Below are 57,671 nucleotides of genomic sequence, written 5' to 3'. Positions count from 1 at the left end.
GCATCGCCGGCCTCATCGCCCTCAACGGCTATGACGGCTTCCTGTACTCCATCGGCTTCCTCGTCGCCTGGCTGGTGGCGCTGTTGCTCGTCGCCGAACCGCTGCGCAACTCCGGCCGGTTCACCATGGGCGACGTGCTCGCGTACCGGATGCGCCAGCGCCCGGTCCGCACCGCGGCCGGCACCTCCACCATCGTGGTGTCGATCTTCTACCTGCTGGCCCAGATGGCGGGCGCCGGCGTCCTGGTCTCGCTGCTGCTCGGCATCACCAGCGAGGCGGGCCAGATCCTCGTCGTCGTCCTCGTCGGCGCCGTGATGATCCTGTACGTCTCCGTCGGCGGCATGAAGGGCACCACCTGGGTGCAGATGGTCAAGGCGGTCCTGCTGATCGCGGGCACCCTCCTGATCACCTTCCTGGTGCTGCTCAAGTTCGACTTCAACGTCTCCAGACTCCTCGGCGAGGCGGCCGAGAACAGCGGCCTGGGCGGTGCGTTCCTGGAGCCAGGGGTCAAATACGGGCTCAGCGGCACCACCAAGCTGGACTTCATCTCGCTCGGTCTCGCCCTGGTGCTCGGCACCGCCGGGCTGCCGCACATCCTGGTCCGCTTCTACACCGTCCCCACGGCCCAGGCCGCCCGCACGTCGGTGAACTGGGCGATCGGCATCATCGGCGCCTTCTACCTGATGACCATCGCGCTGGGCTTCGGCGCCGCCGCGCTGCTGAACCGCGACGTGATCAAGGCCAAGAACAAGGCGGGCAACGCCGCGGCCCCGATGCTCGCCGAGGAGATCGGCGGCGGGCCGGGCTCCACGGGCGGCGCGATCCTGCTCGCCGTGATCTCGGCGGTGGCCTTCGCCACGATCCTCGCCGTCGTCGCCGGGCTCACCCTCGCCTCCTCGTCCTCCTTCGCCCACGACCTGTACGCCAACGTCATCCGCAAGGGCGAGGCGACGCAGAAGGAGGAGATCTCCGCGGCCCGCTGGGCGACCGTCGGCATCGGCGTCGTCGCCGTCGTTCTCGGGGTCTTCGCCCGGGACCTCAACGTCGCGGGCCTGGTGGCGCTGGCCTTCGCGGTCGCCGCCTCCGCCAACCTCCCCACGATCCTGTACAGCCTGTTCTGGAAGCGGTTCACCACCTCCGGCGCCCTGTGGTCCATCTACGGCGGCCTGTTCTCCTCCGTCTTCCTGGTGCTGTTCTCGCCGGTGGTCTCCGGCAAGGAGACCTCGATGTTCCCGGACGTGGACTTCTACTGGTTCCCGCTGGAGAACCCGGGCCTGGTCTCCATCCCGCTGGGCTTCCTGCTCGGCTGGCTCGGCTCGCTGCTGTCCAAGGAGGAGCCGGACGCCGAGAAGTACGCCGAGCTGGAGGTCCGGTCGCTCACCGGATACGGCGCCCACTGACGGATGGCGTGACGACCCGGTCGGCGCCGGGTCGTACGCCCCTTATGGACGGCCTCTTCGGCCCCTGACACGGACGGTGAGGACTCCGTAACTTCAACGAACTGTTGAAGATCCTGGGACTCACGTACGCTGCGAGAGAAGGCGCAGCGCAGGCATCACGTTCCGTGGAGGGGCCGCCACCATGCTGATCGACACCTACGGCCGGGTCGCCACCGACCTGCGGGTCTCCCTGACCGACCGCTGCAACCTGCGCTGCACCTACTGCATGCCGGAAGAAGGGCTCCAGTGGCTCGCCAAGCCCGACCTGCTCACCGATGACGAGATCGTCCGGCTGATCCGGATCGCCGTGACCGAGCTGGGCGTCACCGAGGTCCGCTTCACCGGTGGCGAGCCGCTGCTGCGCCCCGGCCTCGTCGGCATCGTCGAGCGCTGCGCCGCCCTCGCGCCCCGCCCCAGGATGTCGCTCACCACCAACGGCATAGGGCTCGCCCGCACCGCCACCGCGCTGCGGGACGCCGGACTGGACCGGGTCAACGTCTCCCTCGACACCCTGCGCCCCGACGTCTTCCAGGCCCTGACCCGGCGCAAGCGCCACCACGACGTCCTCGAAGGGCTCGCCGCCGCCCGCGCCGCCGGGCTCGCCCCCGTCAAGGTCAACGCCGTCCTCATGCCGGGCCTCAACGACGACGAGGCGCCCGACCTCCTCGCCTGGGCCGTCGAGAACGACTACGAACTGCGCTTCATCGAGCAGATGCCCCTCGACGCCCAGCACGGCTGGACGCGCGACGGCATGATCACCGCCGGGGACATCCTGGCCTCCCTGCGCACGCGCTTCACCCTTGACCCCGAGGACACGGACACGCGCGGCTCGGCCCCCGCCGAGCGCTGGCTGGTCGACGGCGGCCCCGCCCGGGTCGGCGTCATCGCCTCCGTCACCCGGCCCTTCTGCCGCGCCTGCGACCGCACCCGGCTCACCGCCGACGGACAGGTGCGCACCTGCCTGTTCGCGCGCGAGGAATCCGACCTGCGCGGAGCCCTGCGCTCCGGAGCGCCGGACGAGGAGATCGCCGCGCTGTGGCGGACGGCGATGTGGGGCAAGAAGGCCGGCTCCGGCCTCGACGACCCCTCGTTCCTCCAGCCCGACCGCCCGATGTCAGCGATCGGCGGCTGACCGCCGCTCCCACTCCTCCAGCGGCACGACGTCCTTCAAGAAGCCCCGCACACCCAGGAACTGGGACAGATGCTCGCGGTGCTCCTCGCACGCCAGCCAGGTCTTGCGGCGCTCCGGGGTGTGGATCTTCGGGTTGTTCCACGCCAGCACCCAGACGGCGGCCGCGCGGCAGCCCTTGGCCGAGCAGATGGTGGCGTTCTCAGGGGAGTTCACGGGCTCAACCCTACGGATATCCCTGCGAACATGGCGACGCCGGGCAGCCACGGGGGGAGCTGCCCGGCGTCGGACCTCGCTCCGACGGGGGATGCGGAGCGCGTACGCAGTATGTCATGCGGCATGGGGCCCGGTGCACCGGAACCGCGTGATTGATCTGAGGTTTTCTTGAGGATACGGCTCCGCGGCAGGTCAGCCGCTCGCCGCCGGGCCCTTTCCGCTTCCGTGGTCGACATCTTCCGGTGTCGGTTCCGGAAGATGAGCGCTCTCACCGGGGTCCAGCATCGGCCGAGTGGGCGGCTGGATGAAGGAGTTGGGCAGCGACGGGGCGTTCTCCCGACCGGCGTTGGCGATCACCACCGCGATGTACGGCAGCAGCAGTCCCAGGGCCAGCGCGACGAACGCGACGTGCCGTTCCACGTTCCACAGCACCGCGGCCAGCACCACCGAAATCGTGCGGATGGTCATCGAGATGACGTAGCGGCGCTGCCGGCTGCGCACATCCTCCTCGAGCCCCCGCCGCGCGCCGGTGATCCGGAAGACCTCCGTGCTGTTTCGCTTCCGCATCGCATTCCACCGCCTGACTGCTGTACCGGCTCTCCCCCGGTCCGGACACCCTCCACGGTACGCCTCACCTGGGGCCGGATCGACGCCGGGTCACACGGGCGGCCGCGTGCGCATCCGCCGGTCGGCGTACCGGCGGCTCCGGTGTGCGGCGTAGTCGTTCCGGACCCACACTGGGACCAGACGCGCAACTCGGCGCCGCACGAGGAGGCGACGACATGAACTGGCTCTGGGCGATCATCGTGGGACTGGTGCTCGGGGCTCTCGCCAGAGCCATCCTCCCGGGCAGGCAGAACATCCCGATCTGGCTGACCGCGGTCTTCGGCATCCTGGGCGCCATCGTGGGCAACTCCGTCGCGGCCGGGATCGGCATCGACGAGACCGACGGCGTCGACTGGGGGCGGCACCTGTTCCAGCTGGCCGGCGCCGTACTCATCGTGGCCCTCGGCACACCCCTGTGGGCCGCCATCCGCGGACGGCCCAGGGGGCGCGCCTGACCCTGGGCGTCAGCGCCCGCCGATCTCCGCGATCTTCCGGCCCGCCTTGAGGTAGACGGTGCCCGGGTCGGTGAACTCCCCGCCCTCCAGCACCTCGCCCACGACCTCGGCGAGCGGCCGGATGGCCTGGGCTTCGGTCAGCACCACGTTCTGCTGGCCGTCCGCGGAGTCGACGACCAGTCGCAGCCCGTTCTGCTTGGCGACCCGGCGCGCGGCCGAGGCGCTGGGCTGGAACGCCAGCACCTTCGCCAGCACGGCGGTGACGGACTCCGCGCCGTGCTCGGCCAGGTCCACCACCGGCAGCGACTCCACGTCCGCGAAGCTCTTCTTGGAGAACTGCGCCACGAACCCGGCGCGCGCCGTCATCGCCGCCGCCACGCCGTACAGCGCCGCGGCGACCTCGCCCGCCAGGACCTTCTTGAGGTCCATCGGGTGCAGCGACCTGTCCGCCACCCGCGCCAGGACGAGCGCGATCTCCTCGTCCGTCCACTCGGTCCACGCCTTGAGGTACGGCTCCATCAGCCGGTCCGGCACCGACATGATCTTGCCGAACACGTCGTCGGCGGGCGCCGTCAGCCCGACGTAGTTCCCCTTGGACTTGGACATCTTGGCGCCGGTGCCGTCCGTGCCCTCGATCAGCGGCATGGTGACGACCAGCTGCGGCTTCTGGCCCTCCAGCTCCATGAGCTTGCGGCCCATCTGCAGGTTGAGCAGCTGGTCCGCGCCGCCCAGCTCGACGTCGCACTCCAGCGCCACCGAGTCCAGGCCCTGCGCGATGGGGTACAGCAGCTCCGTCATGGTCAGCCCGGAGCCCTCCGCCAGACGGTTGCGGAAGTCCTCGCGCTGCAGCAGCTGCGAGACCGGTACGTGGGCGAGCAGGGCCAGCAGCCGGGGGAAGGTGTACGGCGCCAGCCACTCGCTGTTCTGCCGGAAGCTGACCTTCTCGAAGTCGAAGAACGGCCGCACCTGCTCCCGGTAGGTGGCGAGGTTCTTCGCGATGTCCTCGTCGGTCAGCGGCGGGCGCTCGGTCGTACGGCCGGACGGGTCGCCGATCTTGGCGGTGAAGTCACCGATGATCAGGGTGACGTCGTGGCCGAGCCGCTGGAACCGGCTGAGGACGATCAGCGGCACGGCGTGGCCCAGGTGCACGTCCGTCGCCGTGGGGTCGATGCCCAGCTTGACGTGCAGGCCCCTGCCCTCGGCCCGCCGCTTCTCGATCCGCTCGGCGAGCCGCTCCGGGCTGGGCAGCACCTCGACCGTACGGGAGGCGATCAGCTCGGCCTGCTCCTTCGCCGACAGGTCCGTCAGGTCCAGATAGCGCCGCGCCTTGGTCTCCGTGAGCAGCTGCTCCACGGTGGAGTCGGAGGAGAGGTCCTGCGCCAGCAGTGCGCTGGCGCGCGCGACGGAGTCGCCGAGGCGTGTCATCGTGGCGTTCCTGAGGATGGTGGTCGGACGAAGGACAGGTCGAGTCTATTTGGTCATGCGGGCCGGTCACGCCGGGGAGATCGGCCCCGGCCGGGTCACACGCCCCGGCTGACCGAGCTCATGTTGAAGTCGGGCACCCGCAGCGGCGGCATCGCGGCCCGGGTGAACCAGTCGCTCCACTCGCGCGGCAGCGTCGGTTCCGTACGGCCCGCCTCGGTCGCGCGGGAGAGCAGGTCCACCGGCGACTCGTTGAAGCGGAAGTTGTTCACCTCGCCGACGACCTCGCCGCCCTCGACGAGATAGACGCCGTCCCGGGTCAGGCCGGTGAGCAGCAGGGTGGCCGGGTCCACCTCGCGGATGTACCACAGGCAGGTCAGCAGCAGGCCGCGCTCGGTGCCCGCCACCATCTCCTCCAGGGAGCGGGTGCCGCCCGCGTCGAGGATCAGGTTGTCGATGCCCGGGGCCACCGGCAGGCCCGTCAGGCCCGCGCTGTGCCGGGTGGTCAGCAGGTGGTTCAGCACCCCGTCGGCGATCCAGTCGGTGGCGGGCAGCGGCAGCCCGTTGTCGAAGACGGACGCGTCGTCGCCGGAGGAGTGCGCGAGGACGAACGGTGCCGCCTCCAGGCCCGGCTCGCGCGGATCGCTGCGCAGGGTCAGCGGCAGCCGGGACAGCTTCTCGCCGACGCGCGTGCCGCCGCCCGGCTTGCTGAAGACCGTCCGGCCCTCCGCCGCGTCCCGCGCCACCGCCGACCACATCGTGTAGATCAGCAGGTCGGCCACGGCGGTCGGCGGCAGCAGCGTCTCGTACCGTCCGGCGGGCAGCTCGATCCTCCGCTCGGCCCACGACAGCCGCCGCGCCAGCTCGGCGTCCAGCGCGGCCGGGTCCACGTCCCGGAAGTCCCGGGTCGCGCGGCCCACCCAGGCCGAGCGCGAGCGGTCCGGCGACTTGGCGTTGAGCTCCAGCGTGCCGGTGGGCTGGTCGTGCCGGAGCCGCAGGCCGGTGGAGGTGCCCAGGTAGCTGGAGACGAGCTCGTGGTTGGCGAAGCCGTAGAGCTCCCGGCCCCCGGCGCGCGCCCGGGCGAAGGACTCGCCCAGCGCCGGGGCGAAGGCGGCGAAGACCTCCGAGGAGGTCTCGGCGGGCGGCTCGGTGAAGTCGGCGGCCGCGGGGACCCCTTCGACCAGCGGCTGGGCGTCCTCGGCGGGGCCCGCGTCCCGGGCGGCGTCCTCGGCGGCGCGGACCAGCGGCTCCAGGTCGTCGGCGGTCACCGCCGACCGCGACACCACACCGGAGGCGGTGCCCTCCTTGCCGTCGACGGTCGCGATGACGGTGAGCGTGCGGCCGCGGGTGACGCCGTTGGTGGTCAGGGCGTTGCCCGCCCAGCGCAGATTGGCGCTGGACGTCTCGTCGGCGATCACCACGCAGCCGTCCGCGCGGGACAGCTCCAGCGCCCGCTCGACGATCTCGTGCGGCTTGTGCGTACGACCCGTACGGCTCATCGACCGGCCTCCTGCGTGGTGTTGAGACTGTGCTTGCCCGGGGGCGACCCCCGGACCCCCGGCAGATCCCGTGGTGGCCGCTCATCGACCGGCCTCCTGCGTGGTGTTGAGGATGTTGACGCCGCGGAAGAGGGCGGAGGGGCAGCCGTGCGAGACGGCGGCGACCTGGCCGGGCTGGGCCTTGCCGCAGTTGAACGCGCCGCCCAGGACATACGTCTGCGGGCCGCCCACGGCCGCCATCGACCCCCAGAAGTCCGTGGTGGTGGCCTGGTAGGCCACATCGCGCAGCTGGCCCGCCAGCCGGCCGTTCTCGATCTTGAAGAAGCGCTGGCCGGTGAACTGGAAGTTGTACCTCTGCATGTCGATCGACCAGGAGCGGTCGCCGACGACGTAGATCCCGCGCTCCACCCCGGAGATCAGCTCCTCCGTGGACGGCCCGCCGGGCGCGGGCTGGAGCGAGACGTTCGCCATCCGCTGGACGGGGACGTGGGCGGGGGAGTCCGCGTAGGCGCAGCCGTTGGACCGGCCGAGCCCGGTGAGCCTCGCGATCCGCCGGTCCAGCTGGTAGCCCACCAGCACCCCGTCCTTGACCAGGTCCCAGGACTGGCCGGCCACGCCCTCGTCGTCGTACCCGATGGTGGCCAGGCCGTGCTCGGCGGTCCGGTCCCCGGTGACGTTCATGATCTCCGAGCCGTACCGGAGCTTCCCGAGCTGGTCGAACGTGGCGAACGAGGTGCCCGCGTACGCCGCCTCGTAGCCCAGCGCCCGGTCCAGCTCGGTGGCGTGGCCGATCGACTCGTGGATGGTCAGCCACAGATTGGACGGGTCCACCACCAGGTCGTACGCCCCGGCCTCGACGGACGGCGCGCTCATCTTCTCGGCGAGCAGGGCGGGGATCTCGGCCAGCTCGGCGTCCCAGTCCCAGCCCGTTCCCCGGAGGTACTCCCAGCCGCGGCCCGCCGGCGGCGCGAGCGTGCGCATGGAGTCGAACTCGCCGCTCTCCGGATCCACGGCCACGGCCGTCAACTGCGGGTGCACCCGCACGCGCTGCTGCGTGGTCGTGGTCCCCGCGGTGTCCGCGTAGAACTTGTTCTCGTGGACGGAGAGCAGCGACGCGTCCGCGTGCGCGACCCCCTTCGCGGCCAGCAGCCGCTCGCTCCAGTCCGCGAGCAGCGCGGTCTTCTCCGCGTCGGGTACCTCGAACGGGTCGGTCTCGTAGGCGGAGACCCAGGTGCGGTCGGCGTGCACCGGCTCGTCCGCCAGCTCCACCCGCTCGTCGGATCCGGCGGCGGCGATCACCTTGGCCGACAGCTTGGCCATCGCCACCGCCTGCGCGGCGACCCGGGCCGCCGCGTCCATCGTCAGATCCACCCCCGAGGCGAATCCCCACGCGCCGCCGTGCACCACGCGCACCGCGTAGCCCAGATCGGTGATGTCGGACGAAGCGGCGGGCTTGGCGTCCCGCAGCCGCAGGGACGCGCTGCGCACCCGCTCGAAGCGGAAGTCGGCGTGGTCGGCTCCCAGCGCGCGGGCGCGGGCGAGGGCGGCGTCCGCGAGTGCCCGCAGCGGCAGTGCCAGGAAGTCCTCGTCGATGGAATGGGGCACGTGATCCTCCCGTGGTCGGCACCTTGATCATGCCGTGTGCGGGGCGCGGTCGCCCAGTGCTTTCTGTAGGGAGTCCACAGTGACAAATGTCAGCCCCTGTGCGGGGCCGATTCTCTGTCCGGGGTCCCAGCCCGATAGTTTCAGGGGGTACACAGGCGACATACGCAGCGACATTCAACAGAGAGGGTGGTCCCTTGAGCCGCTCGGTTCTCGTCACCGGAGGCAACCGCGGCATCGGCCTCGCCATCGCCCGCGCGTTCGCCGAAGCAGGCGACAAGGTCGCCATCACCTACCGCAGTGGCGAGCCGCCCGCGGGCTTCCTCGCCGTGAAGTGCGACATCACGGACCCGGAGCAGGTCGAGCAGGCGTACAAGGAGATCGAGGAGAAGCACGGCGCGGTCGAGGTGCTGGTGGCCAACGCCGGCGTCACCCGCGACCAGCTGCTGATGCGGATGTCCGAGGAGGACTTCACCTCGGTCCTGGACACCAACCTGACCGGCACCTTCCGGGTGGTCAAGCGGGCCAACCGCGGCATGCTGCGGGCCCGCAAGGGGCGTGTCGTCCTCATCTCGTCCGTCGTGGGGCTGCTCGGTTCCGCGGGGCAGGCGAACTACGCCGCCTCCAAGGCCGGAATGGTGGGCTTCGCCCGCTCCCTCGCCCGCGAGCTGGGCTCGCGCAACATCACCGTCAACGTGGTCGCCCCCGGCTTCGTCGACACCGACATGACCCGCGCGCTCAGCGACGAGCAGCGGGAGGGCATCGTGAAGCAGGTGCCGCTGGCGCGCTACGCGCAGCCGGAGGAGATCGCCGCCGCGGTCCGCTTCCTGGCCTCCGACGAGGCCGCGTACATCACTGGAGCCGTCATCCCCGTCGACGGCGGATTGGGCATGGGTCACTGAACGTCATGAGTGGAATTCTCGCCGGAAAGCGCATCCTGATCACGGGCGTCATCACCGACGCCTCCATCGGCTTCCACGCCGCCAAGCTGGCCCAGGAGGAGGGCGCCGAGGTCATCCTCACCGGCTTCGGGCGGCTGTCGCTGGTCGAGCGGATCGCCAAGCGGCTGCCCAAGCCCGCCCCGGTCATCGAGCTGGACGTCACCAACCAGGAGCACCTGGACGGCCTCGCGGACAAGGTGCGCGAGCACCTGGGCGAGGGCGTGGACCTGGACGGCGTCGTGCACTCGATCGCCTTCGGCCCGCAGGGCGCGTTCAACTTCCTCGAGGCGTCCTGGGAGGACGTGGCCACCGCCGTGCACGTCTCGGCGTACTCGCTGAAGTCGCTGACCACGGCGCTGCTGCCGCTGATGCCGCGCGGCGGTTCGGTCGTGGGCCTGACTTTCGACGCGAAGTTCGCCTGGCCGGTGTACGACTGGATGGGCGTCGCCAAGGCGGCCCTGGAGTCCACCTCCCGCTACCTGGCCCGCGACCTGGGCAAGGTCAACGTCCGCTCCAACCTGGTCTCCGCCGGGCCGATCAAGTCGATGGCCGCCAAGTCCATCCCCGGCTTCGAGGTGCTGGCGGACGAGTGGGGCGACCGCGCGCCGATCGGCTGGGACATCGCGGACCCGGAGCCCGCGGCCCGCGGCGTGGTCGCGCTGCTGTCGGACTGGTTCCCCAAGACCACCGGCGAGGTCGTGCACGTCGACGGCGGTGTGCACATGATGGGCGTCTGAGCCCGTAGTACCGCCCGGTACAGCCTGTCGATGCCCCGGTTCCCGCGAGCGCGCGGGGGCCGGGGCATCGCCCGTTCGGGTCAGCGCGGCGGGCGCCGATGCCGCCGTGGCGGCATCGTGGAGTACGTACCGCGTGACTGCGTTCACAGGAACGTCGGAGTACATCCCCCGTACATCCCCTTGAGGTGCAGCCGCGGCGTGCGCGCCGCAGCACGGCCGAGGAGGTTCCGCCATGCGTAGGTCCCGCCGGTCCCGATTCGCCGCGGCCGTGGTGGTGCTCATAGCCGCCGCCTGCGCGGTCGCCGCGGCCGCCGAGCACATCGCCGCCGCCGACCCGTCGCCCGGCCGGCCGCGGCCACGGGACGAACGCGCCGCCTGCAACGCCTGGGTGCGCGGCTCCCACGCCACCGCGACCTGCTTCAACCCCTACCCCCAGACGGACCGGGTGCAGCTCCACGTGGAGTGCGAGCGCTGGTGGGACCCGGACATGGACGGCGCCCCGGTCGAGGTGGGACCGGCCCAGTACGTCCAGCTGTCGCAGCGGTGCTGGAAGGAGATACGGGAGGCGTGGGTGAGCCACCTGCGCTGACGTGCCAGGACGGCTGAGGTGTCAGGGCCGCCAACGTGCCTGGGCCGCCCACGTGTCTCGGCCGCCGACGTGCCTGGACCAGGCCCGGGGTGGAGCCCCGGTCACGAGCCCAGACGCGAGAGACGGCACGCGTACGGATGCGCGCCGGCCTCCGCCGCCGCCCGTTCCCCGTCCCCGTCCCGGATCGCCGCCACCAGCCGCGCGTGGTCCACATGCGCCTCCGGCCGCAGCACGCGGCCGACGTCCGCGCGCAGGAAGTCCCGCAGCACGCCGCCCAGGTCGGCGTAGAGCTCCGCCAGGACCTCGTTGTGCGCGGCGGCGACCACCGCCATGTGCAGCGTCGCGTCCGCCTCCACGAACGCCTCCGTGTCACCGGACTCCCACGCGCGCTCGCGCCGGTCCAGCAGCGCGTCGAGCTGCTTGACATCGTGCTCGGTGCGGCGCTCCGCCGCGAGCTGCGCCGCCTTCGTCTCCAGGGCGCTGCGCAGTTCGGCGACGTGCAGCGGGTCGGCGTCGGCGAAGCGGCGGTTCATCACCCCGGAAAGCTCGCTGGTCGCCACCACGTACGTGCCCGAACCCTGCCGGATGTCCAGCAGCCCGTTGTGCGCGAGCGCGCGGACCGCCTCCCGCACGGTGTTGCGGGCCACCCCGAGCTGCTCCACCAGCTCGGGCTCGGTCGGGATGCGCGATCCCACCGGCCACTCGCCGGAGGTGATCTGGGCGCGCAGCTGGGCGATCACCTGGTCGGCGAGCGCGGAGCGCCGGGGCGAGGTCAGCGGCATGACTCTCCTGGCTTCGAGCCGTCAGCGGGTGGGAGGGCTCTCCCATGATGCCGCTCGCGGGCGGGCGCGAGGCCGCAGGCACCGCAAACGATTGGACAGGCATTCATCCCATGATTCTATGATGACCTCATGGCAGATGACGAGCTTGCGACGATCGACTCCGCCGCCCCGGCGCCGACCGGGACCGCACACACGGCCCGGATCGCGGGTCCGGGGACCTCGGCCGCTGGGGCGGCAGCCCCCGGTGCCGCGGCGGCGTCCGGGTCGAGAGCCGCCGCCGTCGCCCCGTCCGGCGCCGACGTCTCGCCCTGGCCGCGGCGGCTGATGATCGCCGGCCTCGTCCTCGCCGCCGTCAACCTCCGGCCCGCCATCACCAGCCTCGGCGCCCTGCTCGAGGAAGTGCGGGACGGCCTGGGGATGAGCGGCACGGTCGCCGGACTGCTGACCTCCGTACCCGCTCTGTGCTTCGCGCTCTTCGGGCTCACCGCGCCCTGGCTGGCCCGCCGCTGGGGTCCGGCCACCGTGGTCTGCGCCGGACTGGCCGCCATCACCGCGGGCCTGGTCATACGGCCGTTCGCGGGCGGCACCGCCGTGTTCCTGGCGGCCAGCGCGCTCGCCCTGGCCGGTATCGCCGTGAGCAACGTCCTCATCCCGGTGATCATCAAGCGCTGGTTCCCCGACCGGGTGGGCGCCATGACCGGCCTGTACTCCATGGCCCTGGCCCTGGGCACCTCCGCGGCGGCCGCCGTCACGGTGCCCATGACCGACGCCATGGGCGGCGACTGGCGCACCGGCCTGGGCGTGTGGGCGCTGCTGGCCGCCGTCGCCGTGCTGCCCTGGCTCGCCGTCGCCGGCGGGCGTACGAACCGGCAGGCGCGCCGCGAGTCCCGCGCCGGGACGCCGGAGGACGCCCCCGCGATCCGTATCACCCGCAGCCCCATCGCCTGGTCGATCGCGGTGTTCTTCGGCCTCCAGGCCACCGCCGCGTACATCACCATGGGCTGGATGCCGCAGATCTTCCGGGACGCCGGGGTCTCCGCCTCCACCGCCGGGGTGCTGCTGGCGATCACCATGGCGATGGGCGTGCCGCTGTCCTTCGTCCTGCCGCGGATCGCGGCCCGGCTGCGCCACCAGGGCGTGCTCGCGGTGGTCCTCGGCGTCTTCGGGCTCACCGGCTACGCCGGGCTGTGGCTCGCCCCGGCCGGCGGCGCCTGGGTCTGGGCCCTGCTGCTCGGCGTCTCCAACTGCGCCTTCCCGCTCGCCCTCACCATGATCGGTATGCGCGCCCGGTCCGGCGCCGGCGTGGTCAAGCTGTCGGCGTTCGCGCAGAGCACGGGCTATCTGCTGTCCATCCCCGGGCCGCTGCTGGTGGGCGCGCTCTACCAGCACACCGGCGGCTGGGACCTGCCGATCGCGCTGATGGCCGGGCTGATGCTGCCGCAGATCGCGGCGGGCGTGCTCGCCGGGCGGAACCGCGTACTGGAGGACGAGCTGCGACGCCCCGTCCGCGACGAGCTGTGACGCCCCGCCCGTGAGCCCTCCGGGGCTGATGGGACACTTGGCCCATGTCGTCTCCCGTGCTCGACCCCAATCCGCAGAACGGCCAGAAGAAGCTGCTCACGATCCTGGGCGTGATGCTGGGCATCACCGTCGTCATCGGCGTGATCGCGACCATCGCCTCGCCGTGACAGCCGTGGCATCCGGGGGATGGTGGTGCTGGCACCACCATCCCCTAGGGGGCAGGCGTCAGGGGCAACTGGGTGGCTCACCGGATGGGATCGGGCGCCGCGGCTCCCTAGATTCGTAGGTGTCGTCGTCACAGCGTCCGCTCCCCACCCGGAGGCGATCATGCCCGCCCGCACCCACACCCGGTCCGTCCGTCCCCCGCACAGCGGCGTGGAGATCCGGCTTCCGTGGTGGGCGATAGCGCTCCCGGCCATCGCCTACGCGGCGCTTCTGCTGCTGCAGGCAGCCCCGCACTAGACGTTTTTTCCTGGTCACCCCCTGGGAGGGGAGGGGCCCAACACCCCGCGCCTCATACCGCGTTTCGTGCGAAGCTGTAACCCATGAGCGTCGATGTGCCCCGCAGGATCGTCCTACTCCGACACGCCAAGGCCGACTGGGCCCAGGAATCCGATCACGAACGACCGCTCGCCGACCGCGGCCGCCAGGACGCCCCGATGGCCGGGCGCTGGCTCGCCGGTGCCGGCATCACCCCTGACCTCACCCTCTGCTCGACCGCGCTGCGTACCCGCGAGACCTGGAAGCTGGCCGTCCACGAGCTGCCGCAGCGGCCGAGGACGGTCTACGAGGAGCGGATGTACGAGGCCTCGCTCGGTGAGCTGATCGCCGTGCTCAACGAGGTCTCCGACGAGGTCCACGACCTCATGCTGGTCGGCCACAATCCCGGTATGCACGGGCTGGCCGACGCGCTGGCGGGCGAGGCCGACGGCGATCTGCTGCCCCGGATGAACCGCAGTGGATTCCCCACGTCCGCCGTCGCGGTGCTGACCTTCACCGGCTCCTGGAAGTCCGTGGAGCACGGCGTGGGCCGCCTCGTCGCGTTCTGGGCGCCCCACGCCTGATACGCGCACCGGGCCCCCGCCGCGCAGCAGGGGCCCGGTTCCGGCATCCTTATCCGGGGCCGCCCGGTCAGTCGCTGTGGGTCTCCGCGGCCTCGACCTCTTCCCGCGTGACACCCAGCAGATACAGCACGGTGTCCAGGAACGGCACGTTCACCGCAGTGTGCGCGGCCTCGCGCACCACCGGCTTGGCGTTGAAGGCCACCCCGAGCCCTGCCGCGTTGAGCATGTCCAGATCGTTCGCGCCGTCCCCGATCGCCACCGTCTGCGCCAGCGGCACCCCGGCCTCGGCGGCGAACCGCCGCAGCAGGCGGGCCTTGCCCGCCCGGTCCACCACGTCCCCCACGACGCGGCCGGTCAGCTTGCCGTCCACCACCTCCAGGGTGTTGGCGGAGGCGAAGTCCAGGCCCAGCCGCTCCATGAGGTCGTCGGTGACCTGCGTGAACCCGCCGGAGACCACACCCACCTGGTAGCCCAGGCGCTTGAGCGTACGGATGAGGGTGCGGGCGCCCGGCGTCAACCGGACCTCCGCCCGCACCTTGTCCACCACGGACTCGTCGATGCCCTTCAGCAGTGCCACGCGCGCGTGCAGCGACTGCTCGAAGTCCAGTTCACCGCGCATCGCCTGGGCCGTGACCTCCGCGACCTCGGCCTCGCAGCCCGCGTGCGCGGCGAAGAGCTCGATCACCTCGTCCTGGATGAGCGTGGAGTCCACGTCCATCACCACCAGCCGCTGCGCCCGGCGCTGGAGCCCCGACGACACCACCGCCACATCGACGCCCCAGGCCGCCGCCTCGGTGACGAGCGCCGTGCGCAGCGGCTCGGTCGCCACGCCGGAGACCTCGAACTCCACCGCCGTCACCGGGTACTTGGCCAGCCGGAAGACACGGTCGATGTTGCCGCCGGTACCGGTGATCCGCGCCGCGATCGCGGCCGTGGACTCGGCCGTCAGAGGGTGGCCGAGCACGGTGACGTGCGAGCGGCCGGTGCCGCGCGGCCGGTTGTCGCCCCGGCCGGAGATGATCTCCGCCTGGAGCCGCAGCGACTCCGCCCAGCTGTGGACGGTCGCGCGCAGGTCGCCCTCGGCCGCACCGGCGCCGGTCGGCGTCGTCACCAGGGCGCACAGCACTATGCGCCCTCGTGTGACGACCTGCTCGATGTCGACGACGTCCACGCCGTAGGCGGCGAGAGTGTCGAACAGGCCGGCGGTGATGCCGGGCCGGTCCTTACCGAAGATCTTGACCAGCAGGGTGGGTACGTCGTCGCCCGGTACGGCGGTGGCAGGTGGGATCTGCGATGCGCTCATGGTGATTCCACCGTATCGGGCCGCCCGAGAAGCTCGCCCGGCTGTCCGTGCAGCGGACAGGCGTACGGCATGGAGCGTTCGACGCGCCGTAACCGAATGGTCACGTACCCCTGATGGCCGGGCCCTGACCGCGTCAGCCGCCCCGCCGCATGGTCCCTCGCGCCGGCGCGGGCCCCGACGCTCGCGCCGGCGCCGACGCCTGTGACCCCGCGACCCCCGTGAGCCACGCGAGCAGCGCGCCGACGAAGCCCGCCGCCGCACCCCAGGCCGCGCCCAGCAGCAGCGCCAGCGGAATGCTGCCGTGCAGGTCGATCCCGGCCCCGAAGGCGTCGAAGCCGAGCACCGACAGGCTCGCCCCCGCCGAGAGCCCGGTCAGCCACACGGCCAGGGGCAGCGTCACCGCCGTGGCGGCCCCAGCCGCAGCGCGCACGACCCCGCGAAGTCGTACCCCGGCTCCTCCCGTCCCGGCGGAAGCGGCGTACGGACAGCGGTGAGCACCCCGGCGGCCAGCATCATCAGCGCACAGGCCGCCGCCAGCAGCCAGACCCGCCCGTCGAGCTCCGCCAGCCGGCCGACCGTGATCGACCGGTCCCCGCCGGTGCTGAGCAGATCGTCCAGCGGATCGGGCAGTACGGACCGCAGCGCACCGGTCGCCGACCCGTGCCAGGGCACGAAGAGCCCCAGCGGCACCCCCAGCCACACCCCGTTCGGCGCGCCGAGCAGCGCGGCGCCGAGCACGACCGCGGGGTGGTCGTCGTCGATCGCCGCGATCACCGCGGTCGTCAGCCCGGCGCCGACGGCGAGCAGCAGCACCGCGCACAGCGCGGACGCGGCGGGCCGTACGGTCCGGTGCAGGGCCTCCCAGCCGTGCGGCAGCGGGCCGCGGCGCGACACCAGCAGCGCGATGCCCAGCACGATCAGGACCCAGACCGCGCCGCCCACCAGCGAGGGGCCGGTGTCGACGGAGTAGCCGACGTGCGCCTGAGCCCGTGCCAGCTCGGCGATACGGCTCGGCAGCAGCCCGCCGCCCAGCTCCGCGAGGTCGCCCAGTTCGTCCGGAAGGCGGTCGAGCAGCCCGCCGTCCCGGAGCCCGGCACCGTCCAGCCCGAGGCCCGAGCCGTCGATCGTGACCGTATCGTTGCCCACCCAGCACAGTCCAGCCAGAACCAGGACGAAGAGGACGGCCATCGCGGCGGCACGCACGACGAGTTCCGCGACGGGCACCACCGCTCCGGACATGCGCAGCGAGCGCAGGAAGATCCCGCCGAGCAGCAGCGCGCCGACGAGGGAGACGCCCAGTGGCGTGATATCGACGGCGCTCGCGGCGTCGGCGCCGACAAGGCCGAACACCTCCACGTCTCCTGACGGGGTGACGGTGCCGCCGGCCGCGAGGGCGACCACGGCGGCCGTCATGGGCCCCAGCGCCCCCACGTCGTCGGCTCCGAGCAACTCCAGGCCGAGCGCGGCGACCCCCACCATGGCGATGAACGCCCAGCTCACTGCCGTGAGCGCGGCGAGCGCCGCAGCGCCCCAGGGGATCCTTCGTCCGCTGCTCGCCGTCATGACGGTTCCCCCGGTAGGTACGAGTTCGGTGTGAATTGACCGTGAGTTACCCGGATGATCCATGATCTGCGTCATCCATGGCCGCTTACCACTTTCCGAGGGCCTTTCGGATGAGTCGCTACGGCCCGATACGCGCCCCTGTCAAGGCCCGACTTTCGGTACGGGGACCGAGCCTGAAATAGTTCCTCACGATGTTCGCCATCCCTAGACTCCCTGGTGTCAGGGGGGAAACTCGGGGGACAACTAGTGGGGCATGGAGTGCCGGAACTCGTACTGGAATTGAACGGACAGACCTGGACACTTGATCCATCCAGGTCATACAGCCTTGGTCGCGACCCGCAGGGTGACATGGTGCTGGACGACGCCAGGGTCTCCTGGCGGCACGCCACCGTGCGCTGGGGCGGGCGCAGTTGGATCATCGAGGACCAGGGCAGCACCAACGGCACGTACACCCAGGGGCAGCGGATCCAGCAGCTGGAGCTCGGCCCGGGCTCGGTGGTGCACCTCGGCAACGCGACCGACGGACCCCGGCTGAGCCTGTCCGCCGCCGCGGACCCCGCCGGCTCGGGTGCCTTCAACGCCCCGAACAGCGCACCGAACCACGCCCCGCACGCGGTACCAGGGCAGCAGCAGGCCCCGCACTTCCAGCAGCAGCCGCAGGCTCCGGTCCAGCAGCCGCAGCAGCAGCCCGGTCCCGGCTGGGGGGCCGCCCCGCAGCAGCCGTACCAGCAGCAGCCCCCGGCGCAGGGCTGGCAGCAGGCCGCGCAGCAGGCTCCTCCGCAGCAGCCGCCGCACGGCGCTGCCCACCAGCAGCCGCAGGGGTACATACCGCAGCAGGCCCCGCGGGAGACCCCGGCCCAGAAGGCGCCCGGCGCCGGCGCCGCGGCGGCCCCGCCGGCCCACGGCGACCGCAGCCCGACGACCTTCCACCAGCTGGCCCTCGGCCGGGTGATGCGGATCGGCCGTGCGCTGGAGAACGAGCTGGTCGTCTCCGACCTCCAGGTCTCGCGGCACCACGCCGAGTTCCGCACGCTGCCCGACGGCCGCTTCGAGATCGTCGACCTCGGCAGCCACAACGGTACGTACGTCAACGGTCAGCCGGTCCGTCAGCAGGTCATCGGCCCGGCCGACATCGTCGGCGTCGGTCACTCGACCTTCCGGCTGGTCGGCGACCGGCTGGAGGAGTTCGTCGACACCGGTGAGGTGTCCTTCTCCGCCCGCCACCTGACGGTGACCGTCGACGGGGGCAAGCAGATCCTCAAGGACGTCTCCTTCGGCGTCCCGGAGAAGTCCCTGGTCGCGGTCATCGGCCCGTCCGGCTCCGGCAAGTCCACGCTGCTCAAGGCGCTCACCGGCTACCGCCCGGCCAACCAGGGCGACGTCCTCTACGACAACCGGAACCTCTACAAGCAGTTCGCCGAGCTGCGGCAGCGCATCGGCCTGGTCCCGCAGGACGACATCCTGCACAAGGAGCTGAGCGTCAAGAAGGCCCTGCGGTACGCGGCCAAGCTCCGCTTCCCCGGCGACACCGCGGCGGCCGAGCGCGAGGCCCGTATCAACGAGGTGCTGCGCGAGCTCAAGCTCGACATCCACGCCGAGAAGAAGGTCCACTCGCTCTCCGGTGGTCAGCGCAAGCGCGTCTCCGTCGCGCTGGAGCTGCTCACCAAGCCGTCGCTGATCTTCCTGGACGAGCCGACCTCCGGCCTCGACCCGGGCATGGACCGCGACGTCATGCAGCTGCTGCGCGGGCTGGCCGACGACGGCCGCACCGTGCTGGTGGTCACCCACTCCGTGGCCGAGCTGGCGCTGTGCGACAAGCTGCTGGTGATGGCGCCGGGCGGCTCGGTCGCGTACTTCGGCCCGCCGGAGGAGGCGCTCAACTTCTTCGGCTACGAGACGTGGGCGGATGTCTTCTCGGCCTTCGAGAACTACCGCGACTACGACTGGGCGGGCCGCTGGCGCGGCTCGGAGCACTACCGGCTGTACGCCGCGGACCTCGACGCCGTCGCCCCGCAGCAGGTGCACGTCCAGCCGCCGCCCGCCCGGGTGGCCAAGCCGCAGAGCTGGGGCTCCCAGCTGTGGACACTGATCCGCCGCTATCTGTCGGTGATCGCGTCCGACCGGGGCTTCATGGCCCTGATGGTGATCCTGCCCGCCGTCCTCGGTGTCGTCAGTACGGTCATCCCGGCGAAGGACGGCCTGGTCCACGCGCCGGCGCCCAAGCACAATCCGCAGGCGGGCACGGTCATCATGATCCTCGTGGTCGGCATGTGCCTGTCCGGCGCGGCGAACTCCGTACGTGAGCTGATCAAGGAACGGGTGATCTACGAACGGGAACGGGCCGTCGGCCTGTCCCGCTCCGCGTATCTGATGTCCAAGGTCATCGTGCTCGGCGTGATCACCGCCTTCCAGGGCGTGATCATCTGCGCCATCGGCCTGCCCAAGCGCGAGCTGCCGGAGGAGGGCCTGATCCTCCCGCCGTTCGCCGAGCTGTGCGTGGCGATCATGGCGATCGGCTTCACCTCGATGATGGTCGGCCTGGTCATCTCGTCCCTGGTGAAGACCTCCGAGAAGACCATGCCGCTGCTGGTCATGTTCGCGATCGTCCAGATCGTCTTCACCGGCATCATGTTCCAGATCTACGACTCGCCGGGTGTGGAGCAGGTCGGCTGGCTGATGCCCGCCCGCTGGGCGGTGGCCGCGGCCGGCGCCACGCTGGATCTCGGTCCCGGTGGCGGCGGCGTGATGGCGCCGTGGGACAAGGAGAACATGAACAACCCGGACCCGCTCTGGGAGCACGTCGCCTCGCAGTGGTACACCGACCTCGCCGTCCTGCTCGCCATCGGCGTCATCTGCGGCTTCGCGGTCTCGCGGCTGCTGCGCCGCCACGAGCCGGAGGTCATGCGCAAGTGACGTCGGCCTGACGACGCGCCGAAGGGCGGCACCCCTGTTGCGGGGGTGCCGCCCTTCGGTATGCCGGAGGGGCTCAGTACGCCGAGTTGACGTTGTCGATCGAGCCGTACCGGTCGGCCGCGTAGTTGCAGGCCGCGGTGATGTTGGCGACCGGGTCGTAGATGTCCCAGGACGTGCCGTCGACGTGGTAGGCGCGGAAGGTCGGGTCGATGACCTGCAGCAGGCCCTTCGAGGGGATGCCGTTGGCGGCGTTGACGTCCCAGTTGTTGATCGCCCGCGGGTTGCCGGTGGACTCGCGCATGATGTTGCGGTGGATGCCGGAGTAGGTGCCCGGTATGCCCTTGGCCTTCATGACGTCCAGGGCCTCGCGGATCCAGCCGTCGAGGTTGTTGGCGTAGACCTTGGGGGCCGAGGCGGCCTTGACGACCGGCTTGCGCGCGGCGGACCGGCTGGCGGCCTCCGCGGCGGCGCGCTTCTTGGCGATCTGCTCCTTGATGACGCGGTCGCGCTCGGCCTTGGCCTTGGCGGCGGCCGCGGCCTTCTTCTTCGCCTCCGCGTCGGCCTTCGCCTGCTTGGCGGCCTGCGCGGACTGCTGGGTCAGGCTGTTCTTCTGGATCTCGCCACCGAAGGTCGACTGGTCGAGGGCCACAGGCTTGGCGGAGAGCGCCTTGGCGTCCGTGTTGTCGGCGCTGGCCGGCACGACAGCGAAGGCCAGGGCGGCGGTGCTGGCGGCGGCGATACCGGCGGCGGAAAGCTTGTGGGTCTTGGTGAGACGGCTATAACCGGGGATGCTGGGGACGCGCATGCGGTGAAGTCCTCTTCCAATCGCTTGAGTCGCATCGGCCGGAGCGTCGGCGCGAAAAAAGCGCCGCGTCTCGATGACGGCGCCGTGCGACTCGGCAATTGTTAGCGGCGGCAAAAACGCGTGGCAAAGGTGTGACGTACTAAGCCGCTTAGTGGAACCCAGGCCCCCCGGAAGGCGTCCAGGGCGCCTTCCTCCCCGCTTATACGCGCCTTAAACGTCCACTAATCCGGTTCGTAAGTGATGTGCGTCCTATGCGTAGGGTCACACCCGGAGCCCCTCCTTCTCGCTCTGTGTGCTTGAGCGAATACGGGAATCCGGGTGTTCCGGTCGCCCTGGGGCGAGTCGTCAGAATTCGACGATCACTTGGTCCAGCGACTTGCGGACCAGGTCGGGGACGACGCAGTCGTCGGCCGGATAGCCCACGGGGATCACCGCGAACGCCTTCTCGTTCGGCGGCCGGTCCAGCACCTCGGACAGGAACCGCATGGGGCTGGGCGTGTGCACCAGGGCCGCCAGCCCCGACAGGTGCAGCGCGGACAGCAGCATCCCCACCGCGATCCCCACCGACTCGTCCACGTAGTAGTGCTTGCGGCGCTCGCCGTCCGGCCCGAGCCAGTGGCGCTGCTGGAAGACCACGATCAGTTGCGGGGCGTCGGTCAGATGCGGCTTGACCTCGTCCGTGCCCAGCGGGCGCAGCGCCGCCAGCCACTCCTCGCCGAGCCGCCCGCCGTAGGAGACGTGCTCCTCCGCCTCGGCGGCCTCCCGGATCCGCCGCCGTACCTCGGGATCCTTGACCAGGACGAACGTCCAGGGCTGCTGATGCGCCCCGGACGGCGCGGTCGCCGCGCAGGCGATGGCGTCCCGCACCACCTGCTCCGGCACCGGATCGGTCGAGAACCTCCGTACCGTCCTGCGCTCCGCCATCCGCTCCCGCAGCTCGGCGGCGCGCGCCAGCGACTCCTCGGCCGGCGTCCGGGCGGGCCGGTAGGGGACCGGGCGGTACGGCTCGCCGTGTGTCGGCGTCCAGCTCCTCATGGGTATGGACATATAGGGGAGTGTGGCCCGCCGTCGGGCCCGCCGAAGGGGTTTCCAGGAACTCAAGGGGATTCCCGGACCTGAAGGGGGTTTCCCGGAACTCGCCTCTGGGCCCTAGGTCGCAGGGCCTAGGCGGGAGCCGCCGCGAGCCTGATACCCGCCGGACGGTCCGCCGGTACGGTGATCTTATGAATGCGGTACCGGGCGGTGATCCCGGAGCGGGGCTGGCCAGCGTGAGCAGCGCGCTGCTCGACATGAACCGGCACCTCGAGGTGCGCGACGTCCTCCAGACGATCGTCGTGTCGGCCCGCCAGCTGCTCGATGCCGAGTACGCGGCGCTGGGCGTGCCCGACGATCACGGCGGCTTCGCCCAGTTCGTCGTCGACGGGGTCAGCGAGGAGCAGTGGAAGGCCATCGGCCCGCTGCCCCGCCAGCACGGGATCCTCGCCGCGATGCTCAAGGACGCCACGCCGCAGCGACTGGCCGACGTCCGCCAGGACCCCCGCTTCGAGGGCTGGCCCGCCGCCCACCCCGACATGTCCGACTTCATCGGGCTGCCCGTCGCCGACGGCGACGACGTACTCGGTGCGCTCTTCCTCGCCAACAAGAGGTGCCCCAAGCCCGAGGGCAGCTGCGGCTTCACCTCCCAGGACGAGGACCTGCTGGGCATCCTCGCCCAGCACGCCGCCATCGCGCTGACCAACGCCCGGCTCTACGAGCGCAGCCGCGAACTGACCATCGCGGGGGAGCGGGCCCGGCTGGCCAACGAACTGCACGACGCCGTGGCGCAGAAGCTCTTCTCCCTGCGCCTGACCGCCCAGGCCGCCGCCGCCCTGGTCGACCGGGACCCCGCCCGCGCCAGGACCGAGCTCCACCAGATCGCGGCGCTGGCCGCCGAGGCCGCCGACGAGCTGCGGGCCGCCGTCGTCGAACTGCGCCCCGCCGCGCTCGACGAGGACGGCCTCATCGCGACCCTGCGCACCCAGATCCAGGTGCTCGACCGCGCCCACACCGCCCGCGTCACCTTCGCCGCCCACGGCGTCCGGGCGCTGCCCGCCGCCCAGGAGGAGGCGCTGCTGCGCGTGGCCCAGGAAGCCCTGCACAACGCGCTGCGGCACTCCGGCGCCGAACGCGTCGACGTGACCCTGACCCGCCTGGAGGCCGGTGGCGCCCTGCTGCGCGTCGCCGACGACGGCGGCGGGTTCGACCCGACCGCCGTACGGCGCGCGGGGCGGCACCTGGGCCTGGTCTCGATGCGGGACCGCGCCGGCGGGGTCGGCGGCAGGCTCAGGGTGGACTCGGCGCCCGGCAAGGGCACGCTGATCGAGATGGAGGTGCCCGGTGGCTGAATCATCAGCAGAAGAGGCGACGCGATGGGGGTCCTCCCGGGGGCACCGCCCAGTGGCCGCGCTGGGGGAGGAGTCCGGGGGAGTCCCGTCAGAAGGGCGATGGCGGGCGACGGGCGGGAGGATCCGGGTCCTGCTGGTCGACGACCACCAGGTGGTACGGCGCGGACTGCGCACCTTCCTGGAGGTCCAGGACGACATAGAGGTCGTCGGCGAGGCGGCCGACGGCGACGAGGGCGTCACCCGCGCCCAGGAACTGCGGCCCGACGTGATCCTCATGGACGTGAAGATGCCCGGCACCGACGGCATCGAGGCGCTGCGCAGGCTGCGCGAGGCGGACAACCCGGCCCGGGTGCTCGTCGTGACCAGCTTCACCGAGCAGCGCACCGTCATCCCCGCGCTGCGCGCCGGCGCCGCCGGCTACGTCTACAAGGACGTGGACCCCGACGCGCTGGCCGGCGCCATCCGGTCCGTACACGCCGGGCACGTGCTGCTCCAGCCCGAGGTCGCCGGAGCGCTGCTGTCCCAGGAGGAGTCGGGCGGCGGCGGAGGCCGCGGCGGCACGCTCACCGAGCGGGAGCGCGAGGTGCTCGGGCTGATCGCGGACGGGCGCTCCAACCGGGAGATCGCCCGCGCGCTGGTGCTCTCCGAGAAGACCGTCAAGACCCACGTGTCGAACATCCTGATGAAGCTCGACCTCGCGGACCGCACCCAGGCGGCACTGTGGGCGGTACGGCACGGCATCGGGGCCTGACGCGCCGATCGGTCGCGGGCGATCCATCACGTCATGTGCCGAGCAGAGATTCATACCGTCGGGTGTATGTCACCCGATCAGCGCAACCTCGCTGGTCCTGGCCCGTTCTCCATGGCGTGCACGGCAATTGCCGGGCATCACGCTAGAAGGGTTTGACCAAGTGAAGAACATCAAGAAGCTCGCGGCCGTTGCCATCGCGGCGGGGGCCTCGCCATCGCCGGTGCCGGCGTCGCCGCCGCCGCCCCGGGTGCCCCGGGCGTCCCGGCCGGACCGGGCGCCCTGGCGCAGGGCGGGGCCACCGGCTCCCCCGGCGTCGCCTCGGGCAACGAGATCCAGGTGCCGATCAGCGGCCCGGTGAACGTCTGCGGCAACAACGTGGACGCGGCCGAGCTCCTCGGCTTCGACGTGCCCGGCAACTGCTGACCGCACCCGGCACCGCACCATCGACGGCAGGCCCCGCGCGTCTCTCGACCGCGGGGCCTCGCCGCGTCCGGCGGCCTCGACCATGGCCATGTCGGGCGGCCCTCAGCCCTCGCCGCGTTCCGGCGGCCCTCGGTTGTCCCCGCTGCGGCGCTTCCGCCTCAGCCCTGGTCGCGGCGGCCCTTCCGCCTCAGCCCTGGTCGCTGCGGCGCTCCCGCCTCAGCCCTGGTCGCGGCGGCGCTCCCGCTCCTCCACATACGCGTTGTACGCCGCCACCTGCGCCCGGCGCGCGGTCCGCTCCACCGGTCGCAGCACCTCCGCGCGCGCCGCGATCTCCGACGCGCTCACCGCCGCACCGTGCTCCCGGCCGCCGGCCCCCTGCGCGATGCCGATCAGCGCGCCGACCCGCTGGGCCAGCTCCAGCACCCGGATCGCCCGCGTCGGATAGCCCGGCGCCAGCACCTCGCGCCCGCGCTCGGCCCGCGCCCGGTACGCCTCGAGCGCCGCCTGCGCGACCGGGCCCGCCCCGGCCACGTTCAGCCGGGAGAGCACGTCGGTCGCCTCCCGCAGCGCCTCCGCCAACTCGCGCTCGGCCTCACCCAGCGAGGGCACATCGGCGGGCGGCGCCTCGCGCACCGGCAGACAGCGCCACGCCACCTCCACATGCGTGTCGCCCGCCGGCCCGGCCTCGAAGACCTCCGGCACCAGTCCCAGCGACACACCCGACGCGAGCACCGCCTCACCCGCCTCCAGCGCCCGCGCGTTGAACTCCGGCGGACCGCTCAGCCCCAGCGGGTGGCCCGGCGCCGGCAGCGCCACCCGCAGTCCCGTGGCGCCCAGCACCCTCAGCCGGCCGAGGGCCAGCGTCAGACCGACCGGCGCCGACTCCCCGGGCAGATCGGCGACGCGGTGCGTCGCATCACCGCCCGTGATCCGAAGAGCGGCCTCATCGGGCGAGACAAGTCCGGCAAGAAGGGCATTTCCCCACGCGGCGAGGCGTCCTGAGCGAGGTTCGTCGAGCATGCCCCCAGCCTAGGGACTGGCACCGACACCACGTGGCGTAGGTTTTCCCTGGGGACTGCGCCTACCGGCGCAAGCGACATTCGAGACTGCAATGGGAGACAACGCGCTCATGAGCGATGTTCTGGAGCTGGTGGACGTATCCGTGGTCCGCGAAGGCCGGGCTCTGGTGGACCAGGTCTCCTGGTCGGTCGCCGAAGGGGAGCGCTGGGTGATCCTCGGCCCCAACGGCGCCGGCAAGACCACCCTCCTCAACGTCGCGTCCAGCTATCTCTTCCCGACCAGCGGCACCGCGCAGATCCTCGGGGAGAAGCTCGGCGGAGTCGACGTGTTCGAGCTGCGCCCGCGCATCGGCATGGCGGGCATTGCCATGGCCGACAAGCTGCCGCGCAGCCAGACCGTGCTGCAGACCGTGCTCACCGCCGCCTACGGCATGACCGCGCACTGGCACGAGGACTACGAAGCCGTCGACGAGGAGCGCGCCCGCGCCTTCCTCGACCGGCTCGGCATGACCGACTACCTGGACCGCAAGTTCGGCACCCTCTCCGAGGGCGAGCGCAAGCGCACCCTGATCGCCCGCGCCATGATGACCGACCCGGAGCTGCTGCTCCTGGACGAGCCCGCCGCCGGCCTCGACCTCGGCGGCCGCGAGGACCTCGTACGGCGGCTGGGCCGGCTCGCCCGCGACCCGTACGCCCCCTCCATGATCATGGTCACCCACCACGTCGAGGAGATCGCCCCCGGCTTCACCCACGTCCTCATGATCCGGCAGGGCAAGGTGCTCGCCGCCGGCCCGGTCGAGACCGAGCTGACCTCGCGCAACCTCTCCCTGTGCTTCGGGCTGCCGCTGGTCGTCGCGCGCAACGGCGACCGCTGGACCGCCCAGGGACTGCCGCTCACCAAGTAACCCGCCGCCCCGGCCCCCGGCGGTCCGGTCGGCCCGCGCCCTGTTCCCCCGTACACGGCGCGAACTACCATGACCATGTGGACGCATGGGTGTGGTGGCTGATCGCCGCTGGAGGACTGGGGATTCCGCTCGTGCTGACCGCGATGCCCGAATTCGGGATGGTCGCGGTCGGCTCCGTCGCCGCCGCCCTCACCGACGCGCTCGGCGGCGGACTCGTGCTGCAGACGGTGGTCTTCGCCGCCGTGTCGGTCGCGCTCATCGCCGCCGTACGCCCGATGGCCAACCGCAGCCGCCGCCGGCCCCCCGAACTCGTCAGCGGCGTCGAAGCGCTGAAGGGCCGCCAGGCGGTCGTCCTGGAACGGGTCGACGGCGCCAGCGGCCGGATCAAACTCGCGGGCGAGGTCTGGTCGGCCCGCGCCCTCGACACCGACCAGGCCTACGAACCCGGACAGCAGGTCGACGTCGTCGACATCGACGGCGCCACGGCCGTGGTCATGTGACCCCGTCAGGTCATGTCACCCCGTCAGGCTGCGCCGGACACCGGTTATCTGAAAGACTTCAACATCATCGTTCCGACGACACCGACAGTCCTGACCGACACAAGCACGAAGGGCACGGGGAGCCGCTGTGGGAATCATCATCGTCCTGATCATCCTGGTGGTGCTCGTCTTCATCGCACTCATCAAGACGATCCAGGTCATCCCGCAGGCCAGCGCGGCCATCGTGGAGCGCTTCGGGCGCTACACCCGCACCCTCAACGCGGGCCTCAACATCGTCGTGCCGTTCATCGACTCGGTCCGCAACCGCGTCGACCTGCGTGAACAGGTCGTGCCGTTCCCGCCCCAGCCGGTGATCACCCAGGACAACCTCGTCGTCAACATCGACACCGTCATCTACTACCAGGTCACCGACGCCCGCGCCGCGACCTACGAGGTCGCCAGCTTCATCCAGGCCATCGAGCAGCTCACCGTCACCACGCTGCGCAACATCATCGGCGGCATGGACCTGGAGCGGACCCTCACCTCCCGTGAGGAGATCAACGCCGCCCTGCGCGGTGTCCTGGACGAGGCCACGGGCAAGTGGGGCATCCGCGTCAACCGCGTCGAGCTCAAGGCCATCGAGCCGCCGACCTCCATCCAGGACTCGATGGAGAAGCAGATGCGCGCCGACCGGGACAAGCGCGCCGCGATCCTCCAGGCCGAGGGCGTCCGTCAGTCCGAGATCCTGCGCGCCGAGGGCGAGAAGCAGTCCGCGATCCTGCGCGCCGAGGGCGAGGCCAAGGCCGCCGCGCTGCGCGCCGAGGGCGAGGCCCAGGCGATCCGCACCGTCTTCGAGTCCATCCACGCCGGAGACCCGGACCAGAAGCTGCTGTCGTACCAGTACCTCCAGATGCTGCCGAAGATCGCGGAAGGCGACGCCAACAAGCTCTGGATCGTCCCCAGCGAGATCGGCGACGCGCTCAAGGGACTCGGCGGTGCCATCGGCAACTTCGGCCCCATGGGCGGCGGCTCCGGTTCCCCCAAGGAAGCCGCACCGCGCCGCGAGCAGCCCAAGATCGACTGACCCGGCACACCACCACCATCGGCACCACGAGCTGCCGCCCGCGCCCACGGCGCGAGCGGCAGCTCATCTCATGTCGGGCGGTGGGCGCGCCTCAGGCGGCGCGCGGAGTCAGCCAGTCCGGCAGGTCACGGGCGGCCGACGGGCCCAGCGCGAGCAGCAGCGCGTCCGAAGGGGACGGCTCGAACGGGGCGTTGAGCAGCCGCATCCCCGCCTGCTCCGGGGTCCGGTCCGCCTTGCGGTGGTTGTCCTCCGCGCAGGACGCGACCGTGTTCAACCAGGTGTCCCCGCCCCCGTGCGACCGGGGCACCACGTGGTCCACCGTCGTCGCCCTGCCCCCGCAGTACGCGCACCGGTGCCGGTCCCGGACCAGCACACCGCGCCGTGACCACGGCGCCTGTCTTCGGAACGGGACCCGTACGTACCGGCACAGCCGGATCACCCGCGGCAGCGGCACATCGACCGCCGACGCCCGCACCCGGAGCCGGGGATGCGCCTGCTCGACGACGGCCTTGTCCTGGAGGACCAGCACCACCGCACGCCGCAGCGTCACCGTCGACAGCGGCTCGAAACTCGCATTGAGGACCAGCGTCTCGCGCACCCGGACCACCTCCCGCACACCGGCGCACCGGCCCGCTCCGAACGGGCGGGCCGGGATCAACTCTGGCGTGGTGCAGGTGCGGCGACAACGCAATTTAGCGGCGCGGACGGCCCCGTGGGCCCGTCCGCGCCGCCGGTCTCACGCCCCGGCCGGCGTCTCGTACTCGGCGATCACGTTCGCCCTGGCCAGCGTGTGGAAGCGCAGATGGAAACCGACGACCGCGGGCGAAGCGTCCGCGTCCGGGCCCAGCTTCTCGGTGTCCACGGCGTAGACGGTGAACACGTAGCGGTGCGACCCGTCCCCGGGCGGCGGCGCGGCACCGCCGAAGTCCCGCGTCCCGTAGTCGTTCCGGACGTGGACGGCGCCCGCCGGCAGCCCCTTGAACCCCTCACTACCCGCCCCGGCCGGCAGTTCGGACACCGACGCCGGGATGTCGAACAGCACCCAGTGCCAGAAGCCGCTGCCCGTCGGCGCGTCCGGATCGAAGCACGTGACGGCGAAGCTCTTCGTCGCCTCCGGGAAACCCTCCCACCGCAGATGCGGGGACGTGTTCCCCTTCGCGTACACCTGGGCGGCATTCAGCGTGCCCTCGTCCTCCACATCCTCGCTCCGCACCGAGAAGGACGGCACCGGGGGATGGAAGTCATGGGGGAGCGGACGCCGGCTCTGCTGTGACACGTCGAAACCTCCTGCTGCTCGTACGAGACGCATGCGCCGCAAGCCTAGCCAGCGACGGCCGCCCGGTCCGGGACGATGCGCGCACGGCCACACCGGCGCCCCGCCCCGGCCGGGACACGGCCCTCCCACACCGTGACGGCGTGTCAGCCAAGGGCCAGGCATGACAAAGGGCGTGCCGGACCACGGGTCCCGCACGCCCTCCGTCCAGGGCCGCCGGTCGGAACCGGCCGCCGATCAGAGCCAGTTGCGCTTGCCGCCGACCTCGGCCAGCCACTGGTTCAGGTACGCGGCCCAGTCGGTGCTCTGGAACGAGGACAGGCTGACGGTGAACGCCCGGTACGAGTCGCTGCCCTCGGTGAACAGCCCCGGCTTCTTGTCCATCTCCAGCACCACGTCCATCTCGCGGTCGTCCGCGATGAACGTCAGCTCGACCTGGTTCAGCCCGCGGTACTGCTCCGGCGCGTAGAACTCGATCTCCTGGTAGAACGGCAGCCGCTGCCGGGTGCCGCGGATGTGCCCGCGCTCCAGGTCCGCGCTCTTGAACCGGAAGCCCAGCGAGCCGAAGGCGTCCAGGATGGCCTGCTGCGCCGGAATCGGGTGCACGTTGATCGGGTCCAGGTCACCGGAGTCCACGGCGCGGGCGATCGCCAGCTCCGTCGTCACGCCCACGTTCATCCCGGTCAGGTGCCGGCCCAGGAACGTCGTGATCGGGGTCTCCCAGGGGATCTCCAGCGCGAACGGCACGGCGTGCACCGCACCCGCCTGCACCTCGAAGGCGCCGCCGAGCTGCTGCCGGGTGAACTCGACGTCCTGCTTGTATTCCTGGTCGTTGCCCTCGACCTCGACCCGCGCCTGCAGACCGACGGACACCCCCTCGATCTGCTGTGCGACGGAACCGCCCTGGATGCGGACCTCACCCTGCACGACACCGCCCGGTACGACGTTCTCCTCGGTCAGCACCGTCTCGACCGAGGCGCCACCGGCACCCAGACTCGCGAGCAGCTTCTTGAAGCCCATGTTCTTCCTCTCCAGGACATGACCACTGATTGATCTGCCGGTCCGCACGGGAACCGTTGACCGGTAGAAACGCGGAACGGCGGCGGCCGGTTCCGTCCTACCCTTCCAGCTACCCTTCCAGCCGACCGGTCCCCGCACCAACCCCACACCACAGCTGTGCGGAACCGCCGGAGATCTGTTGCACTACGCTCGAATCCCGTGACCGTGGCATCCGACCGTACGCCGCTCGACCGGAGTTTCTTCGACCGCCCCGTACTGGAGGTCGCCCCCGATCTGCTCGGGCGTGTCCTGGTACGCAGAACCCTGCACGGCCCCATCGAGGTGCGCCTGACAGAGGTGGAGGCGTACGCGGGCGAGGCCGACCCCGGCTCGCACGCCTACCGCGGCCGCACTGAGCGCAACGCCGTGATGTTCGGGCCGCCCGGTCACGCATACGTCTACTTCACCTACGGCATGTGGCACTGCCTGAACCTGGTCTGCGGCCCGGAGGGCTTCGCCAGCGGGGTGCTCCTGCGGGCGGGAGAGATCGTCCGCGGCGCGGAACTGGCCCGGACGCGCCGCGCCACCGCCCGAGGCGACCACGAGCTGGCCAAGGGCCCGGCGCGCCTGGCCACGGCCCTGGAAGTGGACCGGCTGCTGAACGGCACCGATGTCTGCGGCGGACGGGGTGCCGGGCGCGAGGCCCCGATGCGGCTCCTCGCGGGCGACCCCGTGCGACCTTCGGAGGTGCTGCGCGGCCCGCGCACCGGCGTCGGGGGAGACGGCGCGAACCACCCCTGGCGCTTCTGGATCGCGGGTGACCGCACGGTCAGCCCGTACCGGGCCCACACCCCGCGCCGCCGCGGCCCGACACGACGGCCCGACACGACGTCAGGCCGAACTTGACTCGGGCCGACGAGAGCCCTAACGTATCCCGAGCCGCTTGAGACGGGCGGATGACGTGGTGCCTTCCGGCCCACTTCTCCACAGCCCCAGGTGGCAACCCACTACCTGCGAAATCCCTCACCGGGGTCTTCTTCCGCTGCGTCTTTTTGACGTGCCGGAATTCTGACCCGGAAGGCTCGATTGGGAGCCCGGAGAGAAATCCGCTAAAGTAGTGGACACGCCGGAAGGCGCGAAAGACCCCGCTCCAACAGGGGAATCCGGAAACGGGCCAGAACGGAAACGGACTGGAAATCGGATCTGGTAAGGTTGGAAACGCAAGACCGAAGGGAAGCGCCCGGAGGAAGCCCGAGAGGGAAGCCGAAGGAAGCGTCCGTTCCTTGAGAACTCAACAGCGTGCCAAAAGTCAACGCCAGATATGTTGATACCCCGTCTCCGGGCCTGATGGTCTGGGACGAGGTTCCTTTGAAGAAACAAAACACAGCGAGGACGCTGTGAACCGTCGGGATTATTCCTCCCGATGGTTCCGCTCAACGCGAGTGTGCATCCCGATTACGGGAAAACATTCACGGAGAGTTTGATCCTGGCTCAGGACGAACGCTGGCGGCGTGCTTAACACATGCAAGTCGAACGATGAACCCGCTTCGGTGGGGGATTAGTGGCGAACGGGTGAGTAACACGTGGGCAATCTGCCCTGCACTCTGGGACAAGCCCTGGAAACGGGGTCTAATACCGGATACGACCACTTGAGGCATCTCATGGTGGTGGAAAGCTCCGGCGGTGCAGGATGAGCCCGCGGCCTATCAGCTTGTTGGTGGGGTGATGGCCTACCAAGGCGACGACGGGTAGCCGGCCTGAGAGGGCGACCGGCCACACTGGGACTGAGACACGGCCCAGACTCCTACGGGAGGCAGCAGTGGGGAATATTGCACAATGGGCGAAAGCCTGATGCAGCGACGCCGCGTGAGGGATGACGGCCTTCGGGTTGTAAACCTCTTTCAGCAGGGAAGAAGCGAGAGTGACGGTACCTGCAGAAGAAGCGCCGGCTAACTACGTGCCAGCAGCCGCGGTAATACGTAGGGCGCGAGCGTTGTCCGGAATTATTGGGCGTAAAGAGCTCGTAGGCGGCTTGTTGCGTCGGATGTGAAAGCCCGGGGCTTAACCCCGGGTCTGCATTCGATACGGGCAGGCTAGAGTTCGGTAGGGGAGATCGGAATTCCTGGTGTAGCGGTGAAATGCGCAGATATCAGGAGGAACACCGGTGGCGAAGGCGGATCTCTGGGCCGATACTGACGCTGAGGAGCGAAAGCGTGGGGAGCGAACAGGATTAGATACCCTGGTAGTCCACGCCGTAAACGTTGGGAACTAGGTGTGGGCGACATTCCACGTTGTCCGTGCCGCAGCTAACGCATTAAGTTCCCCGCCTGGGGAGTACGGCCGCAAGGCTAAAACTCAAAGGAATTGACGGGGGCCCGCACAAGCGGCGGAGCATGTGGCTTAATTCGACGCAACGCGAAGAACCTTACCAAGGCTTGACATACACCGGAAACGGCCAGAGATGGTCGCCCCCTTGTGGTCGGTGTACAGGTGGTGCATGGCTGTCGTCAGCTCGTGTCGTGAGATGTTGGGTTAAGTCCCGCAACGAGCGCAACCCTTGTTCTGTGTTGCCAGCATGCCTTTCGGGGTGATGGGGACTCACAGGAGACTGCCGGGGTCAACTCGGAGGAAGGTGGGGACGACGTCAAGTCATCATGCCCCTTATGTCTTGGGCTGCACACGTGCTACAATGGCCGGTACAATGAGCTGCGATACCGTGAGGTGGAGCGAATCTCAAAAAGCCGGTCTCAGTTCGGATTGGGGTCTGCAACTCGACCCCATGAAGTCGGAGTCGCTAGTAATCGCAGATCAGCATTGCTGCGGTGAATACGTTCCCGGGCCTTGTACACACCGCCCGTCACGTCACGAAAGTCGGTAACACCCGAAGCCGGTGGCCCAACCCCTTGTGGGAGGGAGTCGTCGAAGGTGGGACTGGCGATTGGGACGAAGTCGTAACAAGGTAGCCGTACCGGAAGGTGCGGCTGGATCACCTCCTTTCTAAGGAGCACATGGCCGACTGCGAGCGAATGTCTCGCACGGTTAGCTCATGGGTGGAACGTTGACTACTCGGCACACTCGGTTTGATCGGGTCACTAGTACTGCTTCGGCGTGGAACGTGAGTCTGGTCGGCTGGGGGTGTCGGGCACGCTGTTGGGTGTCTGAGGGTGCGAGCGTTGCTCGTCCCTTTGCGATGCCGGCCTCGGTGAACTCCGCATGTGATGTGTGGGGGTGACGGGGGACGGGTCGTTGCTTGAGAACTGCACAGTGGACGCGAGCATCTGTGGCCAAGTTTTTAAGGGCGCACGGTGGATGCCTTGGCACCAGGAACCGATGAAGGACGTGGGAGGCCGCGATAGGCCCCGGGGAGCTGTCAACCGAGCTTTGATCCGGGGGTGTCCGAATGGGGAAACCCGGCAGTCGTCATGGGCTGTCACCCGCTGCTGAACACATAGGCAGTGTGGAGGGAACGCGGGGAAGTGAAACATCTCAGTACCCGCAGGAAGAGAAAACAACCGTGATTCCGGGAGTAGTGGCGAGCGAAACTGGATGAGGCTAAACCGTATGTGTGTGATACCCGGCAGGGGTTGCGCATGCGGGGTCGTGGGAGTTCTCTTGATCGGTCTGCCGGCCGGTCGGCGAGTCAGAAACCGTATGGATAGGCGAAGGGCATGCGAAAGGCCCGGCGTAGAGGGTAAGACCCCCGTAGCTGAAATCTGTACGGCTCGTTTGAGAATCACCCAAGTAGCACGGGGCCCGAGAAATCCCGTGTGAATCTGGCGGGACCACCCGCTAAGCCTAAATATTCCCTGGTGACCGATAGCGGATAGTACCGTGAGGGAATGGTGAAAAGTACCGCGGGAGCGGAGTGAAATAGTACCTGAAACCGTGTGCCTACAAGCCGTGGGAGCGTCGCATGCGAGCTTGCTCGTATGTCGTGACTGCGTGCCTTTTGAAGAATGAGCCTGCGAGTTTGCGGTGTGTTGCGAGGTTAACCCGTGTGGGGAAGCCGTAGCGAAAGCGAGTCCGAATAGGGCGGTTTAGTAGCGCGCTCAAGACCCGAAGCGGAGTGATCTAGCCATGGGCAGGTTGAAGCGGAGGTAAGACTTCGTGGAGGACCGAACCCACCAGGGTTGAAAACCTGGGGGATGACCTGTGGTTAGGGGTGAAAGGCCAATCAAACTCCGTGATAGCTGGTTCTCCCCGAAATGCATTTAGGTGCAGCGTCGTGTGTTTCTTGCCGGAGGTAGAGCACTGGATAGGCGATGGGCCCTACCGGGTTACTGACCTTAGCCAAACTCCGAATGCCGGTAAGTGAGAGCGCGGCAGTGAGACTGTGGGGGATAAGCTCCATGGTCGAGAGGGAAACAGCCCAGAGCATCGACTAAGGCCCTAAGCGTACGCTAAGTGGGAAAGGATGTGGAGTCGCAGAGACAACCAGGAGGTTGGCTTAGAAGCAGCCACCCTTGAAAGAGTGCGTAATAGCTCACTGGTCAAGTGATTCCGCGCCGACAATGTAGCGGGGCTCAAGCGTACCGCCGAAGTCGTGTCATTGCAGTATGTACCCCCAACGGGGACTGTGATGGGTAGGGGAGCGTCGTGTGCCGGGTGAAGCAGCGCCGGAAGGTAGTTGTGGACGGTTCACGAGTGAGAATGCAGGCATGAGTAGCGATACAAACGTGAGAAACGTTTGCGCCGATTGACTAAGGGTTCCTGGGTCAAGCTGATCTGCCCAGGGTAAGTCGGGACCTAAGGCGAGGCCGACAGGCGTAGTCGATGGACAACCGGTTGATATTCCGGTACCCGCTTTGAAGCGCCAAACATCGAATCAGGCGATGCTAAGTCCGTGAAGCCGCCTTTGATCTCTTCGGAGTGATGGGGAGTGGTGGAGCCGACGGACCAGACTTGTAGTAGGTGAGTGATGGGGTGACGCAGGAAGGTAGTCCAGCCCGGGCGGTGGTTGTCCCGGGGTAAGGGTGTAGCCCGAGAGATAGGCAAATCCGTCTCTCATACAGGGTGAGACCTGATGCCGAGCCGATTGTGGTGAAGTGGATGATCCTATGCTGTCGAGAAAAGCCTCTAGCGAGTTTCATGGCGGCCCGTACCCTAAACCGACTCAGGTGGTCAGGTAGAGAATACCGAGGCGTTCGGGTGAACTATGGTTAAGGAACTCGGCAAAATGCCCCCGTAACTTCGGGAGAAGGGGGGCCATTTCCGGTGATGAGTCTTGCACTCTGAGCTGGGGGTGGCCGCAGAGACCAGCGAGAAGCGACTGTTTACTAAAAACACAGGTCCGTGCGAAGCCGTAAGGCGATGTATACGGACTGACGCCTGCCCGGTGCTGGAACGTTAAGGGGACCGGTTAGCTCCATTTCGGTGGGGCGAAGCTGAGAACTTAAGCGCCAGTAAACGGCGGTGGTAACTATAACCATCCTAAGGTAGCGAAATTCCTTGTCGGGTAAGTTCCGACCTGCACGAATGGCGTAACGACTTCTCGACTGTCTCAACCATAGGCCCGGTGAAATTGCATTACGAGTAAAGATGCTCGTTTCGCGCAGCAGGACGGAAAGACCCCGGGACCTTTACTATAGCTTGATATTGGTGTTCGGTTCGGCTTGTGTAGGATAGGTGGGAGACTGTGAAGCATGCACGCCAGTGTGTGTGGAGTCGTCGTTGAAATACCACTCTGGTCGTGCTGGATGTCTAACCTGGGTCCGTGATCCGGATCAGGGACAGTGTCTGGTGGGTAGTTTAACTGGGGCGGTTGCCTCCTAAAGGGTAACGGAGGCGCCCAAAGGTTCCCTCAGCCTGGTTGGCAATCAGGTGTTGAGTGTAAGTGCACAAGGGAGCTTGACTGTGAGACCGACGGGTCGAGCAGGGACGAAAGTCGGGACTAGTGATCCGGCGGTGGCTTGTGGAAGCGCCGTCGCTCAACGGATAAAAGGTACCCCGGGGATAACAGGCTGATCTTCCCCAAGAGTCCATATCGACGGGATGGTTTGGCACCTCGATGTCGGCTCGTCGCATCCTGGGGCTGGAGTCGGTCCCAAGGGTTGGGCTGTTCGCCCATTAAAGCGGTACGCGAGCTGGGTTTAGAACGTCGTGAGACAGTTCGGTCCCTATCCGCTGTGCGCGTAGGAATATTGAGAAGGGCTGTCCCTAGTACGAGAGGACCGGGACGGACGAACCTCTGGTGTGCCAGTTGTTCTGCCAAGGGCATGGCTGGTTGGCTACGTTCGGGAGGGATAACCGCTGAAAGCATCTAAGCGGGAAGCCTGCTTCGAGATGAGTATTCCCACCTCCTTGAGAGGGTAAGGCTCCCAGTAGACGACTGGGTTGATAGGCCAGATATGGAAGCCGGGTAACCGGTGGAGTTGACTGGTACTAATAGGCCGAGGGCTTGTCCTCAGTTGCTCGCGTCCACTGTGTGGTTCCCGGGTTGCGAACTGTCGCACCGGTCGAACCAGTAGTACTTCAATTGAAGAGTGTGCTTGTTCGCTCGAACCCGATAGGGTTTCGGTGGTTATTGCGTTAGGGAAACGCCCGGTTACATTCCGAACCCGGAAGCTAAGCCTTTCAGCGCCGATGGTACTGCAGGGGGGACCCTGTGGGAGAGTAGGACGCCGCCGAACAATCTTTCAGGACCCTTGGTCCCAGCGTGCATGCTGGGACCAAGGGTCTTTTTTGTTTTGCTGAAGCGCGCCGGTAAGCCAGGTGCGAGAATGACTGCGGTACCTCATGACAGGAGTCACGTCGATGTCCCCCAACTCCCCTGACGACAGGCCGGAGCGCGAGCCCCGGCGCCGTGACGGCGGCGACCGGCGTGATTTCCGAAGCTCGGGTCGTCGCCCCGATGACCGTCCGCGTGGCCCTCGCCGTGATGACGAGCGCGGTGGACGATCCGGCGGCTACGGCCGTCGTGATGACGGGCCCTCGTTCCGCCGCGACGACCGCCGCGACGACCGGCGTGACGACCGGCCTTCCTACCGCCGTGACGACCGGCCGTCGTTCCGCCGTGACGACCGTCGTGACGACCGGCGCGACGAGCGCCGCGATGACCGGCCCTCCTTCCGTCGCGACGACCGCCGTGACGACCGCCGTGATGATCGGCCCTCGTTCCGCCGTGAAGATCGGCGCGATGACCGGCGTGACGACCGACCGCGTGGTCCGCGTCGCGACGACCGCGATGGCGGTTTCCGGCAGGACCGCGACCGGGACGACCGTTCGCGTTTCCGCCGCGATGACCGTGATCGCGGTCCGCGTCGTGACGACGACCGTGGTGGTTTCCGTCGTGATGACCGTCGCGATGAGCGCCGTGACGAGCGGCGCGACGACCGGCCGCGTGGTCCCCGTCGCGATGACGACCGTGGCTTCCGCCCTGGCGGTGGCTATGGCCGTCGCGATGACCGGCCGTCGTTCCGTCGTGACGACCGTCGTGATGAGCGTCGCGACGATCGCCGCGATGACCGGCCGTCCTTCCGTCGCGACGATCGCCGTGACGATCGGCCCTCGTTCCGCCGTGATGACCGCCGTGATGACCGGCCGTCGTTCCATCGTGACGACCGCCGTGACGACCGCCGAGACGATCGGCGCGATGACCGGCGTGACGAGCGGCCGCGTGGGCCCCGCCGCGATGACCGTGACGGCGGCTTCCGGGGCGGGACGACCGCGGGCCGCGCCGTCCGTACGGGCAGGGACGCGGCCGGGACGACCGTGAGCGGTCCGGCGGGTACGGGCGGCGTGACGGGCGTACCGACCGTCCTGGTGGGTACGGGCGCCGCGATGACCGCGACCGGGACCGGGAGCCCGTCAAGCGGCTGCCGATTCCCGAGGACGTGACCGGCCAGGAGATCGACAAGGATGTCCGGCAGGAGCTGATGAGCCTGCCGAAGACCCTCGCCGAGGATGTCGCCCGCAACCTCGTCATGGTCGCCAAGCTGCTGGACGAGGACCCCGAGCAGGCGTACGGCTACTCGCGCGTCGCGCTGCGGCTCGCCTCCCGGGTCGCTGCCGTCCGTGAGGCCGCCGGATTCGCCTCGTACGCCGTGGGCAAGTACGCGGAGGCGCTCGCGGAGTTCCGCGCCGCGCGCCGCATGACGGGTTCCGTGGAGCTGTGGCCCGTGATGGCGGACTGCGAGCGTGGCATGGGCCGCCCTGAGCGTGCCCTGGCCATGGCGGGCGAGCCGGAGGTGCAGAAGCTGGACCGGGCCGGCCAGGTCGAGATGCGGCTGGTCGTCGCCGGTGCCCGGCGGGACATGGGGCAGGCCGACGCCGCGGTCGTGACCCTGCAGAGCTCCGAGCTGGCGTCGAGCTCGGTCCAGCCGTGGACCGCGCGGCTGCGGTACGCGTACGCGGACGCGCTGCTCGCCGTCGGCCGCGAGGACGAGGCGCGCGAGTGGTTCGCGAAGGCTCTCGAGGCGGACCAGGGCGGGACGACGGACGCTTCGGACCGGCTCGCGGAGCTGGACGGTGTGGAGTTCGTCGACGCGCTGATGCCCGAGGACGAAAGCGCGGCCGCGGACGACGGCATCGAGGGCGAGGCCCCGGCTGCCTCGGACCGTGATGAGCACGATGACCGTGACGAGCGCGATGACCGTGACGCCCGCGACGAGCACGACGACCGTGACGAGCAGGATGAGCAGGACGACCGTGACGAGCGGGATGAGCAGGACGGGCAGCGCGCGGACGGCGGCGCCGACAGCTGACCGCTGACGTGCGGCGGCCGTAGCCGCCGCACGGCACGCACGGCATGAGTGAGGGCGGAACCCCGGCCGGGGTTCCGCCCTCACTCATGCGCGTCACTTCAGGGTCATGCTGCGCAGCACCAGGCCCGTGGCGGGCTTCGGCCCGAACGACGTCGACTTGTGCGGCATGGCGACACCCTGCCGCGCCAGTTCGTGGACGACGTCCTCGGACACCGGGCGCATCAGCACCGCCGTACCGCCGTGCCGCTCCGTCTGCGCCACGGCCGCCGCCGCGTCGTGGATGTAGCCGATGTGCTCCGGGGCGTCGGGGACCTTCCACAGGTGGTCCAGGAGCACGGAGTGCAGGACCGTGGCGTCCAGCGTGCGCCAGGCCTCCGGCCGTTCGGCCGGAATCGTGCGGGCCAGCAGCGCCGGGTCCGGGCGGTCGAGGAGGTGGAAGCCGCCCTCCCCGGCCAGCAGGAACGCGTTCGAGGGCGAGGGGGCGGAGCCGGGGCCGTCGGCCGGGTGCTCGGACGCGGCCTCCCGCGCGGCCTCGTCGAGTGCGGCCAGCGCGCGGGGCAGTGGGCCCTCCACCTTCCGTACGCGGAACGCGTCCCCGAGCGCCGCGAGCGCGGTGCCGATCGGCAGTTGGTGCAGGAGCCGGTGGATCGCGCGTACCCGCAAGGGGTAGCGGGCGGTGTCGACCAGCAGCACCAGGCCGTAGTCCCACGGGCCCGGGTCCTGGCGTTCCGCGCGCAGCCGCAGGTAGGTCGCCCAGCGGTGGTGGCCGTCGGCGATGAGGGCCTGCCGGTGGGAGAGATCGGTGGTGATCTCGGTTTGCTCGGCGGGGTCGGTCACGCGCCACAGCCGGTGCTCGAAACCGTCCTCCGTGGTGGTGGACAGCAGCGGGGGCGGGTGGCCGTGGCCTCGATGACCCGGGCCGCGCCGTGCGCGGGCGGGGAGCCGGGGATGGACTCGGCCCGGTTGCCGTCGTGAGCCGCGGTCCCCTCGCCGGTCGCGTTGCTGCCGCCGTTGCCGTTTCCGTTGCCCCGATAGGCGAGCAGCAGAGGGTCGAGGTTGGCGCCGGTGGCGCGCATCAGAGCGGCCCGGTCCTCGACGACGTGCGGCATGACGTCCTCATGGGGGAGGACGACGCCCTCCTCTCTGGGGCTCAGCAGCAGGGCGCCGATCAGCCCGCGCTGCAGGATGTCGCCTCTTCGCTGCTCGTACACGTACAGCGCGGGGTCCGGGTCGGGTGCGAGGACGCCCTCGTCCTGCCAGCGGCGCAGGGTCTCTGCGGCCTGCCGGTGCCGGTCGGCCGGGGTGTCGGCCTGGGGCAGGATGAGCCGGACGATGTTGTGAGGGTCGGCGGTCTCCAGTTCGCGCAGTCCGTCGGGCCGTACGACGACGTCGTACGGCGGGGAGGTGACGGCGGCGAGACTGCCGACCCGCTCCGGGACGTACCGCAGACCCCGGAAGGGAAGGAGCTGTAGACCTTTCCCGACGTGCCCTGGAGTGCTCATTGGGGCATGTTATGTCCTCGGTGGCGCACACCGGGGCCGGGGCTGGAAAGGGCCGCATCGAACAGGCCGGATGCCGCCCGGCGCACGGCATGGGCGATGATCGGGGGACGAGCCCACGACGGTTCCACCGCTGAGACGACTCCCACCGCTAAGGAGCGGCACCCTGATGAACGAGACGGTCCGGAACCGCCCCGCAGGCAGCGCGCGGCCGTTGAGCGAGGCGTACGACACCGCGCTGCTGGACCTGGACGGGGTGGTGTACGCGGGCGGCGAGGCCATCGTGCACGCCGTCGGGTCGCTGGGCGCCGCGCGGGCCGGGGGCATGCACCTGGCGTACGTGACGAACAACGCGCTGCGCACCCCGGAGGCGGTCGCCGCGCATCTGACCGACCTCGGGGTGCCCGCCGAGCCCGCCGACGTGATCACTTCCGCGCAGGCGGTCGCCCGGCTGATCGCCGAGCAGGTGCCGGCCGGAGCGCGGGTGCTGGTGATCGGCGGCGAGGGGCTGCGGGTCGCGCTGCGCGAGCGCGGGCTGGAGCCGGTGGAGTCGGCGGATGACGACCCCGCCGCGGTGGTGCAGGGGTACGGCGGGCCCGAGCTGCCCTGGGGGCGGCTGGCCGAGGCGTCGTACGCGGTGGCGCGCGGCGTGCCCTGGTTCGCCTCCAACACCGATCTGACGATCCCGAGCGCCCGGGGCATCGCCCCGGGCAACGGCGCGGCGGTGGAGGTCGTACGGATCGCCACCGGCGCCACCCCGCAGGTGGCGGGCAAGCCGCTGCCGCCGATGCACCGGGAGACGATCCTGCGGACCGGGGCGCGGCGGCCACTGGTGGTGGGGGACCGGCTGGACACCGACATCGAGGGCGCGTACGCGGGCGGGGTCGACTCCCTGCTGGTGCTGACCGGAGTGACGACGGCGGCGCAGCTGATCGCTGCCGAGCCCCGGCATCGGCCGACGTATGTGGCGGCCGATCTGCGGGCACTGCTGACCGGGCAGCCGGAGGTGGCCCCGACCGGGGAGGCTCCGACCGGGGAGGCGGCGCCGGCCGGACAGACGGCCCCGGTCGGAGAGGCGGCGTCGCCGGTGGACGGGCGGCGCGGCGGGTTCCGGTGCGGCGGCTGGGTGGCCGCGGTGGACGGGGACACGCTCGTGCTGGACGGCGAGGGGGACGACCCGATGGACGGGCTGCGCGCGCTGTGCGCGGCGGCGTGGACGGCCGCGGGCGACGGGGCGTGCGGCGCGGACGCGGGCAAGGCACTGGCGCGGTTGGGGCTGTGAGCGCGCGTCGGCGGCCGCGGCTGGAGCCGTGAGCCCCCCTCGTCGGCGGCCGCGGCCGGAGGGTGAGCCCCCTCGTCAGCGCTGTGAGGCTTCGTCAGCGGCCCTGGTGAGGCGGCCGGTCCGCGGCGGTCGGCGCCTGGCAGGGGCGCGGCGCCGTACGGTGCCCCACCCGCGGTGGCCAGCGAGTCTTAGGCTAACCTAACCTAAGTTCTTGCTCGATGGTGCTGCTGCGAGGTGGAGTTCCGCGTGTCCTTGGTCAGTCCCGAACGCACCGGGGCCGTGGCAGCGCCCGCGCCATCCGCGCCATCCCCGCCACCCGCCCCGCCGCGCACCAGGCGCCGCGTCGCCGGACTCCTCGTCTCCCTCGGCGTGCTGGCGCTGGCGACCGCGGCGAGCATCGCGGTCGGCTCGAAGCCGATCCCGCTGGACCAGGTGTGGCACGGCCTGTTCCACTACACCGGGGACAAGTCCGATGTGGTGATCCGGGACGTACGGCTGCCCCGCACCCTGCTCGGGCTGCTCGTCGGCATGGGGCTGGGCCTGGCCGGCGCGGTGATGCAGGCCCTCACCCGCAACCCGCTCGCCGACCCCGGCCTGATGGGTGTCAACGCGGGCGCCTCGGCCGCCGTCGTGTCGGCGATCAGCTTCCTCGGCGTCACCTCGCTGACCGGATACGTGTGGTTCGCCTTCCTCGGCGCGGCGGTCGCCTCGGCGCTGGTGTTCGCGCTCGGCGGCAGCCGGGGCGCGACGCCCGTACGGCTGGCGCTCGCCGGTTCGGCGGTCTACTCGGCGCTGTACGGATACGTCTACGCCGTGCAACTGCTGGACTCCGCGGCGCTGGACAGGATGCGCTTCTGGACGGTCGGTTCGCTGGCGTCGGCGAACATGACGGTCGTGCAGCAGGTGGCGCCGTTCCTCCTGGTCGGCCTGGTCCTGGCGCTCGCGCTCGGCCGCCCGCTGAACGCCATCGGCCTGGGCGACGACACCGCCCGCGCGCTCGGCGCCCGCCTGGGCCGCACCCGCGCGCTGGCCATGATCGCGACCACCCTGCTGTGCGGAGCCGCGACGGCCGCCTGCGGGCCGATCGCCTTCGTCGGACTGATGGTGCCGCACATGGTGCGCACCATCACCGGGCCCGATCTGCGCTGGATCATGCCCTACGCCGCCGTCCTCTCGCCCGTGCTGCTGCTCGTCTCCGACGTCATCGGGCGCGTCGTGACCCGCCCCTCCGAATTGCAGGTCGGCGTGGTCACGACGCTCATCGGCGGCCCCCTCTTCATCTACCTCGTACGCCGCCGAAGGATGGCCCAGCTGTGAAAGCGAGTACGGACCGGACCACGGTGCGCGGGACGCGCGGGGTGACGCTGCGCGTCCGCGGCGGGCTGTCGGTGCGGGTGGACATCCGCGCGGTGGTCGTGGGGTTCCTGCTGGCCGCCACCGCCCTGGCCATGAGCGTGGTGCTGATCGGCACCGGCGACTTCGCCATACCGCCCGCCGATGTCGTCGACACCCTGTTCGGCGGCGGCACCGTGGCGCAGGACTTCATCGTCAACGAACTGCGGCTGCCGCGGGTGCTGGTGGGCCTGCTGGTCGGCGTCGCGCTCGGACTGTCCGGCGCCGTGTTCCAGAGCATCACCCGCAACCCGCTGGGCAGTCCCGACATGATCGGCCTCGGCCAGGGCACGGCGGCCGGAGCGCTCGCCGTCATCGTGCTGTTCCAGGGCGATCAGCTCGCGGTTGCGGGCGGGTCGGTCGTCGGCGGCCTGCTGACCGGGATCGCCATCTACGCCCTGGCCTGGCGGCGCGGGGTGCACGGCTACCGGCTGGTCCTCGTCGGCATCGGCGTCAGCGCCGTCCTCAGCGCCGTCAACGGCTACCTGCTGACCAAGGCCGACGTGCTCGACGCCACCCGGGCGCTGGTGTGGGTGACCGGGTCGCTCGACGGCCGGGACTGGGAGCAGGTGTGGCCGCTGGCCGGCACCTGCGCGCTGCTCCTCCCCGTGGTGTTCGGACACGCGCGTGCGCTGCGGATGATGGAGATGGGCGACGACAGCGCCTTCGCCCTCGGGGTGCGGGTGGAGCGGACCCGGCTCGTGCTGATGCTGGCGGCCGTCCTGCTGATGACCGCGGCGACCGCCGCGTCCGGGCCCATCGCGTTCGTGGCGCTCATGGCGCCCCAGGTGGCCCGCAGGCTGACGAAGTCCCCCGGTCCCAATCTGCTGCCCGCCGCGCTGACCGGCGCCGCGATGCTGATCACCGCCGACTGGGCCTCGCAGCGGGCCTTCGGTGCCGACCAGCTGCCGGTGGGCGTGCTCACCGGCATCCTCGGCGGCGGCTACCTGCTGTGGCTGCTGGCCACCGAGCGCCGGGCGGGCCGGATATGACCGACGCCCGCCCGCGCACCACGTCCCCGGTGCCCGTGTCCACGCCGCCGTCCCCGGCGCCCGTGTCCACGCCGTCGTCCCCAGCCCTCGTGCCCACGCCGCAGTCCCCGGCCCCCGCGTCCACCCCGCCGTCTCCGCCCACGTCCCATGACAAGGACAACCGACCGACCGTGCCTGCCACCCACGCCTCGCGCCAGCGCCTGACCGCCGAAGGGGTCACCCTCGCCTACGACGGCCGTACGGTCGCCGAAGACCTGTCCGTGACCATTCCCGACCACTCCTTCACGGTGATCGTCGGGCCCAACGCCTGCGGGAAGTCCACCCTGCTGCGCGCGCTGTCCCGGATGCTCAAGCCCGTGGCCGGCTCCGTTCTGCTCGACGGCCAGGCCATCGGCACCCTGCCCGCCAAGAAGGTCGCCCGCACCCTCGGGCTGCTGCCGCAGTCCTCGATCGCGCCGGACGGGATCACCGTCGCCGACCTGGTGGCGCGCGGCCGCTATCCGCACCAGGGGCTGCTGCGCCAGTGGTCGGAGACCGACGAGCGGATCGTTCACGAGTCGATGGCGGCCACCGGCGTCGCCGAACTCGCCGACCGCTACGTCGACGAGCTCTCCGGCGGCCAGCGCCAGCGGGTGTGGATCGCCATGGCCATCGCCCAGCAGACCCCGCTGCTGCTCCTCGACGAGCCCACCACCTACCTCGACATCCAGCACCAGATCGACGTCCTGGACCTGTGCGCGCAGCTCCACGAGGAGCAGGGCCGCACCCTCGTCGCCGTACTGCACGACCTCAACCACGCCGCCCGCTACGCCACCCACCTCATCGCCATGCGCGGCGGCCGGGTCGTCGCAGAAGGCGCACCCGGCACGGTCGTGACGGCCGAGCTGGTGGCGGAGGTGTTCGGGATACGATGCCAGGTGATCGACGACCCCGAGACCGGGACCCCGCTCGTGGTGCCGGCGGCTCCCAGGCGGCGCGCCCAGGCGCCCAAGGCGGCCGCCGAGCCGGCGGCGGTGGCCAAGTCCGCGGCGGTTGCGGAGGAGACGGCAGTGGCCAAGTCCGCGGCGGCTGCGGAGGAGGCGGCGGCTTCCGCGCCCGCGTCGTCGTAACGGGGCGCCCGAGCAGGTCGTGACGCAGCGCCCGAGCAGGTCGCCGTAACGGCGCGGCTACAGCAGCTTCCGCAGCCGCAGCAGGTCCCGCAGGCCCGCCTCCAGCTTGACCCGTCCGCTCGCCCACGCGCGGGCGAAGTGCAGCTGCCCGCCGACCAGCGCGAGCAGGTCGTCACCGGTCATCGTCAGCCGGATCTCCGCCTTGCCCGGCGGCGGCCCGGGCACCGCGGTCACGTCAGTGAGCCGACCGCCCGCGAGCCGGCCCACGAACGTGGTGTCGAGGTCGGTGATGCGGCAGCTGAGCGAGCGGTCGAGGGCGGCGGCGCTGCGCAGATCGCCGTCCGCCCCCGAGAGGTTCTCCGCCAGCCGGTCGAGCGCGCCCCGGCACTCCTCGATGGTTGCCATGGTCACCGACCGTACCCCAGGGCTCTCCCCCAGCGCGGCGGGTGGGTGGTGCCCCCAGCCGGAGCACGCCCGGTTCGCGATAGCGTCGGCACATGACCGATCCGCTGCCGGACACGCCACCGCGGGCCGAGGACGGGGCCGAGCCCGAGCCCGGACCCGCGCCCGGGGCCGGGCACGACTCCGAGCCCGAGACCGGGCTTGATCCCGAAGCCGGGCAGGAGCCTGAGCCCGAGGCCGGCGCCGGGCTTGATCCCGAGGCGTCCGCCCCCCTCGGCGTCGTCCGCACCCCCACCGGCAACCCGCGCGTGGACGCCGGGCTGGACCGGCTGGCCGACGCCGATCACCTCGCCGCCGCGGGCCACCCGGAGGTGTACGAGGATGTGCACCGGGGCCTGCGGGAGACGCTGGCCGAACTCGACCGGCGCCCCGTGCCCCCGCCCCCTCCACCTCGTACGACACCAGGAGCTGAACCGCACGTGGCAGCGAACCGCAGCCAGCGCAGACGACTCGACGCGGAGCTGGTCCGCCGCAAGCTGGCCCGCTCCCGGGAGCATGCGAGCCAGCTGATCGTCGCGGGCCGGGTGACCGTCGGCGGGACCACCGCCACCAAGGCCGCCACACAGGTCGAGACCAGCGCCGCGATCGTCGTCGCCAAGGACGACAGCGACCCCGAGTACGTCTCCCGGGGCGGCCACAAACTCGCGGGCGCGCTCGCCGCCTTCACCCCGCTGGGGCTGCGGGTCGCCGGACGGCGCGCGCTGGACGCGGGCGCCTCCACCGGTGGCTTCACCGACGTCCTGCTGCGCGCGGGCGCCGCCCATGTCGTCGCCGTCGACGTCGGCTACGGGCAACTCGCCTGGTCCCTGCAGAGCGACGAACGGGTCACCGTCAAGGACCGTACGAACGTCCGCGAACTGACCCTGGAGCAGATCGACGGGCAGCCGGTCGACCTGATCGTCGGCGACCTGTCCTTCATCCCGCTCGGCCTGGTGCTGCCCGCGCTCGTGCGCTGCGCCGCGCCCGACGCCGATCTGGTGCTCATGGTCAAGCCGCAGTTCGAGGTCGGCAAGGAGCGGCTCGGCAGCGGCGGCGTGGTGCGCAGCCCCGAACTGCGCGCCGAGGCCGTGCGGACCGTCGCCGGCCACGCGGCCGCGCTGGGGCTCGGCGTGCTCGGCGTCACCGCCAGCCCGCTGCCCGGCCCCTCGGGCAACGTCGAGTACTTTCTGTGGATGCGCGCCGGGGCGCCGGCACTGGACCCGGCGGATGTCGACCGTGCAGTGGCGGAGGGGCCTCGTTGACCACGACAGAAGCAGCATCATCAGCACCGGCAGCGGCGTCGGACGCACGTCGTACCGTGTTCCTGCTCGCGCACACCGGCCGCCCGGCGGCCATCCGCAGCGCCGAACTGGTCGTCCAGGGCCTGCTGCGCAGCGGGATCGGGGTGCGGGTGCTCGCAGCGGAGGCCGCCGACCTGCCGCTGCCGGAGGCGGTCGAACTGGTCGACGGCGGCCCCGGCGTCCTCGACGGCTGCGAGCTGCTGGTCGTCCTCGGCGGCGACGGGACGCTGCTGCGGGGCGCCGAGTACTCCCGCTCGTCCGGGGTGCCGCTGCTCGGCGTCAACCTCGGCCGGGTCGGCTTCCTCGCCGAGGCGGAGCGCGACGACCTCGACAAGGTCGTCCACCGGGTCGTCACCCGCTCCTACGAGGTCGAGGAGCGCATGACCCTCGACGTCCTCGTGCGCAACAACGGGGAGATCGTGCACACCGACTGGGCGCTGAACGAGGCGTCCGTGGAGAAGGCCGCCCGCGAGCGGATGCTGGAGGTCGTCACCGAGGTCGACGGCCGCCCCGTCTCCCGCTTCGGCGGCGACGGCGTCGTATGCGCCACCCCGACCGGCTCCACCGCCTACGCCTTCTCGGCCGGCGGCCCCGTGGTGTGGCCGGAGGTCGAGGCGCTGCTGATGGTGCCGATCAGCGCGCACGCGCTGTTCGCCAAGCCGCTGGTGACGGCGCCCGACTCGGTGCTGGCGGTGGAGGTCCAGCCGCAGACCCCGCACGGCGTGCTGTGGTGCGACGGGCGGCGGACCGTCGAACTGCCCGCGGGCGCACGGGTGGAGGTCCGGCGCGGCGCCGTGCCCGTACGGCTGGCCCGCCTGCACCACGCGTCCTTCACGGACCGGCTCGTCGCCAAGTTCGCCCTCCCGGTGGCGGGCTGGCGCGGCGCCCCCCACTGACGCCTGGCGGCGGGCTGACCGGGAACGGGGCGCCCTGTTCCCGAGGGGTGCGGGCGTGGCGTCGGGAGGCGGCGGTACGCCTGCGCCGCGGCACCCCGGCGCGGGCGTGCGGCGCTCCCCCCCCGCCCCGGCGCCGGGCCGGCGGGCTGAACGGAACGCGGCCGCGACCCCCGTGCCGGGTTGCGGCCGTTTCTTCGGCTGAGGTCGCCCGGACGGGGCTGGCCATGCGGCACAACTGAGGCCCCCAGCGGTAGCCCGAGGGCTGAGGACCGGGGTCCGGGGCGGGAGGCCCAGGGAGGCCCGTCGCGGGCGGGGGCGGAAACCTCGTATGGTCATGGGCGTGCTGGAGGAGATGCGGATACGTGCGCTGGGCGTGATCGACGACGCCGTGGTCGAGCTGTCGCCGGGATTCACCGCGGTGACCGGCGAGACCGGCGCGGGCAAGACCATGGTCGTCACCAGCCTCGGCCTGCTGCTGGGCGGGCGCGCCGACGCCGCCCTGGTGCGGATCGGGGCCAAGGCGGCCGTCGTCGAGGGCCGGCTCACGGTCGACGAGCGGTCCCCGGTTGCGGTACGCGCCGAGGAGGCGGGGGCCGAGCTGGACGACGGGGCGCTGCTCATCAGCCGGACGCTCTCCGCCGAAGGGCGGTCCCGCGCCCATGTCGGCGGCCGGTCCGTCCCGGTGGGGCTGCTCGCCGAGCTGGCCGACGATCTCGTCGCCGTACACGGCCAGACCGACCAGCAGGGTCTGCTGCGCCCCGCCCGGCAGCGGCAGGCCCTGGACCGGTACGCGGGCGACGCGGTCGCCGGCCCGTTGGAGAAGTACACCGCCGCCTACCGCAGGCTGCGGGCCGTCAGCGCCGAGCTGGACGAGCTGACCACGCGCGCCCGCGAGCGCGCCCAGGAGGCCGACCTGCTGCGCTTCGGCCTGGAGGAGATCGCCGCCGCCGAGCCGCGGCCGGGGGAGGACGCGGAGCTCGCCGCCGAGGCCGAGCGGCTCGGTCACGCCGAAGCGCTCGCCTCCGCCGCCACCGCCGCGCACGCCGCGCTCGCCGGGAACCCGGAGGACCTCGAGGGCGTGGACGCGGCCACCCTGGTCGCCGGGGCGCACCGCGCGCTGGAGGCCGTACGGTCCCACGACCCGGCGCTCGCCGCGCTGGCCGACCGGATCGGGGAGGTCGGCATCCTGCTGTCCGACGCGGCGGGCGAGCTGGCGGGGTACGCCGACGACCTGGACGCCGACCCGCGGCGGCTCGCGGCCGTGGAGGAGCGGCGGGCCGTGCTGACCCATCTGACCCGGAAGTACGGCGAGACCGTCGCCGACGTCCTGGCCTGGGCCGAGACGGGCGCGGCCCGGCTGGCCGAACTGGACGGCGACGACGACCGGATCGGCGAGCTGGCGGCCGAGCGGGACGCGCTGCGCGCCGAACTCGGCGAGCTGGCGCAGACCCTCACCGACGCCCGTACGGAGGCGGCGCGGCGCTTCGCCGACGCGGTCACCGCCGAACTCGCCGAACTCGCCATGCCCCACGCGCGGGTCACCTTCGCGATCCGGCAGACCGCGGTCGCCGCCGATGCGGAGGCGGGCGCGGGTATCGAGGTCGGCGGGCGCGCGGTCGCCTACGGTCCGCACGGTGCCGACGACGTCGAACTGCTGCTGGCCCCGCATCCGGGCGCCCCGCCCCGGCCGATCGCCAAGGGCGCCTCCGGCGGTGAGCTGTCCCGGGTGATGCTCGCGGTCGAGGTGGTCTTCGCCGGTTCCGACCCCGTACCGACGTATCTCTTCGACGAGGTCGACGCGGGCGTCGGCGGCAAGGCCGCGGTCGAGGTGGGCCGCCGACTGGCGCGGCTGGCGAAGTCCGCGCAGGTCGTGGTGGTCACCCACCTGCCGCAGGTCGCGGCGTTCGCCGACCGGCACCTGGTGGTGGAGAAGACGAATGACGGGGCCGTGACCCGCAGCGGCGTGAAGGCCATGGAGGGCGAGGACCGGGTGCGCGAACTGTCGCGGATGCTGGCGGGCCAGGAGGACTCGGAGCTGGCGCGGGCGCACGCGGAGGAACTGCTTCAGGCGGCGCGTACGGGTCTGTGACGGGGCCGGCGTTGCCGGCGTCGGAGCCGTGTGGTGCCGCGGGGCGTGCCGTGCGCGTGCACCTTTCGGCCGGTGGCCGGGGTGCGCGGTGCGGTGCGGCGCCGCTGTTCGCCGCGCTGCGGGGGCACCCGCCACGTCCCCTCCCTCCCCCAGCTAACGCTGGGAGGTGCCCCCAGTACGGCGACCGACGGGCCGGTGGCACGGCCTGCGCCCTGCCCGTGCATCGCCTGGCGACGTCGCTCGTGCGGGTGGTGCTCGTGGGGGACCCCTGGGGGCACCCCCTGCGGCCGCGCTGGGGGAGGAGTCCGGGGGATCATCTGTGCGCCGGACGGCCCTTGTCGGAAAGCCGTGGTGCCGGAGCGGGTGTTCGGACTGGCATCCTGAACCCAGCACCCCCGGTACATCGCACCGCCGCACATCCCCCACCACCCGCACCCGACGTCGCCTCAGGAGCCACGCCCGCGTGAGCAGCACACCCGTCCCGTCGCAGGGGCAGTCGCCTCTGCACGTCGTGCAGGTGCTGGGCAGCGGGAGTTCCGGCAGCGGGGTGCACGTGCGGTCGCTGGCCGCCGGGCTGGTGGCGCGCGGGCTGCGGGTGACCGTGTGCGCGCCGCACGGTGCCGAGGACGACTACGGATTCACCGCGGCGGGCGCGCGGTTCGTGCCCGCCGATGCCCGTACCGGGGCCGGGGACGCCGCGGTGCTGCGTGCGGCCGCGGCCGGGGCGTCCCTGGTGCACGCGCACGGCCTCCGCTCCGGGCTGCTCGCCGCGCTGGCGTTGCGCGGGACCCCGCTGATCGTCACCCTGCACGGCAGGCCGTACGCCGAGGGCGCCCGCTCCCACCTGGTCCGTCTCATGGAACGCAAGGTGGCGCGCGCCGCGACCGTGGTGCTCGGCGCCTCGTCGGACCTGGTGGACCTGGCACGCGCGCGAGGGGCGCGCGACGCGCGGCTCGCGCCGGTCGCGGTCCCCGCACCACGGCCCGTACCCGAACGCGACGAGGTGTGGCGCCAGAAGTTCCGTGCGGAACTGGGGGTGATGGAGCGTCCGTTGATCCTCACCGCCGGGCGGCTGGAGGAGGGCCGCGGGCACGGCCCGCTGCTGGACGCGGCCCTCGCCTGGGCCACACTGGACCCGGCGCCGCTGCTGGTGATCGCGGGGGAGGGGCCCGGTCGGCCCGCCTTGCAGCGGCGGATCGACGCCGAAGGGCTGGCGGTGCGGCTGGTGGGCCGCCGCCCCGATGTCCCGGACCTGCTCGCCGCGGCCGATGTCGCCGTCCTGTCCAGCCCCTGGGAGGCGCGGTCCCTGCTGGCGCAGGAGGCGCTGCGGTTGGGCGTGCCGCTGGTGGCGACCGCGGTCGGAGGTGTGCCCGAACTGGTCGGCGCTGCCGCCGAACTCGTCCCGTACGGCGACCCGAGGGCGCTGGCGATGGCCGTGCACCGGCTGCTCACCGACCCCGTGTGGCACGCCCAACTGGCCGCCGCGGGCCGGGCGCAGGCCGCCGACTGGCCCGGCGAGGACGATGCCGTCTCCCATGTGCTGCGGATCTACGACGAGTTGGCGGGCAACTGACCTTTCGTGCAGAGGGTTGACGCCCGCCGCGGGCGCGGGCAGGGTGCTGCCTCAAACGCGAGAGCGCTCTCACGGCAGTCCCCCCACACCCAGCCGAGAGGCACCACACATGAGCATGGCACTCAGCCGCAGGAAGCTGCTCGGAGGACTCGCGGCCACCGCCGCCGCGGCGGCCACGGGCCTCACCCTCACCGGCGGCCGGGCGCACGGAGCCCCGTCCGCCGCCCTGCCGCTCACGGTCGTCAACAGGACCGGTGAGTTCGGCAATTCGTCGATATGGGTCTACATCGTCGGCAATGAGGGAGGCCGTCAGGTGCGCGTCACGCCTGACGGCGGCCTCGCGCCCGTCGCGCTGTCCGACAACGGCCCGGACGGCTTCACCGACTACGCCATCCCGCTCGCCGCGAGCGGCGACACCCGGCTGACGCTCCCCGCCATGTCGGGGCGGATCTACGTCGCACTCGGCGGCAAGCTGAGGTTCAAGGCCGTCACCGACGGCGCGGGCAACGCGGCGCTCCAGTACCCGGCCGGCTGGGTCACCACCGACCCCAACTACGAAGTCCTGCACGACTGCGCCGAGTTCACCCTCAATGCGGACGGCATGTTCTGCAACACCACCATGGTGGACATGTTCAGCGTGCCGCTCGCCATCCGTCTGACCGGCGCGAAGGACCAGACGACGGGCACGCTCAAGGACGGCGCCCGCGCCCGGGTCTTCGCCGACCTGGCCGGCCAGGAGGCCTTCGCGCCGCTGGTCACCGGAGGTGATCTGCGCGTCATCGCCCCCGGGCACGGCCTGGACGCCGGGCGGTTCGCCCAGGACTACCTCGCCGCCTACATCGACCAGGTGTGGGACACGTACGCGGCCAAGGACCTCAAGGTCACCACGAACGCGGGCACCTTCACCGGGCGGGTCGCCGGCGGGCGGCTGTCCTTCACCGGGCCCGCCGAGGTCTCGTTCGCCAAGCCCTCCACCCGCGACGTGCTGTTCTGCGACGGCGCCCTGGCCGCGCCCAACGACGGGAAGACCGGACCGGTCGCCGCGGTCCTCGGCGCGGGCTTCAACCGCACCACGCTGCACGAGGCGGCCGCCCAGCCCACCACCGACCCGGCCGCCTTCTACCGGCCCGCGGTCACCAACCACTACGCCAGGGCGATGCACGCGGCGACCGCCGACGGCAAGGCGTACGGCTTCGCCTTCGACGACGTCGCCGACTTCGCCTCCTACATCCAGGACGGGGCGCCGACGGGGATCACCCTCACCCTGACGCCGTTCTGAGGTGCGGGGAGAGACTTTTCCGGGGCTCCGCCCCGAGCCCCGATCCTCGCCGGACGGGCATGACACTCACTGAAGATGGCGGCGGGCCTGGAGGGCCAAGCCCAAGGCGAGCACCGTCTGCGGGTCCTCCAGGTCGCTGCCCAGCAGCCGCGCGATCCGCGCCAGCCGGTCGTACAGCGTCTGCCGGTTCAGGTGCAGCTCCCGCGCCGTCTCCGCCTTGCGGCCCGCGTGCGCCAGATACGCCTCCAACGTGGGGATCAGCGGCGGCCGGGCCGTACGGTCGTGGGCGAGCAGCGGGCCGATCACCCGGTCGACGAAGGCGGCCAGGTCCCCGTGCTCACGCAGTCGCCACAGCAACACGTCGACTTCCGTGCGCCGCACGTCGTGCCAAAGCCGGTCCGCGGGCCCGCGCGCCGCGTTCGCCGCCTCCGCCGCGTGCCGCAGCTCGCTCCCGACCGTCTCCCAGCCGCCCGCCACCCCCACCACCACCGTGGGCGGCCGGGATCCGGCGCGGTCCGGCCAGGCCCGCTGGACGCCGGCCCGCAGCGCGGCCGCGACCCGTTCGGCGACCGCCGTACGCTCCGCCGCGTCCCGCAGCCCCACCAGCAGCGGCACCCGGCCCTCCGGCAGCCGTACGCCCAGCAGCGCCGGCACGCCGACCGCGGCCAGCTCCTCCTGCACGGCGTGCGCCAGCGCCGCCCAGCTCTCCCCGGGCCCGGCGGGCACCCCACCGCCGTCCGCGTCGCCACCCGCATCACCACCGGCAGCAGCGGACCGCCGGTCGGCGGCCGGAACCCCAGCACCCGCGCCTGCGCGGGCGCGTCCGCCGCCTCGATCCGCTCCTCCGCGAGATCGGTGAGGAAGTCCCCGCGGCCGCGCGCGGCCAGCTCCTCCTCCTGACGCGCCTGGAGCAGCACGACCGCCAGCAGATCCGCCGTACGCTCGGCCGCGATCCGGTGGACGGGGGCGAGCGCACCCGCCACCGGCGGCACCGTCAGCCGGGCGCGCACCACGCCGGGGCCGCCGCCGGGGACGTCCACGACCACGCTGCCCGCGGGCAGTTCCGGACGCGGGGCCGCCCGCCGCTCCCGCAGCCCGTCCCACACCTGGAGCGGATCCGCGGTGCCCGACGGCGCGGCGGGGCCCGGCCCCGCCGCGTACAGCAGCTGTCCGTCGGAGCTCTCCAGGAAGACCGGGTTGCCCGCGAACGCCGCGAGCAGCCGCAGGATCTCCGGCACCCCGCCGCCGCCCAGCAGCGCCTGGGTGCACTGCCGGTGCACCTCCTCGGCGCGGCGGAGCAGGGCGTAGTGCTCGTTGACGATCTCGGTGTGGATCTCCTCGGTGACCGCCACGAACGGCACCTCACGCCGCAACTGCACCAGTGGCAGCCCGACCGAGCGCGCGGTGTCCACCACCGCGGCGGGCAGCGTGGTGAAGCGGGACCCCAGCTCGACCACCAGGGCGGCGATCTCCCGGGCGGCGAGCGTGCGGACGAAGGCCCGCTGCTCGGCCGGGCGCGGCCCCAGCCCGAGGCCGGTGGTCAGCAGCAGCTCCCCACCCCTGAGCAGCGAGGCGATGTTCGGCGCCTCGCCCGCGTGCACCCAGCGCACCGGCCGGTCCAGCCGGTCCTCGGCGGCCACCACCTCGGGCAGACCGCGGCGCAGCGCGGGCAGCCCGAGCGCCCGCGCCACGGTGATGGTGCCCTGCGGGCCGGGTGGCTCACCGGCCTCGGGTGGCGCCACGGGCGGTCAGCCGCCGTACGCGCCCGAGGCGGTCAGCCGCAGCGCCGTGTCGATCAGCGGCACGTGGCTGAACGCCTGCGGGAAGTTGCCCACCTGGCGCTTGAGCCGCGGGTCCCACTCCTCCGCGAGCAGCCCCAGGTCGTTGCGGAGCGACAGCAGCTTCTCGAACAGCTGCCGCGCCTCGTCCACCCGGCCGATCATCGCCAGGTCGTCCGCGAGCCAGAACGAGCAGGCGAGGAACGCGCCCTCGTCGCCTTCCAGGCCGTCCACCCCCGCTTCCTCGCCGGCCGTCGGATAGCGCAGCACGAAGCCGTCCTCGGTGGACAGCTCCCGCTGGATCGCCTCGATGGTGCCGATGACCCGCTTGTCGTCCGGCGGTAGGAAGCCCATCTGCGGGATGAGCAGCAGCGAGGCGTCCAGCTCCTTGGAGCCGTAGGACTGGGTGAAGGTGTTGCGCTCCGGGTCATAGCCCCGCTCGCACACCGTCCGGTGGATCTCGTCGCGCAGGTCGCGCCAGCGCTCCAGCGGCCCGTCCACGTCGCCCGACTCGATCAGCTTGATCGTGCGGTCGACCGCGACCCAGGCCATCACCTTGGAGTGCACGAAGTGGCGGCGCGGGCCGCGCACCTCCCAGATGCCCTCGTCGGGCTCGTCCCAGTGGTCCTCCAGGTAGTGGATCAGCCGGATCTGGAGCAGGGCCGCGTAGTCGTTGCGGGCCAGGCCGGTCATGTGCGCCAGGTGCAGCGCCTCGATGGTCTCCCCGTAGACGTCCAGCTGGAGCTGGCCCGCCGCGCCGTTGCCGACCCGGACCGGCTGGGAGCCCTCGTATCCCGGCAGCCACGGCAGCTCGGCCTCGCTCAGCTCCCGCTCGCCCGCGATCCCGTACATGATCTGGAGGTTCTCCGGGTCGCCGGCGACCGCCCGCAGCAGCCACTCGCGCCAGGCGCGGGCCTCGTCGCGGTAGCCGGTGCGCAGCAGCGAGGAGAGGGTGATCGCCGCGTCCCTCAGCCAGGTGAAGCGGTAGTCCCAGTTGCGGGAGCCGCCGATGTCCTCGGGCAGGGAGGTGGTGGGGGCGGCCACGATGCCGCCGGTGGGCGCGTAGGTGAGCGCCTTGAGGGTGATCAGGGAGCGGACGACCGCGTCGCGGTAGGGGCCGTGGTACGTACAGTGCTCGACCCACTCGCGCCAGAACTCCTCGGTGGCCGCCAGCGAGCCCTCGGGGTCGGGCAGGGCGGGCGGCTCCTTGTGCGAGGGCTGCCAGCTGATGGTGAACGCGACGCGGTCACCGGGGCCGACGGTGAAGTCGGAGAAGGTGGTCAGGTCCTTGCCGTAGGTGTCGGCCTCGGTGTCCAGCCAGACCGAGTCCGGACCGGCCACGGCGACCGTGCGGTGGTCGACCTTGTGCACCCACGGCACCACCCAGCCGTAGGAGAACCGCATCCGCAGGGCGGAACGCATCGGGACACGGCCGCTGACGCCCTCGACGATCCGGATCAGCTGCGGGGCGCCGTCGCGCGGCGGCATGAAGTCGATGACGCGGACGGTGCCGCGCGGGGTGTCCCACTCCGATTCCAGGACCAGCGAGTCGCCCCGGTAGCGGCGCCGGTCGGCGGCCGGCGGCGTGCCGCCCGCGGCGTGCGCGGGGCCCAGCCGCCAGAAGCCGTGTTCCTCGGTGCCGAGCAGCCCGGCGAAGACGGCATGGGAGTCGAAGCGCGGCAGACAGAGCCAGTCGACCGTGCCGTCCCTGCAGACGAGGGCGGCGGTCTGCATATCGCCGATGAGTGCGTAGTCCTCGATGCGCCCGGCCACCTGCATCCCCATTCGAACGGCCTCGCCCCTCAGGGCGCCTTGTGCGGTCTCGGAAATTTCCCGACGAGCTCGTCTTCCGGGGCTTAAGCAGGTAGATGCCTTGCCGACCGCAGCTCGCAGCGTGTGTCCGAGCAGGATACGACTAACGCCGGTGATCCGCTGGCGTCGTTCCACAATGTGGCTCGGCCGTTCGTGTGGTCGAACCGAGAGTCTCCCGGTGCGGTCCCCGGGTCGGTCCCGGGCGGCCCGCACGCCCCCTCCGGCGCGGCCCGCACCGGGTCCGCACGCGTCGCCGGACACCATCACCCCGGGTCGCTGTTACCCTGGTAGCCCGTGGACCGGTGGGCGCACAACCCCCGAACCGCAGTGACGGCACCCCCGCTCAACCGGGGAAGCTGCCGATCCGCATCTCACCTCGCGACCACGGGAGCCCCCTCTTGGCACTTGCCACTCAGTCCATGACGACCAAGCACATCTTCGTCACCGGGGGTGTCGCCAGCTCACTCGGCAAGGGCCTCACCGCCTCCAGCCTGGGCGCGCTGCTCAAGGCCCGCGGCCTGCGGGTCACCATGCAGAAGCTCGACCCGTACCTGAACGTCGACCCGGGCACGATGAACCCGTTCCAGCACGGTGAGGTGTTCGTCACCAACGACGGCGCCGAGACCGACCTGGACATCGGCCACTACGAGCGCTTCCTCGACGTCGACCTCGACGGCTCCGCGAACGTCACCACCGGACAGGTGTACTCGCAGGTGATCGCCAAGGAGCGGCGCGGCGAGTACCTGGGCGACACGGTCCAGGTCATCCCGCACATCACCAACGAGATCAAGCACCGCATCCGGCGCATGGCGACCGACGACGTCGACGTCGTCATCACCGAGGTCGGCGGCACGGTCGGCGACATCGAGTCGCTGCCGTTCCTGGAGACCGTCCGCCAGGTCCGCCACGAGGTCGGCCGCGACAACGTCTTCGTCGTGCACATCTCGCTGCTGCCGTACATCGGCCCGTCCGGCGAGCTGAAGACCAAGCCGACCCAGCACTCCGTCGCCGCGCTGCGCAACATCGGCATCCAGCCGGACGCGATCGTGCTGCGCGCCGACCGGGACGTACCGACCTCCATCAAGCGCAAGATCTCGCTGATGTGCGACGTCGACGAGGCCGCGGTCGTCGCCGCCATCGACGCCAAGTCGATCTACGACATCCCGAAGGTGCTGCACACCGAGGGCCTGGACGCGTACGTCGTGCGCAAGCTGGACCTGCCGTTCCGCGACGTCGACTGGACCACCTGGGACGACCTGCTGGACCGCGTCCACAACCCCGACCACGAGGTCACGGTCGCGCTCGTCGGCAAGTACATCGACCTGCCCGACGCCTACCTGTCGGTGACCGAGGCGATCCGGGCCGGCGGTTTCGCGAACAAGGCCCGCGTCAAGATCAAGTGGGTCACCTCGGACGACTGCAAGACCCCGGCCGGTGCCGCCAAGCAGCTCGGCGACGTCGACGCGATCTGCGTCCCCGGCGGCTTCGGCGAGCGCGGGGTGAACGGCAAGGTGGGCGCCATCACCTTCGCCCGCGAGAACAAGATCCCGCTGCTGGGCCTCTGCCTGGGCCTGCAGTGCATCGTCATCGAGGCGGCCCGGAACCTGGCCGGCATCGAGGGCG

Annotated in this window: 45 protein-coding genes, 3 rRNA genes and 4 pseudogenes (2 of these 52 running past the window's edge); 34 read left to right on the top strand and 18 right to left on the bottom strand. The window is 71.1% G+C overall.

All coding sequences use genetic code 11. The annotated features are described in order from the left end of the window. On the top strand, positions 1–1,400 hold the 3' portion of the coding sequence (locus Q3Y56_RS06815) for a cation acetate symporter (RefSeq protein WP_304461048.1). Its footprint begins 226 nt before the window's first position; 1,400 of the gene's 1,626 nt are visible here — the last part of the coding sequence; its start codon lies off the left edge, out of view; it ends in the stop codon at positions 1,398–1,400. Positions 1,401–1,581: 181 nt separating this feature from the next. After that, positions 1,582–2,571 (top strand): GTP 3',8-cyclase MoaA, encoded by a 990-nt coding sequence (gene moaA / locus Q3Y56_RS06810; RefSeq protein ID WP_304461047.1) that lies wholly within the window; start codon positions 1,582–1,584, stop codon positions 2,569–2,571. Here the strand turns inward: moaA and Q3Y56_RS06805 are convergent. Both Q3Y56_RS06805 and Q3Y56_RS06800 read right to left on the bottom strand, forming a co-directional pair. After that, positions 2,554–2,784 carry a hypothetical protein gene (locus Q3Y56_RS06805; RefSeq protein WP_304461046.1) on the bottom strand — a complete coding sequence of 77 codons (231 nt, stop codon included), beginning with the start codon at positions 2,782–2,784 and terminating at the stop codon, positions 2,554–2,556. The two genes, moaA and Q3Y56_RS06805, sit on opposite strands and share 18 nt — an antisense overlap. 192 nt (positions 2,785–2,976) lie before the next feature. Next, positions 2,977–3,351 carry a DUF3099 domain-containing protein gene (locus Q3Y56_RS06800; protein ID WP_304461045.1) on the bottom strand — a complete coding sequence of 125 codons (375 nt, stop codon included), beginning with the start codon at positions 3,349–3,351 and terminating at the stop codon, positions 2,977–2,979. Positions 3,352–3,566: 215 nt separating this feature from the next. Between Q3Y56_RS06800 and Q3Y56_RS06795 the strand changes: the two genes are divergently transcribed. Continuing rightward, on the top strand, positions 3,567–3,845 hold the full coding sequence (locus Q3Y56_RS06795; RefSeq protein ID WP_304461044.1) for a GlsB/YeaQ/YmgE family stress response membrane protein: 279 nt from the start codon (positions 3,567–3,569) through the stop codon (positions 3,843–3,845). A 9-nt stretch (positions 3,846–3,854) separates the two neighbouring features. Here Q3Y56_RS06795 and tyrS read toward each other — a convergent pair whose 3' ends face one another. From tyrS to Q3Y56_RS06780, 3 genes are all read right to left on the bottom strand, one after another. Then, positions 3,855–5,270, bottom strand: coding sequence for a tyrosine--tRNA ligase (tyrS, locus tag Q3Y56_RS06790; RefSeq protein ID WP_304461043.1), 1,416 nt, complete (start codon positions 5,268–5,270; stop codon positions 3,855–3,857). 95 nt (positions 5,271–5,365) lie between these two features. Beyond that, on the bottom strand, positions 5,366–6,766 hold the full coding sequence (locus Q3Y56_RS06785) for a metallopeptidase TldD-related protein (RefSeq protein WP_304461042.1): 1,401 nt from the start codon (positions 6,764–6,766) through the stop codon (positions 5,366–5,368). 81 nt (positions 6,767–6,847) lie between these two features. After that, entirely contained in the window at positions 6,848–8,371 is a 1,524-nt protein-coding gene (locus tag Q3Y56_RS06780) for a TldD/PmbA family protein (protein WP_304461041.1), read from the bottom strand. A 194-nt stretch (positions 8,372–8,565) separates the two neighbouring features. Here Q3Y56_RS06780 and fabG point away from each other — a divergent pair, with 194 nt between their 5' ends. From fabG to Q3Y56_RS06765, 3 genes are all read left to right on the top strand, one after another. After that, complete coding sequence (fabG, locus tag Q3Y56_RS06775) at positions 8,566–9,270, top strand: 3-oxoacyl-[acyl-carrier-protein] reductase (protein ID WP_304461040.1); 705 nt, start codon at positions 8,566–8,568, stop codon at positions 9,268–9,270. Between the two features lie 5 nt (positions 9,271–9,275). Next, complete coding sequence (gene fabI / locus Q3Y56_RS06770; protein ID WP_304461039.1) at positions 9,276–10,046, top strand: enoyl-ACP reductase FabI; 771 nt, start codon at positions 9,276–9,278, stop codon at positions 10,044–10,046. 232 nt (positions 10,047–10,278) lie between these two features. After that, complete coding sequence (locus Q3Y56_RS06765; protein WP_304461038.1) at positions 10,279–10,635, top strand: hypothetical protein; 357 nt, start codon at positions 10,279–10,281, stop codon at positions 10,633–10,635. A 101-nt stretch (positions 10,636–10,736) separates the two neighbouring features. Here Q3Y56_RS06765 and Q3Y56_RS06760 read toward each other — a convergent pair whose 3' ends face one another. Next, complete coding sequence (locus tag Q3Y56_RS06760) at positions 10,737–11,417, bottom strand: FadR/GntR family transcriptional regulator (RefSeq protein WP_304461037.1); 681 nt, start codon at positions 11,415–11,417, stop codon at positions 10,737–10,739. Positions 11,418–11,546: 129 nt separating this feature from the next. On the opposite strand from Q3Y56_RS06760, the gene Q3Y56_RS06755 reads away from it, so the two are divergent. The 4 genes from Q3Y56_RS06755 to Q3Y56_RS06740 all read left to right on the top strand — a co-directional run bounded on the left by Q3Y56_RS06755 (position 11,547) and on the right by Q3Y56_RS06740 (position 14,002). Next, positions 11,547–12,938: an MFS transporter gene (locus tag Q3Y56_RS06755; RefSeq protein WP_304461036.1), complete on the top strand. Its 1,392-nt coding sequence runs from the start codon at positions 11,547–11,549 to the stop codon at positions 12,936–12,938. Between the two features lie 44 nt (positions 12,939–12,982). Next, entirely contained in the window at positions 12,983–13,105 is a 123-nt protein-coding gene (locus Q3Y56_RS06750; protein WP_304461035.1) for an SGM_5486 family transporter-associated protein, read from the top strand. A 160-nt stretch (positions 13,106–13,265) separates the two neighbouring features. Beyond that, complete coding sequence (locus Q3Y56_RS06745; protein ID WP_304465909.1) at positions 13,266–13,400, top strand: hypothetical protein; 135 nt, start codon at positions 13,266–13,268, stop codon at positions 13,398–13,400. Between the two features lie 83 nt (positions 13,401–13,483). Next, on the top strand, positions 13,484–14,002 hold the full coding sequence (locus Q3Y56_RS06740; protein ID WP_304461034.1) for a histidine phosphatase family protein: 519 nt from the start codon (positions 13,484–13,486) through the stop codon (positions 14,000–14,002). A gap of 67 nt (positions 14,003–14,069) precedes the next feature. Here Q3Y56_RS06740 and serB read toward each other — a convergent pair whose 3' ends face one another. Together serB and Q3Y56_RS06730 are read right to left on the bottom strand one after the other, a co-directional pair. Continuing rightward, complete coding sequence (serB, locus tag Q3Y56_RS06735; RefSeq protein WP_304461033.1) at positions 14,070–15,305, bottom strand: phosphoserine phosphatase SerB; 1,236 nt, start codon at positions 15,303–15,305, stop codon at positions 14,070–14,072. Between the two features lie 133 nt (positions 15,306–15,438). Next, a pseudogene (locus Q3Y56_RS06730) lies at positions 15,439–16,784 on the bottom strand (streptophobe family protein). A gap of 330 nt (positions 16,785–17,114) precedes the next feature. On the opposite strand from Q3Y56_RS06730, the gene Q3Y56_RS06725 reads away from it, so the two are divergent. Continuing rightward, on the top strand, positions 17,115–19,781 hold the full coding sequence (locus tag Q3Y56_RS06725; protein ID WP_304461032.1) for an FHA domain-containing protein: 2,667 nt from the start codon (positions 17,115–17,117) through the stop codon (positions 19,779–19,781). A 73-nt stretch (positions 19,782–19,854) separates the two neighbouring features. On the opposite strand, the gene Q3Y56_RS06720 is transcribed toward Q3Y56_RS06725, so the two are convergent. Both Q3Y56_RS06720 and Q3Y56_RS06715 read right to left on the bottom strand, forming a co-directional pair. Next, positions 19,855–20,586 (bottom strand): transglycosylase SLT domain-containing protein, encoded by a 732-nt coding sequence (locus Q3Y56_RS06720; RefSeq protein ID WP_304461031.1) that lies wholly within the window; start codon positions 20,584–20,586, stop codon positions 19,855–19,857. A 345-nt stretch (positions 20,587–20,931) separates the two neighbouring features. Continuing rightward, complete coding sequence (locus Q3Y56_RS06715; protein ID WP_304461030.1) at positions 20,932–21,633, bottom strand: nitroreductase family protein; 702 nt, start codon at positions 21,631–21,633, stop codon at positions 20,932–20,934. A gap of 176 nt (positions 21,634–21,809) precedes the next feature. On the opposite strand from Q3Y56_RS06715, the gene Q3Y56_RS06710 reads away from it, so the two are divergent. The 3 genes from Q3Y56_RS06710 to Q3Y56_RS33370 all read left to right on the top strand — a co-directional run bounded on the left by Q3Y56_RS06710 (position 21,810) and on the right by Q3Y56_RS33370 (position 24,144). Beyond that, positions 21,810–22,970, top strand: a complete 1,161-nt coding sequence (locus Q3Y56_RS06710) for a GAF domain-containing sensor histidine kinase (protein WP_304461029.1) — start codon at positions 21,810–21,812, stop codon at positions 22,968–22,970. Between the two features lie 61 nt (positions 22,971–23,031). After that, positions 23,032–23,721 carry a response regulator transcription factor gene (locus Q3Y56_RS06705; protein ID WP_304465499.1) on the top strand — a complete coding sequence of 230 codons (690 nt, stop codon included), beginning with the start codon at positions 23,032–23,034 and terminating at the stop codon, positions 23,719–23,721. A gap of 213 nt (positions 23,722–23,934) precedes the next feature. Continuing rightward, the gene (locus tag Q3Y56_RS33370; RefSeq protein ID WP_369696848.1) at positions 23,935–24,144 is read left to right on the top strand and encodes a chaplin; all 210 of its coding nucleotides are present in this window, start codon (positions 23,935–23,937) and stop codon (positions 24,142–24,144) included. A gap of 216 nt (positions 24,145–24,360) precedes the next feature. Here Q3Y56_RS33370 and Q3Y56_RS06695 read toward each other — a convergent pair whose 3' ends face one another. Continuing rightward, complete coding sequence (locus Q3Y56_RS06695) at positions 24,361–25,164, bottom strand: hypothetical protein (RefSeq protein ID WP_304461028.1); 804 nt, start codon at positions 25,162–25,164, stop codon at positions 24,361–24,363. A gap of 109 nt (positions 25,165–25,273) precedes the next feature. On the opposite strand from Q3Y56_RS06695, the gene Q3Y56_RS06690 reads away from it, so the two are divergent. The 3 genes from Q3Y56_RS06690 to Q3Y56_RS06680 all read left to right on the top strand — a co-directional run bounded on the left by Q3Y56_RS06690 (position 25,274) and on the right by Q3Y56_RS06680 (position 27,631). Further along, positions 25,274–26,068 carry an ABC transporter ATP-binding protein gene (locus tag Q3Y56_RS06690; protein ID WP_304461027.1) on the top strand — a complete coding sequence of 265 codons (795 nt, stop codon included), beginning with the start codon at positions 25,274–25,276 and terminating at the stop codon, positions 26,066–26,068. Positions 26,069–26,145: 77 nt separating this feature from the next. Then, positions 26,146–26,568, top strand: coding sequence for an NfeD family protein (locus Q3Y56_RS06685; RefSeq protein WP_304461026.1), 423 nt, complete (start codon positions 26,146–26,148; stop codon positions 26,566–26,568). A gap of 127 nt (positions 26,569–26,695) precedes the next feature. Then, a complete protein-coding gene (locus tag Q3Y56_RS06680) occupies positions 26,696–27,631 on the top strand; it encodes an SPFH domain-containing protein (RefSeq protein ID WP_304461025.1) in 936 nt (311 codons plus the stop codon). A 91-nt stretch (positions 27,632–27,722) separates the two neighbouring features. Here Q3Y56_RS06680 and Q3Y56_RS06675 read toward each other — a convergent pair whose 3' ends face one another. From Q3Y56_RS06675 to Q3Y56_RS06665, 3 genes are all read right to left on the bottom strand, one after another. Continuing rightward, positions 27,723–28,229 carry an HNH endonuclease gene (locus Q3Y56_RS06675; RefSeq protein WP_304461024.1) on the bottom strand — a complete coding sequence of 169 codons (507 nt, stop codon included), beginning with the start codon at positions 28,227–28,229 and terminating at the stop codon, positions 27,723–27,725. A 138-nt stretch (positions 28,230–28,367) separates the two neighbouring features. Continuing rightward, positions 28,368–28,907, bottom strand: a complete 540-nt coding sequence (locus tag Q3Y56_RS06670; protein WP_304461023.1) for a YbhB/YbcL family Raf kinase inhibitor-like protein — start codon at positions 28,905–28,907, stop codon at positions 28,368–28,370. 234 nt (positions 28,908–29,141) lie between these two features. Then, positions 29,142–29,924, bottom strand: coding sequence for a sporulation protein (locus tag Q3Y56_RS06665; RefSeq protein WP_304461022.1), 783 nt, complete (start codon positions 29,922–29,924; stop codon positions 29,142–29,144). 198 nt (positions 29,925–30,122) lie between these two features. Between Q3Y56_RS06665 and Q3Y56_RS06660 the strand changes: the two genes are divergently transcribed. The 6 genes from Q3Y56_RS06660 to Q3Y56_RS06635 all read left to right on the top strand — a co-directional run bounded on the left by Q3Y56_RS06660 (position 30,123) and on the right by Q3Y56_RS06635 (position 38,605). After that, positions 30,123–30,809 carry a DNA-3-methyladenine glycosylase gene (locus tag Q3Y56_RS06660; RefSeq protein ID WP_304461021.1) on the top strand — a complete coding sequence of 229 codons (687 nt, stop codon included), beginning with the start codon at positions 30,123–30,125 and terminating at the stop codon, positions 30,807–30,809. A gap of 562 nt (positions 30,810–31,371) precedes the next feature. Continuing rightward, positions 31,372–32,900 (top strand): 16S ribosomal RNA (locus Q3Y56_RS06655). 285 nt (positions 32,901–33,185) lie between these two features. Then, positions 33,186–36,308 (top strand): 23S ribosomal RNA (locus Q3Y56_RS06650). A 107-nt stretch (positions 36,309–36,415) separates the two neighbouring features. Continuing rightward, positions 36,416–36,532: ribosomal RNA gene (rrf, locus tag Q3Y56_RS06645) — 5S ribosomal RNA — on the top strand. Together the 16S, 23S and 5S rRNA genes form the textbook arrangement of a ribosomal RNA operon. A 491-nt stretch (positions 36,533–37,023) precedes the next feature. Then, the gene (locus tag Q3Y56_RS06640) at positions 37,024–37,617 is read left to right on the top strand and encodes a hypothetical protein (RefSeq protein WP_304461020.1); all 594 of its coding nucleotides are present in this window, start codon (positions 37,024–37,026) and stop codon (positions 37,615–37,617) included. Positions 37,618–37,717: 100 nt separating this feature from the next. After that, entirely contained in the window at positions 37,718–38,605 is an 888-nt protein-coding gene (locus tag Q3Y56_RS06635) for a tetratricopeptide repeat protein (protein WP_304465497.1), read from the top strand. A gap of 93 nt (positions 38,606–38,698) precedes the next feature. Here Q3Y56_RS06635 and Q3Y56_RS06630 read toward each other — a convergent pair. Beyond that, positions 38,699–40,107 (bottom strand): annotated as a pseudogene (locus Q3Y56_RS06630) (DUF1015 family protein). A 166-nt stretch (positions 40,108–40,273) separates the two neighbouring features. Between Q3Y56_RS06630 and Q3Y56_RS06625 the strand changes: the two are divergent. The 4 genes from Q3Y56_RS06625 to Q3Y56_RS06610 all read left to right on the top strand — a co-directional run bounded on the left by Q3Y56_RS06625 (position 40,274) and on the right by Q3Y56_RS06610 (position 44,879). Continuing rightward, on the top strand, positions 40,274–41,386 hold the full coding sequence (locus Q3Y56_RS06625; protein WP_304461019.1) for an HAD hydrolase-like protein: 1,113 nt from the start codon (positions 40,274–40,276) through the stop codon (positions 41,384–41,386). Positions 41,387–41,755: 369 nt separating this feature from the next. Beyond that, positions 41,756–42,703 (top strand): iron ABC transporter permease, encoded by a 948-nt coding sequence (locus Q3Y56_RS06620; protein ID WP_304465496.1) that lies wholly within the window; start codon positions 41,756–41,758, stop codon positions 42,701–42,703. Positions 42,704–42,726: 23 nt separating this feature from the next. Next, positions 42,727–43,770 (top strand): iron chelate uptake ABC transporter family permease subunit, encoded by a 1,044-nt coding sequence (locus Q3Y56_RS06615; protein ID WP_304465495.1) that lies wholly within the window; start codon positions 42,727–42,729, stop codon positions 43,768–43,770. Between the two features lie 170 nt (positions 43,771–43,940). Continuing rightward, positions 43,941–44,879: an ABC transporter ATP-binding protein gene (locus Q3Y56_RS06610; protein ID WP_304461018.1), complete on the top strand. Its 939-nt coding sequence runs from the start codon at positions 43,941–43,943 to the stop codon at positions 44,877–44,879. A 57-nt stretch (positions 44,880–44,936) separates the two neighbouring features. Here the strand turns inward: Q3Y56_RS06610 and Q3Y56_RS06605 are convergent, their stop codons facing one another. Beyond that, complete coding sequence (locus Q3Y56_RS06605; RefSeq protein WP_304461017.1) at positions 44,937–45,284, bottom strand: SCP2 sterol-binding domain-containing protein; 348 nt, start codon at positions 45,282–45,284, stop codon at positions 44,937–44,939. A gap of 92 nt (positions 45,285–45,376) precedes the next feature. Between Q3Y56_RS06605 and Q3Y56_RS06600 the strand changes: the two are divergent. The 6 genes and pseudogenes from Q3Y56_RS06600 to Q3Y56_RS06575 form a co-directional block, all read left to right on the top strand. Next, positions 45,377–45,733 (top strand): annotated as a pseudogene (locus Q3Y56_RS06600) (hypothetical protein); the annotation flags it as partial. A gap of 27 nt (positions 45,734–45,760) precedes the next feature. Continuing rightward, the gene (locus Q3Y56_RS06595) at positions 45,761–46,582 is read left to right on the top strand and encodes a TlyA family RNA methyltransferase (RefSeq protein WP_304465494.1); all 822 of its coding nucleotides are present in this window, start codon (positions 45,761–45,763) and stop codon (positions 46,580–46,582) included. Positions 46,583–46,638: 56 nt separating this feature from the next. After that, positions 46,639–47,517 (top strand): NAD kinase, encoded by an 879-nt coding sequence (locus tag Q3Y56_RS06590; RefSeq protein ID WP_369696718.1) that lies wholly within the window; start codon positions 46,639–46,641, stop codon positions 47,515–47,517. A 328-nt stretch (positions 47,518–47,845) separates the two neighbouring features. Next, positions 47,846–49,606: a DNA repair protein RecN gene (recN, locus tag Q3Y56_RS06585; RefSeq protein WP_304461015.1), complete on the top strand. Its 1,761-nt coding sequence runs from the start codon at positions 47,846–47,848 to the stop codon at positions 49,604–49,606. A 463-nt stretch (positions 49,607–50,069) separates the two neighbouring features. Further along, positions 50,070–51,179: a glycosyltransferase family 4 protein gene (locus Q3Y56_RS06580; protein ID WP_304461014.1), complete on the top strand. Its 1,110-nt coding sequence runs from the start codon at positions 50,070–50,072 to the stop codon at positions 51,177–51,179. Between the two features lie 109 nt (positions 51,180–51,288). After that, positions 51,289–52,458, top strand: a complete 1,170-nt coding sequence (locus tag Q3Y56_RS06575; RefSeq protein WP_304461013.1) for a glycoside hydrolase family 64 protein — start codon at positions 51,289–51,291, stop codon at positions 52,456–52,458. Between the two features lie 66 nt (positions 52,459–52,524). On the opposite strand, the pseudogene Q3Y56_RS06570 reads toward Q3Y56_RS06575, so the two are convergent. After that, positions 52,525–54,200: pseudogene (locus tag Q3Y56_RS06570) on the bottom strand (PucR family transcriptional regulator). 6 nt (positions 54,201–54,206) lie between these two features. Further along, positions 54,207–56,015 (bottom strand): glycoside hydrolase family 15 protein, encoded by a 1,809-nt coding sequence (locus tag Q3Y56_RS06565; protein WP_304465493.1) that lies wholly within the window; start codon positions 56,013–56,015, stop codon positions 54,207–54,209. A gap of 452 nt (positions 56,016–56,467) precedes the next feature. On the opposite strand from Q3Y56_RS06565, the gene Q3Y56_RS06560 reads away from it, so the two are divergent. After that, positions 56,468–57,671, top strand: the 5' portion of a protein-coding gene (locus Q3Y56_RS06560; RefSeq protein ID WP_304461012.1) for a CTP synthase. 473 nt of this gene lie beyond the right edge of the window; 1,204 of the gene's 1,677 nt are visible here — the first part of the coding sequence; it begins with the start codon at positions 56,468–56,470; its stop codon lies beyond the right edge, outside the window.

Source organism: Streptomyces sp. XD-27 (assembly GCF_030553055.1).
Lineage (GTDB): Bacteria > Actinomycetota > Actinomycetes > Streptomycetales > Streptomycetaceae > Streptomyces.
The sequence above is the reverse complement of the archived record's forward strand: the minus strand, read 5'-3'. Positions and strand labels throughout refer to the sequence as shown.

Coding starts and splice junctions, on each gene's coding strand:
- moaA (WP_304461047.1), top strand. CDS start 1,582: ATGCTGATCGACACCTACGGCCGGGTCGCCACCGACCTGCGGGTCTCC.
- Q3Y56_RS06800 (WP_304461045.1), bottom strand. CDS start 3,351: ATGCGGAAGCGAAACAGCACGGAGGTCTTCCGGATCACCGGCGCGCGG.
- Q3Y56_RS06795 (WP_304461044.1), top strand. CDS start 3,567: ATGAACTGGCTCTGGGCGATCATCGTGGGACTGGTGCTCGGGGCTCTC.
- tyrS (WP_304461043.1), bottom strand. CDS start 5,270: ATGACACGCCTCGGCGACTCCGTCGCGCGCGCCAGCGCACTGCTGGCG.
- Q3Y56_RS06785 (WP_304461042.1), bottom strand. CDS start 6,766: ATGAGCCGTACGGGTCGTACGCACAAGCCGCACGAGATCGTCGAGCGG.
- fabI (WP_304461039.1), top strand. CDS start 9,276: ATGAGTGGAATTCTCGCCGGAAAGCGCATCCTGATCACGGGCGTCATC.
- Q3Y56_RS06765 (WP_304461038.1), top strand. CDS start 10,279: ATGCGTAGGTCCCGCCGGTCCCGATTCGCCGCGGCCGTGGTGGTGCTC.
- Q3Y56_RS06760 (WP_304461037.1), bottom strand. CDS start 11,417: ATGCCGCTGACCTCGCCCCGGCGCTCCGCGCTCGCCGACCAGGTGATC.
- Q3Y56_RS06755 (WP_304461036.1), top strand. CDS start 11,547: ATGGCAGATGACGAGCTTGCGACGATCGACTCCGCCGCCCCGGCGCCG.
- Q3Y56_RS06750 (WP_304461035.1), top strand. CDS start 12,983: ATGTCGTCTCCCGTGCTCGACCCCAATCCGCAGAACGGCCAGAAGAAG.
- Q3Y56_RS06745 (WP_304465909.1), top strand. CDS start 13,266: ATGCCCGCCCGCACCCACACCCGGTCCGTCCGTCCCCCGCACAGCGGC.
- Q3Y56_RS06740 (WP_304461034.1), top strand. CDS start 13,484: ATGAGCGTCGATGTGCCCCGCAGGATCGTCCTACTCCGACACGCCAAG.
- serB (WP_304461033.1), bottom strand. CDS start 15,305: ATGAGCGCATCGCAGATCCCACCTGCCACCGCCGTACCGGGCGACGAC.
- Q3Y56_RS06720 (WP_304461031.1), bottom strand. CDS start 20,586: ATGCGCGTCCCCAGCATCCCCGGTTATAGCCGTCTCACCAAGACCCAC.
- Q3Y56_RS06715 (WP_304461030.1), bottom strand. CDS start 21,633: ATGTCCATACCCATGAGGAGCTGGACGCCGACACACGGCGAGCCGTAC.
- Q3Y56_RS06710 (WP_304461029.1), top strand. CDS start 21,810: ATGAATGCGGTACCGGGCGGTGATCCCGGAGCGGGGCTGGCCAGCGTG.
- Q3Y56_RS06695 (WP_304461028.1), bottom strand. CDS start 25,164: ATGCTCGACGAACCTCGCTCAGGACGCCTCGCCGCGTGGGGAAATGCC.
- Q3Y56_RS06690 (WP_304461027.1), top strand. CDS start 25,274: ATGAGCGATGTTCTGGAGCTGGTGGACGTATCCGTGGTCCGCGAAGGC.
- Q3Y56_RS06665 (WP_304461022.1), bottom strand. CDS start 29,924: ATGGGCTTCAAGAAGCTGCTCGCGAGTCTGGGTGCCGGTGGCGCCTCG.
- Q3Y56_RS06625 (WP_304461019.1), top strand. CDS start 40,274: ATGAACGAGACGGTCCGGAACCGCCCCGCAGGCAGCGCGCGGCCGTTG.
- Q3Y56_RS06605 (WP_304461017.1), bottom strand. CDS start 45,284: ATGGCAACCATCGAGGAGTGCCGGGGCGCGCTCGACCGGCTGGCGGAG.
- recN (WP_304461015.1), top strand. CDS start 47,846: ATGGTCATGGGCGTGCTGGAGGAGATGCGGATACGTGCGCTGGGCGTG.
- Q3Y56_RS06575 (WP_304461013.1), top strand. CDS start 51,289: ATGAGCATGGCACTCAGCCGCAGGAAGCTGCTCGGAGGACTCGCGGCC.
- Q3Y56_RS06565 (WP_304465493.1), bottom strand. CDS start 56,015: ATGCAGGTGGCCGGGCGCATCGAGGACTACGCACTCATCGGCGATATG.